Below are 57,494 nucleotides of genomic sequence, written 5' to 3'. Positions count from 1 at the left end.
GACACGCGCGGCGCGCTCCAGCAGGCGGGAGTGCAGGTAGAAGACATCACCGGGATAGGCTTCGCGGCCCGGCGGGCGCTTCAGCAGCAGGGAGATCTGGCGGTAGGCCCAGGCCTGCTTGGTCAGGTCGTCGTAAATGATCAGCGCATCTTCACCGCGGTCGCGGAAGTACTCGCCCATGGTGCAGCCCACATAGGGAGCCAGGAACTGCATCGCAGCCGGGTCGGCGGCGCCGGCGGCAACCACAATGGTGTGGTCCATGGCGCCGTGCTCTTCCAGCTTGCGCACCACGTTGGCGATGGAGGATTGCTTCTGGCCCACGGCAACGTAGATACACTTAATGCCGGTGCCTTTCTGGTTGATGATGGCGTCGATCGCAACCGCGGTCTTACCGATCTGGCGGTCGCCGATGATCAGCTCGCGCTGGCCGCGACCGATCGGGATCATGGTATCCACCGCTTTCAGGCCGGTCTGTACCGGCTGGTCAACGGACTGGCGGGCGATAACGCCGGGCGCCACCTTTTCCACCGCGTCGGTCAGCTTGTTGTTCAGCGGACCCTTGCCGTCGATCGGGTTGCCTAGGGCGTCCACCACGCGGCCCAGCAGTTCCGGACCCACCGGGGTCTCCAGAATGCGGCCGGTGCAGCGGCACTTCTGACCTTCGGCCAGGGATTTGTAATCGCCCAGGATTACCGCGCCCACGGAATCGCGCTCCAGGTTCAGCGCCATACCGTAGACGCCGCCCTCGAACTCGATCATCTCGCCGTACATCACCTCGGCCAGGCCGTGGATGCGGATGATGCCGTCGGATACGGATACGATGGTGCCCTCGTTCTGGGCCTGGGTGGCCACATCGAGACTGTCGATGCGGCTCTTGATAATTTCACTGATCTCAGAGGGATTCAGTTGCTGCATGCTCTGTTCCTCGAATCCCGAACCCGCCGCGGCGGATTCGGGATAATGAATTAGGAGTTAATCGCCTCGGCGAGTTTGGCCAGACGGCCACGCACTGTGCCGTCGATCACTGTGTCACCGGCGCGCACAATCGCGCCTCCCAGCAGGCTTTCGTCCACCGAGCTGTGCAGATGCACCTCGCGTTCAAATCTCGCGCTGAGCGCCCGGGTCAGTTTCTGCGACTGGGCATCGCTGAGGGAGCGCGCGGAGACGACTTCCACCTCGAGGGTGGCCTCCGCCTGCGCCTTCAGCTCCTCGAACAGCGCGGAAATTTCCGGCAGCAGCTGCAGCCGGTGATTCTCCGCCAGCAGCCGGATAAAGTTCTTTCCGGGTTCGCCGAGGTCGTCTGAACAGATCGACAGGAATTTGTCCGCGCGCTGATCGCCGGTGAGCTGCGGGTTGTCCAGCAGCTCGCGCACTTTCTCGCTCTGGCTGACCGCGGCCGCAGTGGCGAGCAGCGAGCTCCAACCGCCGAGGTCGGAGGCTTGCTGCGCGTAACTGAACGCCGCTTTGGCGTAGGGCCGGGCCAGTGTGCTGAGTTCCGCCATGGGGTTCCTCGCTTACAGCTCGGCTGCCAGTTGGTCGATCAGATCATCGTGTGCCTTGGCATCGACATTGACCGAGAGAATTTTCTCCGCACCGGCGATAGACAGGGCGGCCACACGGCTGCGCAGCTGCTCCTTGGCACGGTTCAGTTCCTGTTCGATCTCGGCTTTCGCCGCGACCTTCAGGCGATCTCCCTCCGCGTGCGCAGCCTGCTTGGCTTCGTCGATAATCTGGTTGGCGCGCCGGTTGGCGCCCTCGATTATTTCCGCCGCCTGCTCTTTGGCTTCCTTGAGTTGGTCGGCGGCCTTGCGCCGTGCCAGCTCCAGGTCTTTGCCCGCGCGCTCGGCCTCTTCCAGACCGGTGGCGATCTTCTGCTCGCGCTCCAGCATTACGCCGAGCAGCGGAGGCCATACGAACCTCCAGCAGAACCATACGAAGGCCAGGAAAGTGATCGACTGGCCGATTAGAGTCAGGTTGATATTCACACCGACACCTCTTGCTCTTTGCTCTTTATCAAAAAAGAACTTTGGGGGTTAAGGGCAATTGGAACGATGGAATTACACCAGACCAGGAGCGACGGCGAAGATCAGGTACATGGCGATACCCACACCGATCATCGGAACGGCGTCCAGCAGGCCCGCCATCAGGAACATTTTGCCCTGCAGCGCCGGAGCCTGTTCCGGTTGGCGCGCGGAGCCTTCCAGCAGCTTGCCGCCCAGGGTGCCGAAACCGATGGCGGTACCCAGTGCGCCCAGACCGATCAGCAGTGCGCTCGCGATGTAAACCAGACCAAGTGCTTCCATTGTGTTCTCCATCTAAAAGTTAAGAGTTGTTTTAAAGGTTGTGTAAAAGTGAACTATTGAAAAATTACTGGTCGTGTTCGTGCTCTTCGTCCCGGTGGTGGGCCATCGCCATATACACCGTGGTCAGCACCATAAACACGAACGCCTGCAGGGTGATCACCAGAACGTGGAAAATTGCCCAGCCCATATGCATCAGCATCGCGCCCGCGAAGCCAAGCACGCCCACGCCGAAGACGATGGCGATCAGGATAAAGATCATCTCACCGGCGTAGAGGTTGCCGAACAGACGCAGGCCCAGGGAGATGGGCTTGGCCACCAGGGAAACCACTTCCAGCAGGAAGTTGAACGGAATCAGCAGCAGGTCGAAATACCACTTGCCGGTATGAAAGGGGTGCAGGGTCAATTCCTTGATAAAGCCCAGGATTCCCTTTTCCCTGACGCTGAAGAAAATCATCAGTGCGAATACCGCCAGCGCCATGCCCAGGGTGGCGTTGGGGTCGGTGGTGGGAACCACCTTGAAGAACAGGTGCGGGTTGCCGGACACACCGGCCGCGGCCTTGGGCAGCCAGTCCACGGGGACCAGGTCCATCAGGTTCATCAGGAAGACCCACACGAAAATGGTCAGCGCCATGGGGGCGACCATGCTGTTGCGGTGGGGGAAGGTCTCCTTCACCAGGCTGTCGATAAAGCCGGTAACCAGCTCGACAAAGCTCTGCAGCCCGTGGGGCACGCCGGCAGTGGCCTTTCTCGCGGCATAGGAAAACAGGAAGCAGAACACCAGGCCCAGGCCGATGGACCAGCCCAGGGTGTCCAGGTGGACCGCCCAGAAGCCCATGTCCGCGGCTTCCTGGGTGGAGTGGGCGAGGGTCCATGTGCTCTCGCTGAGAACGGTGCCGTCGGCGCGGGTATAGCCCGCGGGCAACTTGCCGTAAGCCATATTCTGCAGGTGGTGTTGGATATAATCCGTCGCGGTTTGAGCTTCGACTGCCATAGGTCCTCAGCACTCGTTCGTAAATTTGTCTTTGTCTGTTGCGCCCGCGTTATTTCACCAGGCGCGCCGCCAATAACCACTGCACAAGCAGGCAGAGGCCATAGCTGATAAACACTGCGGCCGCGTTCAGCGGCCTGACCGCGGCAAACACCGCGGCAAACCCTACCAGGGTCAGGACAAACTTGCCCGTCTCCGCACGGTAGAAGGATTCCACCACCTGGCCGGCGGCGCGCGCGCCGCTGTGGCGTCTCTCGCCATGAAAGACGCGAAAACCGAAATAGGCGTTGGGCAGCGCACACAGGGCTCCGCCGATAAAGGCGGAGAGCGCAATCACCGGTTTGCCGCAAAAGTGCAGGGCCGCACTGACCAGCGATACCAGCAGCAGCTGTACCGCGGCAATAACTAACACCGGGGGTTTGTACATAGGCGGGGTAAGCCGACCCTGGTTACTCAGGTTTTTGTGCGCTGTCCGCCCAAGATTTGGGCGTGCGAATTATAGGAGCAACCGCATCGCTGGTTCAACCGCCAAATATCGCCAACTTTGTCAATTTTCGGGGTTTTTTCCCGCGAGAAGCCGGAACAGTGAGCGCTTACAAACCGAGGGGTTGCGCGCCGAAACCAGGCGGTTATTTATTCTTGTGGTTCAGTCTTCGCAATACCCCATGTGCGCCAGTATGCCATCCAGCTCGTCCAGGCTGCTGTACTTGAGCACCAGCCGGCCCACACCCTTGTCGTTGTGGTCGATGGACACCGGCACGCCGACTTTCTCCGACAGTCGCTCCACCAGGCGGCGGATATTCGGGTCCTCTTCGGGTTTGGCGGGAGCCGGGTTCTGCGCCTGCTGCTGCAGGCGGCGCACCAATGCTTCGGTCTGGCGCACGGTCAGCCCGCGATCGACCACCTGGCGCGCCGCACTGCGCTGGGTTTCCCCGGCGAGCCCGAGCAGGGTCTTGGCGTGCCCCAACTCCAGATCACCGCGCTCGAGAAAGGTGCGCACCTCCTCGGTGAGGCTCAACAGGCGCAGTAAGTTGGTCACCGCACTGCGGGATTTGCCCACCGCCTCGGCCACTTCCTGCTGGGTGAGCTGGAATTCGTCCTGCAACCGCTTGAGGGCCGCGGCCTCCTCCACGGGATTCAGGTCCTCCCGCTGGATGTTTTCGATCAGCGCCATGGCGATGGCGGCTTCGTCCGGCACTTCGCGCACCAGCGCCGGCACCCGGTCGAGCTCCGCCAGTTGGGCGGCGCGCCAGCGGCGCTCGCCGGCGATGATCTCGTACTTGTGCTCGCCGATAGGGCGCACCACGATGGGCTGCATGATGCCCTGGGCGCGGATGGAATCCGCCAGCTCCAGCAGGGACTCCATGGGAAAGTCCCGGCGCGGCTGGTAGCGGCCACGCTGCAAAAATTCGATGGGCAGCTCGCGCAGCTCCCCGTCCACCCTTGCCGCACCGCCCTCGCCGCTGGCCATGGCGATCGCCTGGCTGGCTTCGCCACTGATCAGATGGGATAGATTTCTGCCCAAACCTTTGCGCCGGGTGGCCATAGTGTGTACCTCTTAAACGGCTTCGGCCACCGGGCCGCTGTGATTGGAATTGCGGTTGGCGGCGTGGCGGCGGGTCATCTCGCCGGCCAGCGCCAGGTAGGCGATGGCTCCCTTGGAGTGACGGTCGTACTCCAGCGCCGGTTTGCCGAAACTGGGGGCCTCCGCCAGGCGCACGTTGCGCGGGATACAGGTGCGGTAGAGTCGATCGCCGAAATATTCGGACAGCTGGTCGGACACATCGCTGGTGAGACTGTTGCGCGGGTCGTACATGGTGCGCAGTATGCCCTCGATCTTCAGCTCCGGATTGGCGGCGCGCTGAATCTGGGTGATGGTGTCGACCAGCGCGGACAGCCCTTCCAGTGCGTAGTACTCACACTGCATGGGAATCAGCACGCCGCTGGCGGCACAGAGGGCGTTGACCGTCAGCATATTCAGGGAGGGTGGGCAGTCGACCACGATGTAGTCGTAGTCGCCGTTCAGATCGCGCAGCGCGCGGCGCAGGCGGGACTCGCGCCCGTCCATATCCAACAGTTCCACCTCGGCGGCGGAGAGATCGCCGTTGGCGGGCAGCAGGTCGTAGCCGCTGGCGGTACTCACGATCGCCTTGCGCGCCGGCAGGTCGGCGACGAGCACGTCGTAGCTGGACAGTTGCAGTTCGTTTTTGTCCACACCGCTGCCCATGGTGGCGTTGCCCTGGGGGTCCAGGTCGATCAGCAGGACCCGGCGGCGACTGGCCACCAGAGAGGCGGCCAGGTTGACGCAGGTGGTGGTCTTGCCCACACCGCCTTTCTGGTTGGCCACGGCAAATATCTTGCTCAAGGTTATTGTTCCCTGTTGTTAACAGCGGCTGACAAATATCTGGTCTTGGAAAATTTTAAGCGGGATCGTCGCCAACTGGGCGGCTGAGCACGATAAGGTGGCGCTCCGCATCGCAACCCGGTACCGACAGGGGGTGCACCTGCTCGACCTTAATCCCTTTTGGAAGCGCGCTCAACTCGTCTTGCGGCAACCGACCCTTCATAGCGTAAAACTTTCCCCCGGGCGCTAGCAAGTGCTCACTTCCCGCAATCATGTCGGCCAGGGAGGCGAAGGCCCGGGAAACCACGCCATCGAACTTCGACCCCGGTGAAAATTCCTCCACCCGCTCGTTGATTACCTGCACGTTGGGCAGTGGCAACTGGCTCGCCACCTGGAACAGGAAGCGGGTCTTCTTGCCGTTGCTGTCCAGCAGGGTGACCTGGCGCCCGGGGTGGACTATCGCCAGGGGAACTCCCGGCAGGCCGCCGCCGCTGCCCACATCGATCAGTGAGTCAGAGCCATGGCCGCACAGGTTCACCACGCTGAGGCTGTCGATGATATGGCGCTCCAGCATCTGCGCCGGATCGCGGATGGCCGACAGGTTGTAGGCCGCGTTCCAGCGCGCGAAGAGTTCCAGGTACAGGAGCAACTTGTCCTGCTGTTCCCCGGACAGCGCCACCGACAACTGCCCGGCGGCTTCGAGCAGGCGGGGGCGGAAGGCTTCCATTTGCAGTGAGGTCGTCAAATTTCCAACTCGGTATCGTGTTTCCCTGTAGGAGCGGCCCATGGCCGCGATCGTAATCGCTACGTAGAGGGATCGATCGCGGCCATGGGCCGCTCCTACACAACTACGGGAAGGTTATACGGCTTTTTTGCGGGTGAGCAGGCCGCGTTTTTTCAGTTGGATCAGCAGCAGCGACACCGCCGCCGGCGTGACCCCGGGAATCCGCGATGCCCGCGCCAGGGTGTCCGGGCGGGTCTCGCTCAGCTTCTGCTTCACTTCACTGGAGAGACCGGACACGGCGCCGTAATCGAACCCCGCCGGAATTGGGGTGTCCTCGTAGGCCCGCAGCCGCTCGATCTCCTCCCGCTGGCGATCGATATAGCCGGCGTATTTGGCGGCAATTTCCACCTGCTCGGCCACCCGCTCATCCTCCACCGGCTCGCCCTTGAGGGCCGCCACATCGGCGTAGCCCAGCTCCGGGCGCCGGAGCAGATCCATCAGGCTGTACTCCCGTGCCAGCGGCTGCGGCAGCTGGGTTTCCACCGCGGAGGCCTGCGGGGTGTGCGGGTGAATCCAGGTTTCCCGCAGCCGCTGTTCCTCGCGCTCGATGGCCTCGCGCTTTTCGCTAAAGGCCCGCCAGCGGGCGTCGCCCACCAGTCCCAACTGGCGCCCCATCTCGGTGAGGCGCAGGTCCGCGTTGTCCTCGCGCAGCAGCAGCCGATACTCGGCGCGACTGGTGAACATACGGTAGGGCTCCCGGGTGCCGGTGGTGATCAGGTCGTCCACCAGCACGCCCAGGTAGGCCTGGTCCCGGCGTGGCGCCCAGGCCTCGCGCTGCTGTGACTTGAGTGCCGCGTTGGCGCCGGCCAGCAGGCCCTGGGCGGCGGCTTCCTCGTAGCCGGTGGTGCCGTTGATCTGGCCGGCGAAGAAGAGTCCCTGAATAAATTTGGTTTCCAGGGAGGGCAGCAGGTCCCGCGGGTCGAAGAAATCGTATTCGATGGCGTAGCCCGGGCGGGTGATATGCGCCTTTTCAAAACCTTTGATCGAGTGCACCAGTTCAATCTGCACATCGAAAGGCAGGCTGGTGGAGATACCGTTGGGGTACAGCTCATTGGTGGTCAGCCCCTCGGGCTCGATAAATACCTGGTGGCCGTCCTTGTCGGCGAAACGGTGCACCTTGTCCTCGATGGAGGGGCAGTAGCGGGGGCCAATGCCCTCGATGACCCCCGAGTACATCGGCGACCGGTCCAGGCCCCCGCGGATTACCTCATGGGTCTTCGCGTTGGTATGTGTGATCCAGCAACACACCTGCCGCGGGTGCTGGGCGCGACGGCCCAGGTAGGACATCACCGGGGTGGGGGTATCGCCCCACTGCTCCTCCAGGCCGGAGAAGTCCACCGAGCGGGCATCGATCCGCGGCGGCGTGCCGGTCTTCAGCCGCTCGACGCGAAACGGCAACTCCCGCAGCCGCTGCGCCAGGGCGATGGACGGCGGGTCCCCGGCGCGGCCGCCGGAATGGCTGTCGAGGCCGATATGGATTTTTCCGCCGAGAAAGGTCCCCGCGGTGATCACCACAGTCCTGGCACGGAAGCGCACGCCGGCGTTGGTGACCACTCCGGTGACCCGCTCGCCCTCCACAATCAGGTCGTCCGCCGCCTGCTGGAAGATTTCCAGGTTTTCCTGCCGCTCCAGGATCGCGCGGACCGCGCCCCGGTACAGGGCCCGGTCCGCCTGGGCGCGGGTGGCGCGCACCGCCGGCCCCTTGCGCGCATTGAGCACGCGGAACTGGATACCGGCCAGATCCGTGGCCTCGGCCATGGCGCCGCCCAGGGCGTCCACCTCGTTCACCAGATGGCTTTTGCCGATACCGCCGATGGCCGGGTTGCAGGACATCTGCCCCAGAGTCTCGATGTTGTGGGTCAGCAACAGAGTAGAGGCCCCCATACGCGCGGCCGCGAGCGAGGCTTCGGTGCCGGCGTGGCCGCCGCCGATCACGATCACGTCATAGGTTTTGGGGTAGTCCATAGGTTTCCAGGCCAGGCCCTGCACAAGTAAAAAAATGGGCGCACATTTTATAGCCAGCAGGTGGGATGCGGCAAACAGTGTAACAGCGCAGGCCGACGACGTTCTGACTAAATTTTAACCATTCATTTGCTGTTTATCATTCATACACTAATTAACTTATACATATCTTGTATTGGTAGAGTTTTATATTAGTTGTTGTTATTAGGGGCGGTCGTTTTCGGTATAACTATAAAAATATCAATAAAATCAATCGCTTATTGGGTATGACAGGTTGCTGATAACCTCTGCCCCGGAGCGGGGGCAACCGCGGTAGGGCGCTGTGGACCAACGGGATAACTTTCCCCTGTTTTTCTCCCTGAGGAAGTTATACCCGCCCGAGCTCTCAGGTTTTGACGGAGTTGTGCCCACTTTTATTCACAGCAGGCGGGCAAAGCCAGGTGATTGTTGGAAAGCGGTGAGAGTTCCTGTGGGTTGTCTGTGAGCAAGTAGAGGTATCTGGATAAGACTGTGGATTGCTGTGCGCAACTTTTGTGTTCAGCGGGTGGGTTTGGTGGGGACGGGCTTGGTTCGCCAGTTGCCTGTGGATAGTTTGAGGAGGGCGGCGCGCGGTTACCCCGGTGCCGAGTCCGATGAAAATATAGGGAAGGGAAGGCAGGGCTATTTGCCGATACAGAAGCTGCCGAAGATTTTTCCGAGCAAATCGTCCGCGGTCACCGCGCCGGTGATTTCGCCGAGGGCCTGCTGCGCCCGGCGCAGGTCTTCCGCCAGCAGTTCGCCGGCGCCGGCGGTGCGCAGTTGTGCGGCGCCCTGTTGGATAAAGGCCCGCGCCTCGGCCAGGGCTTCGAGGTGGCGGCGGCGGGCGCTGAAGCTGCCCTCGGCGGCGCCGCTGTAGCCCATGCAGTGTTTCAGGTGCTCCCTCAGCGATTCTAGGCCCGCACCGGTCCTGGCGCTGATGGCGATCACCGGTACTCCGTCGGTGTGCGCCAGCAGTCCGGCGGTGTAATCGGTGAGGTCGATCTTGTTCAGCACCAGGGTGAGTTTTTCCGGATCCGGCAGCTGCGCGGTGAATTCCGGCCAGGCCTGTTCCGGGTCCAGGGAGTTGGCCTGCTCCGCGTCCACCACCAGCAGCACCCGGTCCGCGCCCCGTATCTCCTCCCAGGCGCGGGCTATGCCGATCTGTTCCACCCGGTCGGGGGAGTCCCGCAGGCCGGCGGTGTCGGCGATATGCAGGGGCATGCCGTCGATATCGATATATTCGCGCAGGATATCCCGGGTGGTGCCGGCGAGTTCGGTGACGATGGCGGCCTCGCGGCCGGCCAGGGCATTGAGCAAGCTGGACTTGCCAGCGTTGGGGCGCCCGGCGATGGCCACCCGCATACCCTCGCGCACCACGCTGCCGCGGCGGGCCTCGGCCTCCACTTGCGCCAACTGGTGCAAAAGAGCGTCCAGATCCGCCGCGACTTTGCCATCTGCAAGAAAATCGATTTCTTCTTCAGGAAAATCTATCGACGCTTCGACATAGATGCGCAAATGGGTTAGATTTTCCACTAATCTTTCTATTTTTTCGGAAAATACGCCCTGCAGTGAACGCATGGCATTGCGGGCCGCCTGGGCGCTGCCAGCCTCTATCAGGTCGGCGATGGCCTCTGCCTGGGCCAGATCGATCTTGTCGTTGAGAAAAGCGCGCTCGGAAAACTCACCGGGCCTCGCCTGGCGAGCGCCCAATTCGATGGCGGCGTGCAGCAGTTGGTCGAGAATCACCGGACCGCCGTGGCCTTGCAGCTCCACCACGTCCTCGCCGGTAAAGGAGTGGGGGCCGGGGAAGAAGAGCGCGATGCCCTGGTCGATCAGTTGCCCGCGGTGGTGGAAGTTGCGGTAGTGCGCGCGGCGCGGTTGCAACTCTCCCTCTCCGCAGATGGCGCGGGCGAACTCCCGGGCGTGCGGGCCGGAGAGGCGGATCACACCGATACCACCACGGCCTGGGGCGGTGGCGACGGCGGCGATGGTGTCTCTGTGGAGGTTTTGCTTTGGCATGGGCAGAGTTTACCAGTTTGCCGCGGAAAGCCCCGTCCTTCAGGTGGGGATGGATAGCGGGCAATGCAAAGCATTGCTGATTATTTGATACTGGATTAATATCCAGCTATGCCGCTCATTAAAACCCTCCAGGTGCGCGTGCGCGATAAACACACCAAGCTCCTGCGCCAGATGGCCCGGGACGTCAACCTGGTGTGGAACTACTACAACGAGCTTTCCGCCAAGCATTTGAACCGTACCGGCCAATGGCTGTCTGCCTACGACCTGCAGAAGTACAGCAAGGGCAGCTCCCGCTATCTCTCCATCGATTCCACCGCCGTCCAGGCCATCGCCGAGGAATTCGCCACCCGGCGCCGGCAGTTCTGCAAGGCTAAGCTGCAGTGGCGCCGCTCAGGAGGTGTGCGCCGCTCCCTAGGCTGGGTCCCCTTCAAGGCCGGTGCCGCCCGCTGGGTATCCGGCCAGGTGCGCTATGCCGGCCTGTACTTCAAGGTCTGGGACAGCTATGGCCTCAGCCAATACCGGTTCCGGGCTGGCAGTTTTTCGGAGGACGCCCGTGGGCGCTGGTATTTCAATGTGGCGGTGGAGATTCAGCCGCAGCCGGGCTGCGGCAAGGCCGCTATCGGCATCGACCTGGGTCTCAAGGACATCGCCACCACCACTGACCCGGCCCTGAAATTGGAAGCCGGCCGCTGGTACCGGGACCAGCAGCAGAAACTGGGCATCGCCCAGCGCGCCCGAAAGAAACACCGAGTGCGCGCCATCCACGCCAGGATCAGAAACCGGCGCAAGAACGACCTGCACCAGTTCAGTCGCAAGCTGGTGGACCGTAGTGCCGCCATCTTCGTCGGCAATGTCAGCTCTCAACAACTCGTCAAAACCTCCATGGCCAAATCCGTGCTCGATGCCGGCTGGGGCCAATTGAAAACGATGCTGGACTACAAATGCGCACACGCAGGCGTCGTGTTCGAAGAGGTCGACGAGTCCTACACCACCCAGCGCTGCTCGTGCTGCGGGAGTATTCCCGCCAGCAGACCGAAAGGTAGAGCCGCGCTTGGAATAAGAGAATGGACCTGCTGCGAGTGTGGTGCCTCGCACAACCGCGATCTCAACGCGGCCAGGAACATTCTCGCGCTCGGGCATGAGCGTCTCGCCGGAGGAATCCCCTTCCTTTAGGAAGGGGAGGATGTCAATCGACCGGAATGCACAGGGGCCGCTTCGGCCCCGTACTGAGGCCGAACTCTTTTAAGACTTCAAACAGGCTCTTACATTGGGCGGTGGTGATTAAGCGTTACCAGCCGCCTCCACCTTCTTGTTGATATACCAGGTCTGGGCGATGGAGATCAGGTTGTTGGCGATCCAGTAGAGCACCAGCCCGGCGGGGAACCACAGGAAGAAGAAGGTCATCATCACCGGCATCAGCTGCATGATTCTCGCCTGGGTCGGATCGGTGGGCTGGGGGTTCAGCTTCTGCATAAACCACATTGAAGCCCCCATGATCACCGGCAGGATAAAGTAGGGGTCTTTCACCGAGAGATCGTGAATCCACAGTATCCAGGGCGCGTGGCGCAGCTCCACGGTTTCCATCAGCATCCAGTAGAGGCCGATAAACACCGGCATCTGCAGCAGGATCGGCAGGCAGCCACCCATGGGATTGATCTTCTCCCGGCGGTAGAGCTTCATGGTCTCCTCTGCCAGCTTCTGCCGGTTGTCCTTGTACTGGTCCTGCAGCTTCTTCATCTGCGGCGCGAACTTGCGCATGCGCGCCATGGACTTCAGGCCGGCGGCGGACAGCGGATAGAGCAGTGCCTTGATAAACACCGTGAGCAGGATGATCGACCAGCCCCAGTTGGCGACGATATGCTCGTGGATAAAGTTGAGCACCCGGAACATGGGCTTGGCCAGCCACCAGAGCCAGCCGTAGTCCACGGTCAGGTCCAGGTAGGGGGAGATCTCCTCCAGGCGGAAGACATCCTTGGGGCCGGCGTAGAAAGAGGCGCTGAGTTCGCCCTGTTCGCCGGCGGGAATCTGCACCTGCGGCGAGGTAAAGCCCATGCGGAAGAGGCCGCCGGGCAGTTCGCGAAGCTCGAAGGTATTGGTCTCGTCCTGGGGCGGAATCCAGGCGCTGATAAAGTAGTGCTGGACCATGGCCACCCAGCCGCCATGGATGGTCTCGCGGATGGGCTTCTCGGCAATCTCCTCGAAATCCTGTTTCTGGTAGTTCTCCTCCGTGGTGTGCAGGGCCGCGCCGAGGAAGGGGGACATGCCGATGCCCACATCCACCGGTGGCTCGGCGCTGTCGCGCTTGATCTGCCCGAACATGGCTGCGGCCCAGGGCTGGGCGCCGGCGTTGTCCACCAGGTAGGAAACCTCAACCAGGTAGTCGCCGCGGGTGAAGCGGAAGCGCTTGGTGATCCGGGCGCCGTTCTGCTGCAGGGTCAGGTCCACGTCCAGGGTGTCCTCGCCCTCGCGCAGGGCGTAATCGGTTTTCGCGCTGCTGAACAGCGGTCGCCCTGCGGCGCTGTCGGTGCCGTTTTTGCCGATCAGGCCGCTCTGGGCGATATAGGTGTGATCGCGGGTCTGGTTGAGCAGGATAAACGGGCGGTCCGGGGTGTTCAGCTCCTCGTAGAACTTGCGCAGCGCCACCTTGACGATATCCCCGCCGCGAGGATCGATCAGCAGGCTGAATACGTCGGTCTCCACCTGGATCAGCTGGCGCTCTCCAGCCGTTGGGGCGGCGGTCTCGCCGTCTTGCTGCAGTTGCGGCACGTCGCTGGTGCCGCTGTCGGGTTGCTGTTGTGGTGGCGGCACCTGGGTGTCGCTGCGCACGACAGTCTCCCGATCCACCGCCGGTGCGCGCTGCTCTTTGAATTCGTTCCACTGGAATATCAGTGCCAGTACAACTGCGGCGATACCGCCCAGCAGCGTGTAGCGTTGCCAATCCATCTCGAGTGCCTAGTGATCTGTGGTGTGTGGGGCGGGGGGAACCGGGTCCATGCCGCCGGGATGCCAGGGGTGGCATTTTATAAGGCGCCGCACACTTAAATAACCCCCCTTTAGGAATCCGTGGGTTTTTAATGCCTCTTCCGCATAATGCGAGCAACTGGGGTAGAAGCGGCACTGATTGCCGACCCAGGGACTGGCGAGGTAGCGATAGGCGTGGATCAGCCGGACAGCCAGCCAGTTCACGCTTTCCTCCTTACGCTGCGCTCTCTGTTGTCTTTTGCGTTGCCGCCCTGTGGCTGCTGCGCCCTCTGGGCCAGCTTGCGCCATAGCTTGTCTAGCAGCGCGGCCAGTTCCGCCCGGTCCAGTTCGCCGGCGCCGGTACGCGCGAGCACTACTGCGTCCAGCGGCGGCAGCTGGTGCTGGCGCAGGCGGAAGGTCTCGCGGACGATACGCTTGATGCGGTTGCGGTCGCTGGCGTTGCGGACGTGCTTTTTGGCGATGACCAGACCCAGGCGCGGGTGGCCGAGGTCGTTGGGGCGGGCGAGGATCAGCAGCTTCGGATGTGCGGCGCGCACCCGGGTGTCGCTGAAGACGGCGCGATACTGTGCCGCGTCGAGCAGGCGCAGCGGCTTGGCAAATCCGAAGTCGCCGCGCGTCTGTTGCATAGAGGAGCTGCCCCTGGCGGGACAGGACTTATGCGGACAGAACTTTGCGGCCTTTGGCGCGACGGCGGGCCAGAATCTTGCGGCCGTTCTTGGTTGCCATACGGGCACGGAAGCCGTGGTTGCGCTTGCGCTTCAGATTGCTGGGTTGGAAAGTGCGTTTCATTGTCTTGCTACCTGAGACTTTTTAACTGGAAATTCGGTCGCGGCTGGCCCCGTGGGGGGAGCAATGCGCTGCGAAGGCGGCGGATTGTATAGAAAGGGACCTGTGAAATCAACGTACAGCCCGGCGAAAACGGCCTGTCCTGCTTCGGCTTCCGAGGGGCTTGTCTGTCTTCTGCGCAAGTGATTGAGATGGCGGCAGTATCCAGTCCTGCCCACCGATTGATACCAAGTTATTCACAGATTATTGTGGATAAGTTTCAAAGGGGTGGTAGGTCTCTCTGTTTAAAAACTGTGCAAGTGCTTGATTGTTAGGGACTTTTAGCGCGATTATTTTGCCGGTTTTGGTCTTGTCTTGTGGATAACCCAGCGGGCTAAAGGTATACTCGCCCCATTCTTGTTCACGGCCTCGCACGGTGGTTCTCGCCGGTTTTGCCGTTATCTCTCTTCTTTAATACTAAATGCTCTTGGGGTCTGGGGGGTTTCTTGTCCGAATCCGTGTGGAAGCAGTGTGCCACCTGTTTACAGGATGAACTGCCAGCGCAGCAGTTCAATACTTGGATCAGGCCGCTGCGGGTGAGTCCCGCCACCGGTGCCGGTGAGTTGCGTCTTCTGGCCCCCAACCGCTTTGTGCTGGACTGGGTGGGCGACAAGTTTCTCAAGCGGATTCGCGAACTGGTGGAGCAGTTTGCCGGCGGCCAGCCGCTGCAGGTGGTGTTGGATATCACCGAGCGGCGCCCGGCGCGCTTCCAGAGAAGCCGCGCAGCGATGGAAAACTCGCAGCGGATCGAGAACGGCTATCCGTCAGACAGCCCGCATTCCCCCGTGTCACAGGCCAACCAGATCGCGGCGGAAGAGGCCACCGCGGACCAGGTCAGTAGTGGCGAACTGGCCCTGACAGACTTGCGCTCCGTCCCCGGCCAACGGGCCGCGGAGCCCTCCCGTAAGGTGGAGGTGGAGGGGGCCATCAAGCACGGCAGCTCCCTCAACCGCAACTTCACCTTCGCCTCCTTTGTGGAGGGCAAGTCCAACCAGTTGGGGCTGGCGGCGGCACAACAGATTTCCGACAATCCCGGCGGTGCCTATAACCCGCTGTTTATTTACGGTGGTGTGGGGCTGGGCAAGACCCACCTGATGCACGCGGTGGGAAATGCGCTGCTGGACCGCAATCCCAACGCTAAGGTGGTGTACCTGCACTCGGAGCGCTTCGTCGCAGATATGGTCAAGGCGCTGCAGTTGAACGCGATCAGTGATTTCAAGCGCTACTATCGCTCGGTGGATGCTCTGCTGATCGACGATATCCAATTCTTCGCGGGCAAGGAACGCTCCCAGGAGGAGTTTTTTCACACTTTCAACGCTCTGCTTGAGGGTGGTCAGCAGATTATCCTCACCTGTGACCGCTACCCCAAGGAGATCGACGGTTTGGAGGAGCGACTCAAATCCCGGTTCGGCTGGGGGCTCACGGTGGCGGTGGAGCCGCCGGAATTGGAGACGCGGGTGGCCATATTAATGAAGAAGGCGGAGCAGGTGGGGGCAGATCTGCCCCACGACTCCGCCTTCTTTATTGCCCAGCGCATCCGCTCCAATGTGCGCGAACTGGAGGGGGCGCTGCGCCGGGTGATCGCCAACGCCCAGTTCACCGGCCGCGCCATCGACGATATCCTGGTGCGCGAGGCGCTCAAGGACCTGCTGGCTCTGCAGGATCGCCTGGTGAGTGTGGACAATATCCAGCGGGTGGTGGCGGAGTACTACAAGATCAAGGTGGCGGATTTGCTCTCCAAACGGCGCAGCCGCTCGGTGGCGCGCCCGCGCCAGGTGGCCATGTCCCTGGCCAAGGAGCTTACCAATCACAGTTTGCCGGAGATCGGCGATGCTTTCGGTGGGCGCGACCACACCACGGTGCTGCACGCCTGCCGCAAAATTCGCGAGTTACAGGAGTCGGATGGAGATATCCGTGAGGATGTGAAACTGCTGACCCGCTCCCTGACCACTTAAACCGAATAATCGACAATACAAGGCGGAACTATCCATGAAATTTACTGTGAGCCGGGACGGCCTGCTGAAGCCGCTACAACTGGTGGCGGGCGTGGTGGAGAAGCGCCAGACACTGCCGGTACTCGCCAATGTGCTGATGCAACTGCAGGGGCAGGAGCTGTCTCTCACCGGTACCGACCTGGAAGTGGAGATCGTCGGCCGCCTGCCGGTGGACGGGGTGGAAATGGAAGGAGAGGTGACGGTGCCGGCGCGCAAGCTTCTGGATATCTGCCGCTCCTTGCCGGACGGCGCCGAACTCAAGTTCGAGCGCGACGGCGAACGCCTGGTTCTGCGCAGCGGCCGCAGCCGGTTTCAACTGTCCACCCTGCCGGCAGCGGATTTTCCAAACCAGGAAGAAACCAGTGCGCAGACCCGCTTCTCCATCTCCCAGCGGGAGATTCGCCGCTTGATAGAGGCTACGGGTTTCGCCATGGCTCAGCAGGACGTGCGCTATTACCTTAACGGCTTGCTGTTGGAGTGCCGTCCACAACAACTGCGCGCCGTGGCCACCGACGGTCATCGCTTGGCGCTCTGCGATCGGGACGCCCCTGGTCTGAATGTGGAGTCACCGATCCAGGCGATAGTGCCGCGCAAAGGGGTGCTCGAGCTGGGACGACTGCTGGAAGATACCGATGCAAGCGCGGAAGTGGTGCTGGGCAACAACCATATCCGGGTGATCTGCGGTCCCTTTACCTTTACCTCCAAGCTGGTGGATGGCAAGTTCCCGGACTACGAGCGCGTGCTGCCCCGGGCTGCCGGTAATGAGATCTACGCGGACCGCCAGGCCCTGCGCCAAGCCTTCTCCCGCGCAGCGATTCTGTCCAACGAGAAGTATCGCGGCGTGCGCCTGCAGATTTCCGAGGGGTTACTGCAGATAGTGGCCAATAACCCGGAGCAGGAGGAAGCCGAAGAGCAACTGGTGGTGGATTATGTGGGTGAGCCGCTGGAGATCGGTTTCAATGTCGGCTATCTGCTGGACGTGACCGGCGCTATTCACAGCGAACAGATTCGTATCGGCCTGGCGGATGCCAATAGCAGCGCGCTGCTGCAGCAGCCGGAAGAGGGCGATGCGGTCTATGTGATTATGCCCATGCGGCTCTGAGCAGTTGTAGAAGACTTGGCAAGTTACCCTGAGCAAGCCGTTGTATCCTGGGATATGGCGGCCTTTCAGTATCCACACCTCACCGCCTCCCTTCTACGGGGTGTTTTCTCGGGACGGTTGTCGTGTCGCTGACCCGCCTGCTGCTGTCCCACTTTCGCAATATCGACAGTGCCGACCTGTCCCTCGGTGTCGGCGCCAATCTTTTCTGCGGTGCCAACGGCAGTGGCAAGACGTCCCTGCTGGAGGCGGTGCATATGCTGGCTACCGGCCGTTCTTTTCGCTCCCGTCAGCACCAGTCGGTGATCCAGCGTGGTCAGGAGGAGCTCATTGTCTTCGGCCAGTTGGACAACGGTTTCAGCCTTGGGGTGGAGCGCCGGCGGGATGGGACTGGGCGTATCAGGATCAATCAGGCCCCGGCGGAATCCAGTTCCCAACTCGCGAGCTGCCTGCCTTTGCAGGTTATCAACAGCGACAGCTTCTCGGCTCTGGATGGGGGCCCCGGCGTACGCCGGCGGTTGCTGGACTGGACAGTGTTCCACGTGGAACATCGTTATGCCCAGGAGTGGAAAAGTTACCAAACTGCGCTGCGCCAACGAAATGCACTGTTGCGCCGTGGTAAAATTGCAACCGATCAGCTGTCGGTCTGGGAGCAGCGCATGGCGCACAGCGGCAGCTGTGTGGACCAATGGCGCGCAGAGGTGTTCGAGGAACTGCGCTCTCATTTGGGTGTGTTGATCGGTGAACTCCCAGAGTCTCCCTTAGCCGGGGTGGAGATGTCCTACCGCCGCGGATGGCGCAAGGAATCACCGTTGTTGGAGGCACTGGTGGAGTCCCGGGAGGGGGATCTCGTTCAGGGGCATACCCGTATAGGGCCCCATCGCGGCGACCTGCGCTTCGCTGTCGAGGGTGAGGCGGCCCATAACATCCTGTCCCGCGGCCAGCAGAAGATGCTGGTCTGTGCACTGCGTACGGCAATGGCCGAGTTGGTACAGCAGAGGCGCGAAAAGCCTGTTTTTCTGGTGGATGACCTGCCATCGGAGTTGGACGAGGAGAATCAGCAGCGTTTTGCCTACTGGGTTAGCCGCTGCGCCAGTCAGGTACTGGTAACCGGAATCGAATGGGAAGCCACCAGCCGCCCCTGGCTGCAGTTGGGTTTCCCTTGGAATAGCCCGACAGTGTTCCACGTGGAACATGGTCGAATAAGTGCCAGGCAACAGCCGCCGGCAAGCAAAGTTGAATGGAGCGAGTAAATGTCAGAGCAGCAAAGCTATGACTCCAGCAGTATCAAGGTTCTAAAGGGCCTGGATGCGGTGCGCAAGCGCCCGGGTATGTACATCGGCGACACCGATGACGGGACCGGCCTACACCATATGGTGTTCGAGGTGGTGGATAACTCCATAGACGAGGCTCTGGCGGGGCACTGCGACGAAATCCGAGTAATCATTCACCCGGATGAATCCATCACCGTCTCTGACAACGGCCGGGGGATTCCTACGGAGATCCACGAAGAGGAGGGGGTCTCCGCCGCGGAAGTGATTATGACGGTGCTCCACGCAGGTGGTAAGTTCGACGACAACACCTACAAGGTATCCGGCGGGCTGCACGGTGTAGGGGTCTCCGTGGTCAACGCCCTCTCGGAGGAGCTGAAGCTGACGATCCGCCGCGGGGGCAAGATTCACGAACAGGTCTATCGTCACGGGGTCCCTGAATCACCGCTGTCAGTGGTGGGCGAATCGGGCAACACCGGTACCAAGGTGCACTTCAAGCCCTCATCGGATACCTTTACCAATATCGAATTCCACTTCGACCAGTTGGCCAAGCGCCTGCGGGAACTGTCCTTCCTCAATTCCGGCGTGCGTATCGTGCTGAAAGACGAGCGCTCCGGCAAGGAAGAGGTCTACGAATACGAAGGCGGCCTGAGGGCCTTTGTGGAATTCCTGAACCAGAACAAGACCCCGATCAACAAGGTACTGCACTTCCAGAGCCAGCGGGAAGACGGTATTGCGGTGGAAGTGGCGCTGCAGTGGAACGACAGCTTCCAGGAAAACATTTACTGCTATACCAACAATATTCCCCAGCGGGATGGTGGCACTCACCTCGCGGGTTTCCGCGGTGCCCTGACCCGGGGCCTCAACAACTACATCGAGAGGGAAGGGCTGGGGAAAAAGGAAAAGGTCAGCACCACCGGTGACGACGCCCGCGAGGGGCTTACTGCGATCATTTCCGTGAAGGTCCCGGACCCGAAATTCTCCTCCCAGACCAAGGACAAGCTGGTTTCCTCTGAAGTGAAGTCGGCGGTGGAACAGGAAATGGGAGTTCACTTCAACGATTACCTGCTGGAGAATCCCCAGGAGGCCAAGTCGGTGGTGGGCAAAATGATCGACGCCGCCCGCGCCCGGGAGGCGGCGCGCAAGGCGCGGGAGATGACCCGGCGCAAGGGCGCCCTGGATATCGCCGGTCTGCCCGGCAAGCTGGCGGACTGCCAGCAGAAGGACCCGGCGCTGTCGGAACTCTACCTGGTGGAGGGTGACTCCGCCGGTGGTTCCGCAAAGCAGGGCCGCGATCGCCGCACCCAGGCGATACTGCCCCTGAAGGGCAAGATCCTCAATGTGGAGAAGGCGCGCTTCGACAAGATGCTGTCCAGCGCCGAGGTGGGCACCCTGATCACCGCCCTGGGCTGCGGTATTGGCAAAAGTGAGTTCGACCCGGACAAACTGCGCTATCACTTCATCATTATCATGACCGATGCCGACGTGGACGGCGCCCATATCCGCACCCTGTTGCTGACCTTCTTCTTCCGCCAGATGCCGGAGTTGATCGAACGGGGCCATATCTACATCGCCCAGCCGCCGCTGTACAAGGTGAGCAAGGGCAAGCAGGAGCAATACCTGAAAGACGAGGCGGCGCTGACCCAGTTCCTCACCAATGCCGCCCTCGATGGCGCCAGCCTGTTTGTTAATCCGGATGCACCGGCACTCGCCGGTGAATCCCTGGAAAACCTGGTGGGTGAATACCGCGCGGTACTCGCCACTATCGATAGGCTGTCGCGGGTCTATCCGGAAGAAGTACTGCGCAGCATGATCTACCTGCCCAGTATCCAGCCGGAAGACCTGCAGTCCGAGGAAAAAGTGCAGGGCTGGTGTGGGGCGCTGCAGGAAAAGCTGGAGGAAGAGGGCAATGGCGGCGGGCGCCGTCACCAGGTCAGTGTGCGTCAGGATAGCGAGAGAGGCCTCTATCTGCCCCATATCCATATCGTCGCCCACGGCGTCGGCAGCGATTACCCGGTCAGTCACGAATTCTTCGAATCCGCTGAGTACCGTGCCATCTGTACTCTGGGGGAGAAATTACAGGACCTACTGGAAGAGGGCGCTTACATCCAGCGCGGTGAAAAGCGGCAGGAAGTGGACAGCTTCGCCGAGGCCCTGGACTGGCTGATGAACGAGAGCCGCCGCGGCTACGGCGTCCAGCGCTACAAAGGCCTGGGGGAAATGAACCCGGACCAGTTGTGGGAAACCACCATGAACCCGGAGAGCCGTCGCATGCTGCAGGTGACGGTGGAAGACGCCATCGCCGCGGACCAGATCTTCACCACCCTGATGGGCGACCAGGTGGAGCCGCGCCGGGAGTTTATCGAGAGCAATGCCCTGGCGGTGGAAAACCTGGACGTGTAGCCGGGAGCGCCGAGCCCCAGCTCGGCAAGCGGGCCCTAGGCCCGCCCCGTTCTCCCTCCAGCCACAAACAAAAACGGCCGCTCAAAGCGGCCGTTTTTAATTCCGGGACAGGGCAATCATTTCTCCAATAACAGCCCGCACTCCCTATGCTCCTCACCCTTGGTTGGGTCGAAGTAGACATCATTGTCCGGCAGGTCGTTCTCGTAAACGTACTCTTCCACATCCAGTTCCTTGAGGTGGAACATGGGGGCGACGCGGATGGTGCCGTGGCTGCCGGTGGTGAAGACATCCAGGTTCTTGCGGTGAGCGTTCTGGTCGTGGCGGATACCGTTCAGCCACACATCCGGCTTCAGCTCTTCCATGGCGCGGTTGAAGGGTTCGAGCTTCACGGTGCGCGAGAAGAAATCGTGCTCCGGTGTATCCAGCGCCGGAATGCCGCCGTAGACCGCGTTGTAGTGGGCTGCGGACATCTTGGGGGAGTAGGGGAACAGGTTCAGGCCGAAGTCCTTTACCACGCGCTCGATATGGCGGTAGGTCTCCGGGGTGTTGTAACCGTGGTCCACCCAGATCACCGGAATATCCGGTTTCGCCCGGGTTACCAGGTGAAGGAAGGCCACCGCCAGCGGGCGGAAATTGGTGAATACCACCGGGTTCTCCGCATGCTCAACGGTGAACTGCATAATCTCACTGGGCCTGGCATCGCGGAAACGCCGGTTGAGGGCATCCAGGTCGGCTCCGTGGTGAAAGGTGGGCCCCGGCTGGGCGAGGGCGGCACTACTGCTGGCGTTAAGTCCCATCTGGCTCAAGCTTCGATTGTGGAATTTGAAGCTGCATACTACTGGCCGCCAAGTCCATTTAGAAACAATAAAAAAGAGTGATCACTAAAGTTTTGGTTATATAAAAACCCGGGAACTCTATTCGCAGCGGAACTCCATCAACAGCCGGTTCTGCCCCGTCTCCCCGCAAGCTTCCCGGTCCACCTCCACAAAGTGGTGTTTTTGGCAGAAGTAGCGCGCCAGCAGATTCTCCTCCAGCACCACCACCCACAGCAGGGACCGGCCCTGTTTGGCCCGGGCCATCAGCGCGCTGCCGGTCCCCCTGTCCCGCGCCCAGGGGACGACAAACAGCGTCGCCAGTTGATCGTCTCCGCCCAGCGCGACGAGCCCGGTTATCTCCCGGGATTCGCTGTCCTGGTAGACCCAGGCAGTGTTCCCCTGCAGGCAGGACTGTCGGAAGTAGTCCGACTGACCTTCCCAGTAGCTCCGGGGCACCGAAGGATGTGCATCGCATACCACCTTCAACCACAGTTGTTCCAATACGTCCCAATCATCGCCACAAACCGCTCGAATCATGGTTACTCACCGTAAGTAACTACTTACTCCAAATCCTAACCTGTGCCGCTGCGGACGACTAACCGCAAATTTATACCCGGGTAATATTGATTAATAAATTTAACCCGGGTATAAATACCTTCAGCAAAACTGAGCCGGGAGCCAGCGCCATGAAGGAAACGATAGAAACAGAGGTCACTGCCTTTCTGAAGGAGCGCCGCATAGCCTCCGGCAGGCTGTCGGCAGTGGCTGCCGAGGTTGTGAAATCGGTGGCGGGGGAACAGCTATCCGATGTGCTGATTTTCGACAACACTGACAGCAGGATTGTCGAAGTGGACTTCCGCGGCGGCAGTGAAGAGGTTCTGCAGCGCCTGAAATCGCCGACACCGGAAGCGCCCGGAGACGGCCAAGCGCCACGGCGCAAACGCGGCCGCCCCAAACTCGGGGTGGTGGCCCGCGAAGTCACATTGCTGCCGCGCCACTGGGAATGGCTGGCCAGCCAGCCCGGCGGTGCATCGGTGGCGCTGCGCAAACTGGTGGAAGACGCCAGGCGCGATAACAGCCATCGGGACAGGGTCCGCCATGCCCAGGAGTCAGCTTATCGGTTTATGTCCGCTATGGCCGGCGACCTGCCGGGATTCGAAGAGGCGGCGCGGGCCCTGTTTGCCGCAGAGCCCGCTATATTTCGCAGCGAGATGGCATCCTGGCCGGAAGATATTCGCAGTCATGCAGAGAAACTGGCCGAAGTTGCTTTCACCAACGCGCGTGCGGCGGGGCGCGCTGAAGAGGCGGAAGGCCCATCCGAAGATTGATACGCCGGCAGCCACAACCATTCAATCTCTCCAGATCCGCAACATTGCCGATCGAACCTTGGGAGAAAAGTAAGTAACCACTTGCACACAATAGTGATCAGCGAGTCCTGATACGAATGTCGCTAAGATAAGCCGCTTCTCGCTGCAGGATGGGCACAAATCGGCAGGATTGCCGATGTGGACGCCGCAGGCGCCGCGAAGCGGGCGAGCGCCATGGATGGCGCGAGTTAACGAAGCGCAGCGACGGGCCCATCTTCCGGATTTCGATGGTCACCCTGCGCTTTGCCCATCCTGCAAAATCCAACCCTGCCGCCCCTCAAGTTGGTGCCACATTGAGTCCCGATGCTCGTCCGCACTGCCTCTCCGTAGACTTTCACGCCAGATGAAGTCACAAAAATGTAAAGTTTTGTGATGCGGAAAAATCGTTTGGTAGTAAAATACAATCATTCTCATTATTAATATTGATTAAATAACGCCCTAAACGATAATCTACGGAGACTTCATGAAGCGCTTTTCCTTGTCGCCCCTCTCTCTTGCCCTGGCGGCTGCTGTTGTAACCCCAGCCCTGGCTGACGAGCGTAACATCCACCTGGAGACTGTCTCGGTAATTGGCGATACAGAAGCCATTTCCAGCCTCCCGGGGTCGGCGCATCTGATCGATGCGGCAGACCTGGAGCGTTTCGAGTTTGTGGATATCAACCGAATGGTGCGCGAGGTCCCCGGCCTGTACCTGCTGGAGGAAGATGGCTACGGTCTGCGCCCCAATCTGGGTATTCGCGGCTCCGGTAGCGGACGCTCCGGAAAAATCTCACTGATGGAAGACGGAGTGCTGATCGCTCCGGCTCCCTACGCAGCCCCCTCCGCCTATTACTTTCCCACCGCCGGTCGGCTCAACGGTATCGAAGTGCTCAAGGGCCCGGCCACATTGCAATATGGTCCCTTTACCGTCGGCGGCGCGGTCAACATGCTGAGCACACCGATCCCCGGGGACGCCGCAGGTATGGTGCAACTGGAAGCCGGTGAATACGGTGAGAGGCGCCTGCACAGCTACTATGGTGCGAGCACCGACACCACCGGCTGGTTGCTGGAAACCCATCAGCAGTACGCCGATGGCTTCCGCGAAATCGACCGCGCCGACAGCGCCGATATCGCCAAAGAGGACTATCTGCTCAAGGGCAGACTGCGCTCCGCGGCGGACGCCAGTTACCAACAGCAGTTGGATATCAAGGTGCAGTATTCGGAAGAAGAGTCCGGCATGAGCTACCTGGGCCTTACCGACGCGGATTTCAAAAAAGACCCCAACCGTCGCTACGGCATCAGTGCTCTGGATGAAATGCAAAACCGCCATAGCGGCGTGCAGCTGAATCACAGTATCGCCCTGAGTGACAGCTTCTCCCTGCATACCCAGGCCTACTACAACAAATTCAAGCGCGACTGGTTCAAGACCAGCCTCGGTAGCTTGATCGATGCGGCCAATGAAGGCGATGCCGAAGCACAGGCCATTCTCGACGGGGAGCTTGATACCGGCTTCGGTATTAAGCACAACAACCGCAAATATGAATCCCGCGGCCTGCAAGTAAGCGCCAACTGGCAGCTGCAGACCGGCGGCCTGGATCACGACCTGACCTTCGGCCTGCGTCGCCACTGGGACGAGGTGGATCGCTTCCAGCCCTCGGAAAACTTCCGCCAGACCAATGGCGAACTGGTCTTTCAGGACATCAGTTTGCCGAGCTCCAGCAACAACCGGGTTGAAGAAGCCAGCGCCACTTCTTTCTTTGCTTACGATGAAATCCAACTGGCGGACAAGCTGACCCTGACCGCGGTCCTGCGCTACGAAGATATCGAAACCGAGCAGCAGCGCTACAACGACCCGGAGCGCAACGAGAAAGGCAGTAGCAAATCCAACCAACTGGACGAGTGGCTGCCGGGCTTGGGGCTGGTGTACGACTTAAATGATCAGTGGAGCCTGCTGGCCGGCGTGCATCGCGGCTTCGCCCCTCCCGGTGCCGGTTCCGACGACGGAGTGGGCGCGGAACTCTCCACCAACTACGAATGGGGTGCCCGTTTCAACAACGGCAGCCTGCGCGGTGAGATGATCGCTTTCTTCAGCGACTACGAAAACACCATACAAAACTGCTCCATCGCGGTACCGTGCCCGAACGACGCCGACAGCGGCAGCTACCAGTTGGGTGAGGCGGAGATCAAGGGTGTAGAGGCTGCTATTGACACCGATTGGGGCCTCGCCAATGGATGGGCCATACCATTGCGCGCCAGCTATACCTACACGGATGCGGAAATCACCAAGGATAGCGACGACGGCGACCTGCTCGCTGGCGACAACCTGGCTCACCTGCCGGAAACCGTCTTCGCCCTTTCCGCCGGCCTGGACAGCGGCGCTGCCTGGCGTGTCAATCTGACTGCGGCCTACCAGGACGAGATGTGCATCAATAACGAGTGCAATCGTGGCGGTACCGACCGGTTCGACCACACCGAATCCCTGTGGGTACTGGACGCCGCCGCCCACTACGATTTCAGCGAGGACCTGACCGCTTACCTGAAGGTGGACAACCTGTTCGACGAGCAGGCCATCGTCAACCGCGGTCCAGACGGCGCCCGCGCCAACCGCCCGCGCACCGCGACCCTGGGCATGAAGTTCGTCTTCTGATCCAGCCGCTACCGGCAACCAAAAAAGCCGCGGGCAACCCCCGCGGCTTTTTCATTTCTACCTGTAGGAGCGGCCCATGGCCGCGATCAGTCTATGCCACGAAGTGACGTCGATCGCGGCCATGGGCGGATGGCCGCCCCACCGCTCCTACAGGTCTTCCTTCATTTATTAGTCCAGGTTATCAACCCAAGTGCACAAAATGCGCCTTCAGGTAGCGCGTCTCCGCAATCGCCGGGTGCACCGGATGGTCCGCCCCCTGGCCACCACTGCTCAGCAAAGCCGCCGGCCGGCGCAACTTGTGCGCCGCGCCGCGCACAATATCCAGCAGCTCATCGGAGGAGAGGTGCATGGAACAGGAAGCGCTTACCAACAGGCCGTCTTTGGCGAGCAGACCAATGGCCAATTCGTTGATATGGCGGTAGGCGGCGGCGCCCGCCTTTTGGTCCTTGCGCCTTTTGATAAAAGCCGGCGGGTCCAGTACCACAATGTCGAACTTCTCCCCGTCGGCGGCCATGGCCTTCAACACATCCACCGCTTTGCCGCGCACGGTCTGCAATCTGTCGGCGAGATTGTTGTGCTCGGCGTTGGCACGGCACCAGTCAAGCGCCTGCTCGGAAGCATCGACACAGGTGACTTGATCCGCACCGTGAACCAGCGCCTGCACGCCCCAGCCGCCGGCATAGGAAAACAGATCCAAAACCTTCGTTCCCCTCACCCACTGGTTCAGCCGCGCGCGATTGTCCCGATGGTCGTAGAACCAGCCGGTCTTCTGGCCCGCATGCACCGGCGCCAGCAGCGGCACGCCGTTTTCCTCGAAGGGCACCATTTCCGGAACTTCGCCGAAGACCACTTCATTCACCAGCGGCATCTCCTCCATGGCGCGACCCTGGTGATCATTGCGCAGCAGTATGCCCTTCGGCTGAACCAGTTCGATCAGCATCCCGATCACCTGTTCCAGCAGACACTCCATGCCCCAGTTGCTCACCTGCACCACCAGGTAGTCGCCGAAGCGATCCACCACCAACCCGGGCAGCCAGTCGGAGTCCCCGTACACCAGTCGATAGCTGGGGTGGTCGAAATAGCGCTGGCGCATCCCGAGCGCCGAGTGCAACCGCTGGCGCAGCAGTTCGCCTTCCAACGGGCCGTCCCGTGACACCAGCCGGGCACAGATCAGCTGGCCGGGATTGACGAAAGCGGTACCGAGCGCCTTGCCGCGGCTGTCGAGCACCAGGCACTGGCTGCCGGGTTCGATGCCTTTCAGGGGAGAGCGGCCGGTGTCTACCTCATTGCTGTAGACCCACAGGTGGCCGCGTTTGAGGCGCCGGTCGGCGCCGGATTTCAGGATCAGTTGCTGTTGCACGCTCGGGGCTCCGGTTAGCTGCCGGCTGCACCGGCGAGGGGCGCAATTGTTGGTCGCCGCAGAATGCTTTGCAAGGGGTGGCGACTCGACGACCTACGCCCGTGGGGAAGCGGCTTGGCATATGGCAGTTTTTGCTGTGTATTTGTCATTACTGCCAGATTGTTTTGTGGAACTCTATGCCCATGGAAACTCCGCCGATAAAGGTCGCTATGGTCGTCTATCCCGGCGCCCAGTGCCTGGATATCACCGGCCCGCTGGAAGCCTTCTCCCTGGCCAGCCGGCAACTGGTAGAGGAGGGACGCCGCCGGGAGCCGGCCTACCGGATAGAGCTGTTGGCGGAGGAGGCCGGCCCGGTCCCTATGTCCTCCGGCATTACACTGACTGCCGATAAAGCCTACCGGGAAGCGGGGGACATAGACACATTGCTGATCTGCGGCGGCATGGGAGACAGCACCCGCGGCCAGCAGGACAACGGCGATCTCCTCCATTGGCTACGGCAAATGGCACCGCGGGTCCGGCGCCTGGGATCGATCTGCAATGGTGCGCTGATCCTCGCCAGCGCCGGCCTGCTGGACGGCCGCCGGGCCACCACTCACTGGCTGGATGTGGAAGAGCTGCAGACCTTCGCCGACATAGCCGTGGACCCGGATGCCATCTATGTGCGCGACGGCCCCGTATACAGCTCCGCCGGAATAACCTCGGGCATCGATCTGGCCCTGGCGCTGGTGGAGGAGGACTTGGGGCGGCAGTTGGCGCTCGCCGTGGCGCGGAGACTGGTGCTCTACCTGAAACGTGACGGCGGGCAGAAGCAGTACAGCGCGCATTTGTCGAGCCAAGTGAAAAGCGATCAGTTCGGCTCTTTGGTGGAGTGGATTCACGGCAATCTGCACAGACCGTTGACAGTGGAGGAGCTGTCCCAGGCCGCCGCCATGAGTCCACGCAATTTCGCCCGGCGGTTTTTTCGGGAAATGGGCGTCACACCGGCCCGATTTGTGGAGCGGGCACGGGTAGAAAAGGCCAGACAATTGCTAGCCGGACAATATCTTCCCCTGGAAAGGGTGACGGGGCTTTGTGGATTCCGCTCACAGGAGCAACTGCGCAGGGCCTTCCGGCGCCAACTGGGCGTACTGCCCAGCGACTACCAAAAGCATTTCAATCCATAAAAGCAGGGAAAACATGTTCAAAAAGAAACCGGAACAGAAAAATCCTGACCACAGTTTGCATAGCGATTTCGTTATTCTCCGCCACTGGTTTCGCCGACGCGGAAAACCGGAAACTCCGGGCGGCCGAATTTACCCCCGACGGTCAGTTGATACGCCCGGGAAATATCGATCAATGGATCTTTCTCGGCGCCACCGTGGGACACGGCTATCCGGATGGTGAAAGTCGCTCCTTTAGCCTGAACAGCCCGGGAATGATTCAAATCGTACAGATGGAGCCGGGTGCCTACCGGTACCTGAAACAGCACGGCAACTACGCCGACGGCACAATGCTGTCCCTGTCCTTTTACAACACCCAGGAAAAACCTTCCCCGGCTGTGGATGGTGTAGTGCAAAAGGATCTCGCGAGTTTCGAAATCCATATCCTGGATCGGGAGAAATATTCTGACAAACGCGCCTTTTTCCTGTTCCAGAATGGAGATAACACCGCCGGCATGATTCCGAAAGGCAATGCCTGCATCGACTGCCACGAGAAAGATGCCGAATATGACGGCACCTTTGTCCAGTTCTATCCGGTACTCAGGGATCGGCTGCTGCCGGAGGGTTTGTAACAAAACAGTCGGGCAAGAGGCTGTTGTTCGGATAACGAATACTTTGTGTCAGCGTCTGTTCATTTGAGTGGGAACGCCGATACAAGGTCGATGCCCCGCTGTATCCATTCAGCGACCGCGGCCTCAAATATGAGGAGCCACTGCTGGCTGCGGACAACCGCGACCAAAAATAGCCGCTTCTGGCAAAACGTATCTGGTGGGAGAGGCGCCAACGATTGCGGACCTATTCGGGCTAGGGTTTCGGCAGCGTCTCTACGACGGCATCGCGCCGGAGTTAGACCTGGGAGAAAGCTTCCGCACAGCACCCGTAAGCAAAGTCCCGGTACTGCTGTTGAGCGGCACCCTGGATGGCAGAACCACTATCGAGAGCCAAAAAGAAGCAGTATCCGGGCTCGCCAACCTGACCAGCATTACCGTGGAAAACGCCGGACACAATCTCTTTATGACATCCAGTGAAGTCCAGGAAGTCATCGATCAGTTTATGCAAGACCGTCCCATAGAAAAGACCACAATCACTATTAGTCTGCCGAATATGGCGCCGATTAATGAGTAAAAATCGGTCGGCAGCGGCAGGAAAATCCCGGAACAATTAAAAAATCGTTTGATATTGCCGGCATATGCACACGCATTCAGAGGGAAGTATGGGTGAGAACAAAACTTCCCGGTGGAGAATTTGGGAAGGCCTGAACAAGCCGTCATCCCGGCGAAGGCCGGGAACCAGCTCCTGGGACTCATTGGGGCTGCTGGATTCCGGCCTTCGCCGGAATGACGAAAGACTACTTATTCAGAGCTTCCTTAGTAAAAATTAAAAAGAAATTATCGTGATAAGAAGAAATAGGATTCTGCTGGTAACTGTGTCTCTGGCGATATTTTTAGGCTGGCTTCTGTGGCCGGCTTACCAGTTCTTCGCTTATAACAAGGGATCGCTGCCGCTGCCGCCGTTCGGATGGTTGGAGTTGCCGCGGGACAACCCCTCGGTTCAGGAACTCTATGACCCGGCCTACGCGGCTGCCGGAACCCTGTCACTGGATGTTATCGAAAAACATCGCGAGAAAATCGCGTCTCCGGCAATTTCCGCCGCCGTCTCCGGCTGCGGAAAACTGTTGTGGGCGGGTGCCGTCGGTTGGTCGGATATCGAATCCAAGACTCCGGTGACAACCCGGACACGCTTTCGAATCGGCAGTACCTCCAAGGCGCTCACGGGAACCGGACTGGCGCGGCTGGTGGAGACCGGTCGCATTGATCTCGACACCCCTATTTCCAACTACCTGAATCCGCTGCCGAACCCGCAGTGGGCGGATATTACGCCGCGCCAACTGGCCTCGCATATGGCTGGCCTGCCGGATTACAAAGAGAATCGCGATTGGATGGGGCTCTACCACACTCTGGCACTGCGGGATCACTACGACAGTATGGTGGAAGCGCTGGATGTTTTTGATGGCAGTCCGCTTTTGTACCAGCCGGGAACCCGGTTCCACTACACCAGTTTTCACTCTGTGCTGCTCGGCGCGGTGATGGCGAGCGCGACACAAAGACCCTATCTCGAGCTGATGCAGGAGGAGGTGTTTGTGCCCAGTGGAATGAGTGCCACCATTCCAGCCCCCGTAGGAGGTGACTACAAAAACCATATCGCCACTCCCTACAAAAGTAACGGCAAACCCGGTGCGGAGCACCGGGTGCGTGAATGGCGCCGGGTAGACCTCAGCCATCGGTTGCCGGGCGGTGGCTTCGCTTCGACTTCGTCCGATTTGGTTAAGCTGGGTATGCGCTATCTGGACGACGAATACCTCTCCGCGAAAACCAGGGAGACCTTCTGGACCCCACAGCGGCTGCCGGATGGCAGTATCAATCCGCAGAACTACGCGTTGGGCTGGCGTATTCACGAAATGGAAGTGCCGCAAGCCGGCACGGTTCGCTATGCCAACCACGGCGGTGTATCCCGCGGTGGACAAAGTTATCTGATGCTGCTGCCGGACTATCGGATGGGGGTGGCGGTCAATATCAACCGCAAGACAGATGTGTTCTGGGACTTCGGCAGTGTGTCACTGGAAATTGCCCGGGCGTTTATTCAAAATCGGACGGCCGGCAACTGCAGTTGAGGATAGAGCGGGTGCTCTCTTCTATGCAGCCTCAAGATCTTTCCAGCGGCCGCGGTTGTAGACATCATGGATTGACCTGCCCAGCCTCGACATCGTGGGTTATGTTTGGAGGCTGGAAAGAACCCTAAACACAGAGCCACATCGAGGGGGCAGGTCATGCAAGAGTTTAACAATATCTACGTCGGTTTGGATGTTCACAAGAGCAGCATTGCGGTTGCGGTGGCCCGGGAAGGGCGGGACAACCCGAAGTACTTGGGAGAAATTGCGCACGACAGCACCTCTATCCGCAAGCTGCTCAAGCGCTTGAGCCCCAATGGTGAGGTACTGAACGTCTGTTATGAAGCGGGCCCCACCGGCTACGGGCTGTATCGCGAGCTGACCAACCGGGGCCATGAGTGCGACGTGGTAGCGCCATCGCTGATCCCCCGCAAGCCGGGGGAGCGGCTAAAGACGGATCGCCGGGATGCCCAGATGCTGGCGCGCCTGCACAGAGCTGGAGAGCTGACCCCGGTGTGGGTACCGGACCAGGAACAGGAAGCCATACGCGATCTGACCCGCGCGCGGGAGGACATGAAGGCGATAGAGCTGAAATCCCGCCAGCGACTGGGCGCCTTCCTGCTCCGGCACGGTAAGGTTTACCAGGGGAAGAGCCGCTGGACCCAGGCCCATTGGCGCTGGCTGGAGGAAGTGAAGTTTGACAGTCCCGTCCAGCAGATCGTCTTGCAGGAGTACGTCGATGCGGTCAGTGCGGCTCAGCAGCGGGTAGAAGACCTGGAGAAGGTCATGCGCGAGGCGCTGCAAGGTTGGACATTGCAGCCGGTGGCGGAAGGCCTGATGGCCCTGCGTGGTGTCGACGTGGTTACCGCGATGACGATCCTGGCGGAGCTGGGAGACATCACCCGCTTCGACTCCCCACGGGAACTGATGGCCTATCTTGGCGTGGTACCCAGCGAACACTCCAGCGGGGAGAGTCGTCGCCAGGGCGGCATCACCCGCACGGGCAACGGCCACGTGCGGCGGGTACTGGTGGAATCAGCGCACAGCTACCGCTACCCGGCGCGCAAGACACGCTGTATCCAGCGGCGGGCCGAGAAGACCTCAGACCGGGTGCAGGCCATAGCTTGGGAGAGCCAGAAGCGCTTGTGTGGGCGTTACCAGAAGCTGCTGCAGGCCGGCAAATTGAAGAACGTGGTCGTCACAGCGATAGCCCGCGAGCTGGCGGGTTTTATCTGGGCGATCGCCTGTGAAGTAGCCGGCAAGCCGCACGGCAGCAAGGTTGTGGCATGAACTGTTGTTAGTGGCTTCGGGTCAGGGCATGGGAGGCCGGTGAGGAGAACCCTAGAGGCTCCTATGTGGCGCCCTTCGAGCCCGGAGGGTGACCCACGACAGTAGAGAAAGGCAGCTCCGCGACGAAGTGAAGTCAGGTCGGTAACCAACCCACGCATATCAGAATGATCCACCGTCGCAAACAGCCTTTCATGTCCTGACCCGAAGCCACTGACAGAGAGGAACAACGGAAAATGCAGTGCCAATAGTTGACAGGTCAATCCATATCAGGAGCCTGCTTGCAGGCGAACATTCCTGAGCTCTGAATCAATCTCTCGTATATTCGCCTGCAAGCAGGCTCATACAGAGAGTCAAGAGTGATTCGTATTGCCCACAAAAAAATCCCCTCTGCAAACAGAGGGGATTTTTCATTGTGGAATTACTGGGTATTAATCAGTAACTCGGTTTCTGCGAAAGTCTGTTCACCATCGCCGTGGCTGAGTATTCCCAGCGCGCGGGTGCCCGGAGACAGGCCCATCCATTCCACTTCAACACTGTCGGTATTGCCGACTTCGGCAGCGGGCGCTGTTATAACGGTATTGCCGGCGTCGCCAGTCAGGTTGAAGTTAAACAGGGTATAGGGAGTCGGCCCTGCGGCACTGGCAAAATCAATCACGAATACTGCGTACTGACCGGCTGCAGGTGCCGGAATATTGACTTCCTCTTGCGAGGTGGGGGTTCCACTGCTGCCTACAAACGGAAAATCGGGTCCGGGGCCGAATACCTGCAGGTCAAGGTCGTCGGAACCATCGCCAGCACCTACATCTTCATCGAACAAAGCCACTCGGGCCAAGTTGGTTCCTTCGGGGATATCAAAGAAGATCAGGTTGTTTTCTCCATCTTCCACTGCGCCAGGGAAAGGCGCACCTTCGGCGAGGCCGTTGATATTTACCTGATAGGCGCCGTTGTAGCCGAATTGCACATCAAAGCTCAGAGAGCCATCGGTGCCGCTGCCAGCCAATTCCGCCGGTGCGGAAATAGGGACCGGGCGTACGGCGATGGGGCTGCGCACCGAATGGAAGCCGGCAAGGGAGCTCCAGGTCAGGGAGCCGAAGGCCCAATCTCCGAATACCGCACTGTCGGTGGCAGTGAAAGTGACGGTATAGCTGGCGGTTTCCCCTTCTCTGAGGTGCATAAACCGTGGGCTCACCTGTACATCCACGCCCTCCGGTGCGTCCACCCAGGCCCAGTACCAGCCGGGGCCCGGGGCCACGTTGGTCACTTTGCGGGTAACGGCTTGACTGCCGACCAACTCGCCTACAGCGATCGAGGCCAGATTGAGGTCACTGGAATCGAAGGAATAGCCTTGCGAGGCGAGGCTGTCACAGTCGATAAAATCAAACTCCGGTTGATTTTCGGCACCGCATAGAAAGGCGGAATAATCTTCCAGCCCTGCATCGTATACCAGTCCGGGGAAAAGCGCCGAAGTCGCCTGCACCATTCCGGCCCCCATATCGAAGGGATCGGCAGCTTCCGGTCCGAAGGACTTGCGCAGGTTTGTGCGCGCGGTGGTCATCAACGCGGACTTGGCCATGGCCGGGGTCCAGTCCGGGTGGACCTGTTTCAGCAGCGCCATGATGCCCGCGACGTGGGGGCTGGACATGGAGGTGCCGTTCTTCGAATCGAAAAGGTTGCCACCGCTCAGTACCGGGCTGGTGCCGGCGATGATGCCCACGCCGGGGGCGGTCACATCCGGCTTGATGATGTCCGGCGCGCCGGCGTTGGCGCCGCGGGAGGAGAATTCGGCGATGCGATCGACCCGCGCTATCTGGATTTCCGGGCTCAGGGTGCCGGCGGTATCGCTGGTTTCGGCGATCAGTGCGCCATCCATATGACGGATCATAATGCCGGGGATAGTGGTGTCCGGTGCCGACATCACCAGCGGGTCTACGCGGTCCGGCGCGGTGCCGTCGTTGTACACGACGATCGCCTGGGCACCGGCGGCGGCGGCTTCGTTGTACTTGGTGCTGAAGGGACAGCCGCCGCGAATCACCAGCGCTATCTGCCCGGCCATGGCGTCGCTGTTGGCCAATGGTGTACAGGCTTCCAGCGGCTCCGCGGCCACCACTGCGGCGGAGATGGCTCCGCTATCGGCCAGGGAGACGGGACCGCTTCCTTCCAGGCCTTCGTAGGTGGCGGCGATTTCCGCCGGTGCATCCACCCGCAGGCCGGTACCGAAACTCTCATCGTCCTCGGCGGCAGCCACTGAGGTTACCCAGGGCGCGCCGGACGGGGTGCCGATGGTTTCCGGCCCGGGACCCTCATTGCCCGCGGATACGGAGACAAAGACGCCGGCGTCCGCGGCAAACAGGAAGGCGATATCGTCCGGGCCGTTGAAAGTGGTGCTGGGGCCGCCGATGGAGAAGTTGATCACGTCCACGCCGTCAGCTACCGCCTGGTCGATGGCGGCCATGGAGTCGGAGGAGAAGCAGCCGCTGTCGTCCGGGTCCGGTGCGTCCCAACACACCTTGTACACGGCGATGCGCGCGCGCGGTGCCATACCGCTGACGGTTCCCGCGGGCTCGCCGTCGATCTCAGCCGCTACGCCGTAGTTGCCGCCAGCAGTGGTGGCGGTGTGGGTACCGTGGCCGCCGGCGTCACGGGCGGACAGGAATTCGTAGTCCGCCAGGGTGTTCGAGTTCAGGAAGGCGTCGGAAAAGGACTGAGCCTTGAGCAGTTTATTGTTGCACTCGAAGGGCTGGTCCTCTCCATTGGCGTCGGTATTGCCGAAGTCGCAGCCGGTGCCGGTAAAACTTTCCGGCGCTGCATCGTAGGGAATTCTGCGGCCGCGATCGCCCCGTTTCGGGGTGGGGACGTCCGCCACACTCGGGTGCTCCGGGTGGATGCCGCTGTCGATTACCCCGATCACCACGTCTTCGCCGGTCACTCCCCAAAGCCAGGGGCCGTGGACGCCGGTGAGGCCGAGAAAATCCGGGGTGGAATTGGTGTGCGGCTTGAGCAGCCGGTCTTCCCAGACACCGAGCACATCCTTGCGCGCGCGCAAGGCTTCCGCCTCTTTGGGGGTCATCTGCGCAGCGAAGCCGTTGAAGGCTACTTTGTAGTCATAAATTTTGCGCGCGCCGGGCACCGCGGCCAGCGCCTGTTGGCGGCGCGAGGCGAGGAAGCCGGCATAGTTTCGGACATTGGTGCTCTGCAGATTGATCTTTTGATTTTTCGACGGCTTGGTGGCCGCGAGGCCGGGGATGCTGCCCTCGTAGGCCGCCAGCGGCTTATCCGCCAGTTGGACGATATAGACCTTGCGGCTCTTTTCGGCTTTCGGCGTCAAGGACGCCTTGCTGGGCTCGGCGAAGCTGCCGGCACTCAGCAGCAGCCCCGCGAGCAGGGTGGATACAGCGGTTATTTTCATTGTGGATTGCCCCATGTTGGATTTCCGTTGGGGAAACGGAAGCGGCCGACGGCGTGGACAATCCGGAGAAACGACGGCCAGTTGTTACAAAGCCGGTTTATTCGGTACAGCGGGCCAGTCCTTCAACCCTTCCTCCGGCAGCCTTCATACTCATACAGGGTGAGCTGGCGGATCTTTATTTCCCGTTCTGTGCTTTTACTGCAATGGGGCGCGCAATTCAATGCATTGGCGGAGGATTAGTCTTCTGTTAAGTGGGGTCGGAACCGAATGGCAACTAAGTTAACGGGCGGCAGGGGCAATTTTTGTAGGATGGGCAAAGCGTAGCGTGCCCATCAAGGCCCGGATGGGCACGTCGCTGGGCTCCTTTGCCCATCCTACAAGGAGAAGCGGCTTATCTTAGTGCCATTCGGGCCGGAACCTGCCAGCAGGAAATCCGCGAACTGGGCCAGATCATCGAACACTGCCGTGTCCGTCAATCGCGGCTCCGGCTCGGCGATCAGCTTTTGCAGCGTTTGTTCGCCTTTACCGGTCTTGACCAGAACCGGCTTGCAGCCTTTTTCCAGCCCGGCCTGCAAATCGCGGAGGCTGTCGCCCACCAGCCAGCAATCGTGCAGGCTGGTGTCGAACTCCGCCTCGATGGCGTCCAACAGCCCGGGTTTGGGTTTGCGACAGCGGCAGTTGTCGTCGGGGCCGTGGGGGCAGTAGAAGATCGCGGCGATTTCGCCGCCGGCGTCCTCCACCAGTGCGCGCATCTTGGCGTGCATGGCTTCCAGGTCGTCCAGGTCGAAATAGCCGCGGGCCAGGCCGCTCTGATTGGTGGCCACCACGATCTGGTGGCCGGCGCGGCTGAGGCTGGCGATGGCCTCGATGCTGCCGGGCAGGGGGATCCACTCGTCGACGGTTTTTATATAGTCGGCGGAGTCTTGGTTGATCACCCCGTCCCGGTCCAGCACGATCAGGGTCATTTAGCCGGTACCAGCAGGGAGATATCCGCCACTTCCAGGAAGAGCGCGCGCAGTTGCGCCAGCAGCGCGAGGCGGTTGTCGCGCAGCTTTTCGTCGTCGGTCATCACCATCACGTGGTCGAAGAAGCTGTCCACGGTTTCCCGCAGGCCGGCGAGACCGGCGAGACCCTCTGTAAAGAGAGCTTCGGCGTAAAGGGGCTCCACCTGGGTACGGGCGTCCTTAACCGCGGCGTGGAGGGCTTTTTCCGCATCCTCCTGCAGCAGATTTTCATCCACTTCTGTCGGTGCCGGGCCCTCCAGCTTGGCGAGAATATTCGATACCCGCTTGTTGGCCGCGGCCAGCGCCTGGGCTTCCGGCAACTGGCTGAAGGTGTGCACCGCGTGTACGCGGTTGTCGATATCCAGCGGCCGGGAGAGATTGCGCGCAGCCACCGCCATAAACACTTCCGCGGCGATGCCCTGATCCTCGTAGCGGGCGCGGAAGCGTTCGAGGATATAGTTCAGGGTCTGCTCGACCACGGTGTTGTACTCGCCGAGGGCGGTGCGGGGGTAGCCGTCGCGGGCGAGCTCCAGAAGTTCGCGCAGGTCCAGGTCGATGTTCTTTTCCACCACCAGGCGGATAACCCCCAGGCTGGCGCGACGCAGGGCGAAAGGATCGCGGGAGCCGCTGGGGGGCTGGCCGATGCCGAAGATGCCGACCAAAGTATCCAAACGGTCCGCCAGGGCGATGACGGTGCCGGTGTCGCTCTTGGGCAGCTCGTCGCCGGCGAACTTGGGCATGTACTGTTCGTACATGGCTTTGGCCACGTCCAGGGGTTCGCCGTCGTTCTCCGCGTAGTAGTAGCCGGCGATGCCCTGCAGGTCGGGGAATTCGAACACCATCTCGGTGACCAGGTCGGACTTGCACAGCCGCCCGGCGCGCTCGGCCCGGTCGGCATCGCTGCCGACGTGGCCGGCGATGGCGCGGGCCAGAGTGGCAACCCGCTCGGTCTTGTCGTACACCGAGCCCAGGTGCTGCTGGAAAACGATCTGGCGGAGTTTCTCGCGGCGGGATTCCAGGCTGGTTTTCTTGTCGGTCTCGAAGAAAAAGGCGGCGTCGGAAAGCCGTGGGCGGATCACCCGCTCGTTGCCGGCGATCACCTGGGCGGGATCGATGCTCTCGATATTGGAGACGGTAATAAAGAAGGGCAGCAGCTGGCCGTCTGCGTCCACCACGTGGAAATACTTCTGGTGTTCCTTCATCGACGAGATCAGCGCTTCCGCCGGCACGTCCAGAAAGCGCTCCTCGAAGCGCCCGGTGAGCGCCATCGGCCACTCCACCAGGGCGGTGACTTCGTCGAGGAGATCGTCGTCGATCACCGCCTCGCCGTTGACGTTGTGTGCCTCGGCAGTCACCTGCTCGCGGATGGCCTCGCGGCGTTCGTCGAAGTCGGCGATCACATAGCCGGGATCACGCAGCTGCTGTACGTAGTCGCTGGCAGAGTGGATTTCGAGCTCGCGATTGCAGTGGAAGCGGTGGCCGCGGCTGGTATTGCCGGCCTTCAGGCCCAGAACCTCGCCGTCCACAACTTTGTCGCCGAACAGCATCAGCAGCCAGTGGACCGGGCGCACGAATTCCTCCCGGCGCGCGCCCCAGCGCATGCGCTTGGGAATCGGCAGCTGGGCCAGGGATTTTTCCACGATCCCGGCGAGCAGGCGCTCGGTGGCCTCGCCTTTCTGTTCGCTGACAAACGCCAGCCGCTCGCCCTTGTCGGTCTGCACCCGGCTGAGCTGGTCGACGGTTGTGCCGTTGCTGCGCGCAAATCCTTCGGCGGCCTTGCTGGGGTTGCCGTCCTTGTCGAAGGCGGCTTTTACCGCCGGTCCGAGTTTCTCTATCTGTTTGTCCTGCTGCTTTTCGGCGAGGCCGGACACAGATACCGCCAGACGGCGCGGGGCGGCGTAGGCCTTCACTTCGCCGAATTCCAGTTCCGCGTCCTGCAAACCCTGCCGGATACCCTGGGCGAAAGCGTCCATCAGGGTGCGCAGCGCCTTGGGTGGCAGCTCTTCGGTGCCCAGTTCAACCAGAAAATCCCGAGCCATTACTGCACCTCCTCTTTCTTGGTTTCCTGGGCGAGAACTTCATTGCGGATCTCCTCCGCCGCCAGCGGGAAGCCCAGGGCATGCCGGGCGTTGTAGTAGGCCTGGGCGACTGCGCGAGCCAGGGTGCGCACCCGCAGAATGTAGCGCTGGCGCTCGGTGACCGAGATGGCGTGGCGGGCGTCCAGCAGGTTGAAGGCGTGGGAGGCCTTCATCACCTGCTCGTAGGCGGGCAGCGGCAGCCCCAGCTCGATCAACCGGCTGCTCTCGCGCTCGCAGTGGTCGAAGGTGGCGAACAGGAACTCCACGTCCGCGTGCTCGAAGTTGTAGTGGGACATCTCCACTTCGTTCTGGTGGAAAACATCGCCGTAGGTGACCGGGCTGCCGTCCGGATTGCGGGTCCACACCAGGTCGTAGAGGGACTCCACCCCCTGCAGGTACATGGCGATGCGCTCGAGCCCGTAGGTGAGCTCGCCGGTGACCGGGTAGCATTCCAGGCCGCCCACCTGCTGGAAATAGGTGAACTGGGTGACTTCCATGCCGTTCAGCCAAATCTCCCAGCCCAGGCCCCAGGCGCCGAGGGTGGGGGATTCCCAGTTGTCCTCCACGAAGCGGATATCGTGCACCGCCGGGTTCACGCCTATGGCGGTAAGGCTGCCCAGGTACAGGTCCTGGATATTGTCCGGGGATGGCTTCATCACCACTTGGTACTGGTAGTAGTGCTGCAGGCGGTTCGGGTTGTCGCCGTAGCGGCCGTCGGTGGGGCGGCGGCAGGGCTGCACGTAGGCGGCGTTCCAGGTCTCCGGACCCACCGCGCGCAGGAAGGTCGCCGGGTGGAAGGTGCCGGCGCCCACTTCCATATCCAGAGGCTGTAGAATGACGCACCCTTGGCGCGCCCAATAGTCCTGCAGGGCAAAAATCAGGCCCTGGAAGGTGCTGAGGTCGTGTTGCTTGGACACCGCGTTCTCCGGATCAAAGTGTGCTTTGGGCAAAGGGCCGCAATTATACCGGCAGCGGGTGGCGCACTAAAGGCGCCCGGGTCGCACAAATCTTGACGATACTGAAAACAGGCCGATGGTTAGCCGGCCTGGTGGGATAAGGAAGTAGTGACATTGGATATCAAGGGCCGGCTGGCGGTTGCCGCGCTGAAACTGATCGGGAAGTTGCCGCTGCGCTGGTCACGGCGGCTGGGCTGGCTGTTCGGCCAGATGGCGGTGCTGGTTCGCAGCGACAGCTTGCGCATCAGCCGTATCAATCTGGCGCTCTGCTACCCGGGCAAGAGCGCCGGCGAAAGGGAGAAGCTGGCGCGGCGCAGCGTGATCAACACTGCCATGACCGGCTGCGAGGTGGCCACCATCTGGCACCAGCCCTGGAGTCGCAGCGAGGACCAGATAGTGCGGGTGCGCAACCAGCAGTTGCTGTGCGACCGGGTGGATGAAAAGCGGGGGGTGCTGGTGCTGATGCCCCACACCGGCAACTGGGAAATCTTCGGCATGTACCTGGCCACCCTGGGGCCTTGCACCGCACTCTATGCACCGCCGAAAATCGCCGCGCTGGACCCCCTGATCCGCGCGGGCCGGGAGGCCACCGGTATCCAGATGATGCCCACCGACGTGCGCGGCGTGCGCGCGCTGCTGAAGGCTTTGAAGGCCGGCGATATCGCGATGGTGTTGCCGGACCAGGAACCGGACACCAACGGCGGCGACTTCGCGCCCTTCTTCGGTAAGCCGGCGCTGACCATGACCCTGGCCCACAACCTGATCCGACGCACCGGCTGCCGCTGCGTGTTCGGTTTCGGCAAGCGGGTAAGCGGCGGCTTCGAGTTGATATTCCTACCCGCCGAGCAGGCGATCTACAGCGAGGAGCAGAAAGTATCCCTGGCGGCGCTCAACCGGGGCGTGGAAGCCTGTATCGCCGAGGCGCCGGAACAATACCAGTGGGAGTACAAGCGATTCCGGCAGCAGCCGGAGGGGAAGAGCACGATTTATAAAAAGTCGTGTCCTGGTCCCGTCAAATAAGTCGTTGGTCGCTAGTGCCTTGTCTACGTTTTCGATCGGCTTTGGCGCTTGGCTGTCAGGGTCTTTAAGTATGGTTCCAGGTCGGTACCCGAGCTGGCAATCAATTGCTGCAGATTGCGGATAAACTGTTCAGAAACATAAGGACGCAAAGAAAGTATGAATACATCAAAAGAAGCGGCCTCACCGGAGTCCACCCGCTTCTGAAAAGCTGACCATATACTGAAAAAGCTCACAGCTTCTCCGTGTTGGCTTGCCTCCCTGGCAATAGCATCGTGAATGAACAGTCCACAGGTGTAGTAAAGCCAGTGCCTGTTTCTTTCGGCGGCCTCTATCAGGGAGTGTTCCTTTAAACCTTCCAGACAGGGACCTTCAACTCCACTGAAACGGGCATCTACCCAGGCAGTGGTTTCCGGCATCAGCGACTTCATTGCCAGGCCGGCCATATATTCGGCTGCGCCCTCGTGTATCCATGCGTGTTCGCGTTCCTCGATTTGCCCGGATGTTCCCTGAAACAAATGGGCGAGTTCGTGGGCGAAGAACCAGAGGACACTTCTCTCGTCCCAGCCCTTGCCGGCATCTTCTCCATACCAGTGCATAAAAATCTGGTTGGGCAGCACTCCGCCTTGCCTGCCGCGGCTGCCCTGGTGTGCTGGATCAAAGGAGACGAAAAGTATTGGGCTGCCCGCCGGCTGGTTCAGAAATTTCGCGTATTCGGTCATCATCAGGGGCAGGAACCTGTGCAAGTAGCCCCTGAAATGCTCTGGCAGTTCGGGGTCAATGATGGATATGAACCGCTCATCTCTGTCGGGCAGTTGCGGCCCTACGTAGACTTTTCGGCCGTTGTCGCTGTCCAGCCATTCAACACTTCCCCGTGCCACAGTGCCATCCACGATGATTGAGTCCTGCTCCGGCGCAATCAGGCTTATCCGCCATGCATTGCGCCCGCTCTCGCACCGCCCCGAACAGGCGAAGAAGCGCCCGCTGTGGATCAACATTCCTCCGTCGGAGAAAGGAGAAAAAGGGGCGTAGTCCTTGGGCAGGGCGGTGTAGCTGGAAGTCAGGGTAAAGGTCACCTCGGAAAACGATTTTCCATCGACTCGACGAATCAGGTCTGTGCCGTGCTCATGGATTATTTGGTATTCAGCGGAAGCTGATGTCCAGCGGTCTGCGCGCGAGCGGTCTGGGTTGCGCTTGAAAGCGAGCTGTTGTGTTGGAACGGGTGTTCGGTAGGTCACCGTCCACGTACGATCGGACTTGCGTATCTCCGTGTGAATGGCATCCGAAGCGCTCGCGAACACGGCAAACAGACCCAAGAAAATCAAAAGTGTCAGTATTGCTGGCTTCAAAGTTTATTCCTTCAATGGGTAGTTATTGCCTTGGATATGAGTCAGCGGCCGGCCAGGCCGTTGTTACGCCAGACCTTGCGCAATTGCTCCAAAGCATCTACCCGCAACGCAATCGCAAACAATTTCGGGCACTCCCGCGCAAACCACTTCCGCTACGGGCGCCAGCAGCTCATTACCGCGACAAAGATATCCAGCGCGGTCATCTCGTTCCCGCAGACCCAGGGGCCGTCCAGCTCCGCTTCCAGTTGGCGCCACAGTTGTTGGCAGCGCTGCTCGGTGGACTCGCGCAGCTGGCGCGCGCCCTCGTCGTTGGCCACAAAGCGCTCCGGATGGTCACCGTAGGTAAAGGTGGGGTAGACGGTGGCCACCAGCCACACCAGGCGGCGCAAGAATTCGGCGCGGTGCGCATCGTCCGCCGGTGGCACCAGCCCACAACTGGGAAAGCGGTCTCCCAGCCACAGCGTAATGGCCGCGGTCTCAGTGAGGATTTCGCCGTTCGCCAGGCGCAGGGTGGGGATTTCACCGAGCGGGTTTACTACCAGCAGCTCCTCGTCGGGGAGGTTTTCCCAGGAGAAGTACCGGACTTCGTAGTCCTGCCCCGTCAGTGTAAACAGCGCCTCGACGATGGCGGAACCGCCGCCTTTCGCGGCGTAGAGAATCAACTCATCACTCATCGGCTTCCCCTCTCCCCAGAGGGGAGAGGGAGTCAATTATGCTGCGTTGCGGAAAGCCACAATCACCGGCATCCGCGCCGCGCGCCAGGCGGGGAAGAAGCCGCTGACAAAGCCGATCAGCAGCGCCAGAACCGCGCCCTGCACAAACAGGTCCGGCGACATCTCGAAGCTGAACACCACCTGGGTAAAACTGCCTCCCAGGGTGGAGGCATTCATGCCGTCGAAGAATAGAAAGGCGGCCAGGGAGCCCAGCAGGCCGCCGGCGATGGCCAGCACCAGTGCCTCGGCGATGGTGCCGCAGAAGGCGGAGAAGTTGCTGAAGCCCAGGGTGCGCAGGGTGGCGATTTCCTTCGCCCGGTCGGCCACCGATGTATACATGGTATTGAGTGCGCCGGCGAGGGCGCCCAGGGCCATGATAAAGCTGATCACGCGGCCGAAAATGGCCATGTACTGCAGCTGCTTGCCCTGTTCGGCGAAGTAGTCCGCCTCGGTCTTGAGTTCCAGGTTAAGCTGCGATTCGGTATCGAAATACGCTGTGAGCGGCTCCAGATCACCGGGGTTTTCCAGTTGCGCACGGATGGTCTGGTAGCTGCTGCCGCGGTTGTAGTGGCTCTGGATCATCTTGGCATCCGCCCAGAGTTCGCTTTCGAACACATTGCCGCCAGTGGAGAAAACGCCCACCACCGTCCACATATTTTTGCCGAAGCGGATCTCGTTGCCGAGCTGGAAGCCGTCGAACTCGCGCAGTATGCCGCTGCCTACGATCATCTCGTTGGTGCCGGGGGTGAACATGCGGCCTTCCAGCAACTGCATGTTGCCGCGCATGGCCATGCCGCGCTTGTCCAGGCCGCGCAGGGGGATATTGGCCTTGCTGCCGGTGCTTTTCTTGATGCCGTCGACTATCACATAGAGTTCGGGAGACACCAGCGGGCCCTCCGCGTCCCGCGCTATGCCGGGCGCTTCCTCGACCAGGTTGACCTGGTCGCGGCTGATCACGCTGTTCAGCTCCGCCTGGGAACCCTCGCGCATCATCAGCGCCACGGCGTCCGAGCCGGCGCCACTCATGGTGGCCTCGAACCCCTTGGCCATGGCCAGGAAGGCGAGCAGTATGGCCACCACCACGGCGCTGGCCAGCACCATGGCCAGGGACATCCACAGGCGCCGGGGCAGGCTGCGGATATTCATCACCGTAACCGCGGAGACTTGTGAAAAAAGAGATCTCATTGGCTCACCCCCGATTGAATGCAGTGACGATATTCAGACGCAGCGCGTTGAGCGCCGGCAGCAGCCCGGTGACCAGCCCCAGCAGCAGCATAAATAGCAGCGCCTGCAGGGCTATGCCGGAATCCAGCATCAGGTTGGGCAGGAACTGGGCCATGGTGCCCTTGGCCCCTTCGATAATCAGCCAGGCGGCGCCCAGGCCGGCGAGGCCGCCGATCAGGGCGATCAGCAGGGACTCTGTCAGCACCATTTTGAAAATGCGCGGGGCGGGGAAGCCCAGGGTTTTCAGTACGGCTATCTCACCGGTGCGCTCGCGCACCGCCAGGGCCATGGTGTTGCCGACCAGGATCAGTATGGTGAAGAAAGCCATGAACACCACGCCGAAGATGATCAGGCCAATATTGCCGATCTGTTCGATAAACGCCTTGCTGAAAGCCTCTTCGGTACTGGTATCCGTTTCCGCCTGTGAATTGGCGAAGCCGTCGTCGATTGCGTCGGCGATGCGCTGGTTCTGCGCCGCGTCCGCAGTGGTGAGGGTGATCCAGCCTATCCACTCGCCGCCGAAGCTCTGGGTCTCCATAAAGTACTTGAAATGGAGGTACATGCTGTTGGTGTCATGCTGCGGATCGCTGCCGGTAAAAATACCCTCCACTACGAAGTCCCAGGTGTGGCCGCCGTCCTTGTGGGAAAAAATACTGGAGGAGACCGGCACCCGGTCGCCGATCTTCCAGCCCAGGCGCTGCGCCAGGCTTTCGCCGACGATCACGCCTTGACGGTTGCCCAGCCAGGCGGCTCGCTGCTCCGGCGGCAATAAGATTTCCCGCTCGTATACCTGCAGCCAGCTCTCCGGCTCCACTGCCATGGCCACTATCTGGTTGCGCGCCTCCTGGTAGTAGCCGCCGAACCAGTTGGCGTAGGTGACATTCTCTACGCCGTCCACCGCCGCCACCTTTTGCGCATAGGCAATCGGCAGTGGCTGGGTGAAGTTGATCTTGTTGACTACTACCAGACGGTTGTCCGCGGCCAGGTCGATGCCGGCGTCCAGCGCGCTTTTCAGGGTGGTGACTGCACCGAAAATCAGGAAGGCGATAAAGATGGCGAAACAGGTGAGGAACAGCCGCAACGGCTTTCTCGTCATGTTTTTGTAGATTAAGTAGAGATCGTTCATGCCGCCACTTCCCTCTGCACGAATTTGCCCTTGTCCAGGTGCAGTGTCTGGCTGGCGTACCGGGCCGCCGCCGGGTCGTGGGTGACCATGACGATGGTCTTGCCGTGTTCGCGGTTGAGCAGCTGGAGCATTTCCAGGATTTCGTCGGCGGTTTCCCGGTCCAGGTCGCCGGTGGGCTCGTCACACAGAATCAGTTTGGGGTCGGAAACGATGGCGCGGGCGATGGCCACCCGCTGTTGCTGGCCGCCGGACATTTCGCTGGGCATGTGTTTGGCGCGATCGCTGAGACCCACCAGCGTCAGGGCGGTTTCCACGTTGGCCCGGCGCTGTGTCTTGGAGAGTTTGGTGAGCAGCAGCGGCAGTTCCACGTTGCGCGCCGCGTTGAGCATCGGCATCAGGTTGTAGAACTGGAAAATAAAGCCGATATTGTGCGCGCGCCAGCGGGTGAGTTCGCCCTCGCTGAGACTGTCGATGCGGGCGCCGTCGAACCAGATTTCCCCGCCGCTCGGCTGGTCCACACCGCCGAGCATATTCAGCAGTGTGGTCTTGCCGGAACCGGAGGGACCCATAATGGCGAGAAAATCGCCGCGTTCGATGGTCATGTTGAGGTCGTCGAAAATGCAGATTTCTTCCTTGCCCTTGACGAAACTCTTGCTGACTCCGTTGAGTTGAAACAGTACGTCCTGCGACATCGTCAAATCCCTCCAGTGTTATTATTAAGCTTCTATTTCCGTAGGATGGGTAAAGCGAAGCGTGCCCATCATTGGCAACCGATGGGCACGCTTCGCTTTGCCCATCCTACAAATATTGGGGAATCTCTATTCCCCGTTTCCCAGAAACGCCACCTTGACCCCCATATCCGGCAGGATGCGCGGGTCCTTCTCATCGATACCGATACGCACCCGCACCGTGGCCTTGGCGCGGTCGGCGGTGGGGATAATCGCCTCCACGGTGGCGGGAATATCCCAGTCCGGGTAGGCGTCCAGGTTGGCGCTCACCTTCTGCCCCGCGGAGACGCGACCGATAAAGGCCTCGTTTACATCCACCTCGATCTCGAGGGAATCCATATCCACGATGGTGCAGATGCCGGTGCGGGTGTGACCGCCGCCGGCGGAGGTGGGGGCGACTATCTCGCCGGGCTGGGCATTTTTCTGGGTGACCACGCCGGCAAAGGGCGCGCGGATGGTGTGGTCCTGCAGCCGCTCCTGTTGCCGCTGCACTTCCAGACGGGCCACCTGGATATCCGCCTGGGCGCTTTTCAATTGTGCCTCCAGGCTTTCCACCGCGGCCTCGCTCTGGCTGAGTTCGGCGCGGCTGGAATAGTGCTTGTCGATCAGCCCCGCGTGGCGCGCCTGTTGGCGCCGGGCCTCGGCCAGCTCGGCGCCGATACTCGCCAATCTGGCTTCGAGCACCCGGACCTGGGCCTTGGCGAAATCCAGATTCACCCGCGCCTTGGCGTCGTTCAGGCGCGCCAGCACCTGGCCCTCGGCCACCTGCATGCCCTCTTCGACATCCACACTGGCGATCAGGCCCATGACTTCCGCGGACACGGTGGCCACACGCCGGGGGGTGATATAGCCGGAGGCGTTGAGCACCGTTTCCCGTTGTGCGGATGGCGCGGGCAGGTCGACGGGTGCCGCGGTGGAGGCAGGCTCGATGACGGGTTGTTGCGGCGTCGGTTCAGGCGCCTCGCCGGTAAACTGAGCGGTGGCCAGGGCGCCCACCAGTATGCCCGCCGCGACCCCGATGCTGGCGGCGATGATAGTGCGTGGGGATAGGGTGCTCGTCTCGGGGACCGCATCGCGGTCTATTTTCAGCTGGCCGAGGAGCTCGCTGGTGTTCTTTGCCATTACTGCCTTGTTCTTATTAGTTACTTCCCGGTAACTGTCTACTTTGGCAGAAAAAACTTACCTTGACTATCGCACCGCGGCGACGTGTGGGGGCTTTGCGATTAATGGCGCCAGAAAGCGGGGCTGAGCAGTACCAGCAGGGTGAAAATCTCCAGGCGCCCCATCAGCATGGCCAGGATCAGGAACCATTTTGCCATCCGGTTGACCTCGCCGTAGTGGGCCGCCGCATCGCCGAGGGCCGGTCCGATATTGCCCAGGCAGGAGCCCACGGTGGAAAAGGAGGTTTCGAAGTTCTCCCCGCTGGCCATCACGCTCATAGTGAGCACGAAAAACGACAGAACATAGACTGCGAAAAAACCCCACACCGCATCGGTCACCCGTTCCGGCACGAGCTTGCGGTTGACCTTGATGGGCACCACCGCGTTGGTATGCACCAGGCGATCCAGTTCGCGCAGGCCGGATTTCACGATCAGCATAATGCGTATCATTTTAATGCCCCCGGAGGTGGAGCCGGCGCAGGCACCCATGAAGCCCAGGATCAGCAGCACATAGGGCAGGAAGGCGGGCCAGGCGTAAAAACTTTCCGAGCCGAAACCGGCGGTGGTGCCGATGGAGACCACCTGGAAGACGCCGTGCAGAAAGCTGCTCTCGGGGCCGAACACTCCGCGGAGCCAGAGGTAGCTGCTGATCAGCAGCGCGGCCGAGGCGGTGAGGATGATGTAGAAGCGGAATTCGGAGTCCCGCCAGTAGTGGCGCAGGCTGCGGTTGTGGAAGGCGAAGAAGTGCAGGCCGAAGTTGATACCCGCTGCGAGCATGAAAAAAATACAGACCAGCATGATCGCGTGGTTGTTGGCAAAGAACCCCATACTGGCATCGTGGGTGGAGAAGCCGCCGTTGGCTACAGTGGCGAAAGCGTGGGCCACCGAGTCGAACAGCGTCATCCCGGCCCACCAGTAGCCCAGGATGCAGAGGATGGTGAGGAAAATATAGATTACCATCAGCGCGCGGGCGGTTTCGGCGATACGCGGGGTCAGCTTGGTGTCTTTCACCGGCCCGGGAATTTCCGCCTTGTACAGCTGCATGCCGCCGATCCCCAGCATGGGCAGGACCGCCAGGGCGATCACGATCACGCCGATGCCGCCGAACCACTGTAGCTGGCCGCGGTAGTAGAGGATTGCCGGCGGCAGGGTGTCCAGCCCGGTTATCACTGTGGCGCCGGTGGTGGTGAGGCCGGAAACGGATTCGAATATTGCGTCGGTTACACTCAGGCCCGGCTGTGTGCTGATAATCAACGGCAGGGCACCGAAACTGCCCAGTACCAGCCAGAACAGGGAGGTCACCACGAAACCGTCGCGGGTGCGCAACTCCTGTTTGAGATCGTGCACCGGCAGCCACATAAACAGGCCGGTGACCAGAGTGATGGCGAAGGCGATGGCGAAGGAGGTGTGAGTGTGGTCGTCGTACCACAGGGAAACGCCGATCGGCGGCAGCAGGGTCAGGCTGAACACCGTCAGAAGAATTCCGAAAATCCGCGCAATGACCGCTATCCGCATCGAGACGATTCAGCCCGTTATCTGTTTTTGAAGAGGCTTGTAGGAGCGGCCCATGGCCGCGATCAATATCTGAAAAGCTGGAAAGTCCGATCGCGGCCATGGACAGATTTTTGCTCCTGCAAAATCTGCATTTCCGCCATCCCTGGCGGTCGCCGCTCCTACAGGCTGCATTCAATTTACTAGAAGAAACTAAAGCCCACCTGGAACAACTGCTCCACATGGCGCGTATGGCGGCGGTCCACCAGGAAGACGATCACATGGTCGTCGGTATGCACCACCACATCGTCGTGGGCGATCAGCACTTCGCTGCCGCTCTCCGTCTCGCGCACTATGGCGCCGATGGAGGCACCCTCCGGCAGGTCGATGTCCTCGATTCTCTTACCCACCACCTTGGAAGTGCGGCTGTCGCCGTGGGCGATCACCTCGATGGCCTCGGCGGCGCCGCGGCGCAGCGAATGCACGTTGACCATGTCGCCGCGGCGCACATAGGTGAGCAGGGTGCCGATGGTGGTCTGCTGCGGCGAGATGGCGATATCGATATCGCCGCCCTGTACCAGGTCCACATAGGCGGGGTTGTTGATCAGGGTCATCACCTTGCGCGCGCCCAGCCGCTTGGCCAGTAGCGAGGACATGATATTGGCCTCGTCGTCGTTGGTGAGCGCGAGGAACACATCGGTGTCGTCGATGCTCTCCTCCAGCAACAGGTCCTGGTCCGAGGCGCCACCGTGCAGCACGATGCTGTTGGAGAGCTCCTCGGAGAGAGCCACGCAGCGCGCGTGCTCCTGCTCGATGATTTTTACCGAATAGCGGTTTTCCAGCTTGTGCGCCAGGCGCAGGCCGATATTGCCGCCGCCGGCGATGGTGATGCGTTTGTAGCCCTGCTCCAGGCGGCGCAGCTCGCTCATCACCGCGCGGATATCCGCGCGCGCGGCGATAAAAAACACTTCGTCGCCGGCCTCGATCACCGTGTCGCCCTGGGGAATAATCGGGTTGTTGCGGCGGTAGACGGCCGCCACCCGGGTATCCACCCGGGGCATATGTTCGCGCAGGTAGCGCAGCTGGTGTCCCACCAGCGGGCCGCCCTGGACCGCGCGCACCGCCACCAGCTGCACACGGCCGTCGGCGAAGTCCAGAACCTGCAGCGCGCCCGGGTGTTCGATCAGGCGCGAGATATATTCCGAGACCAGCTGTTCCGGGCTGATCAGCACGTCGATGGGGACGGACTGGGGATCGAACAGCTGCGGGTATTTCAGGTAGGAGGCGGCGCGCACGCGGGCGATCTTGGTGGGCACGCGGAACAGCGAGTGGGCGACCTGGCAGGCGGCCATATTGGTTTCGTCGTTGTTGGTCACCGCCACCAGGATATCGGCGTCCTCGATGCCGGCATCCAGCAGGATATCCGGGTGGGCGGCGTGGCCCTGAACCACCCCGATATCGAGCCGGTCGCGCAGTTCGCGCAGGGCTTTTTCCCCGGTGTCCACCAGCACAATATCGTTGCGTTCCGAGGCCAGGCTCTCCGCCAGCGAACCGCCCACCTGGCCGGCGCCGAGAATTACGATCTTCATAACATGATTGGCCCGAGCTGGCCTTTTATTCGGCTTTGTTTAACAGAGCGTAGTAGAAACCGTCGCCACCTTCGGGCTCGGGGAACAGCTGCACGCCTGCCGCCTGCGGTTCGCCCCAGGGCCTTCCGCCCAGTTGCCGCGGCGTATTGTCGCGCGCATCAGGGGTCGCCGCAACGAATCCCGCGACCACCCCGGCGTTTTCTTCCGGCAGTATGGAGCAGGTGGCGTAGAGCAGGGTGCCCCCGGGCTTGAGCAGCTTCCACAGAGAGCGCAGGATTTTCGCCTGCAGCGCCGCCAGCTCTGCGATATCCGTCTCCCGGCGCAGCAACTTGATATCCGGATTGCGGCGGATCACGCCGGTGGCGGAGCAGGGGGCGTCCAGCAGTATACGGTCGAAGGGTTGGCCGTCCCACCAGGCGTCCGGCTCGGCGGCGTCGGCGCAGATCAGTTCCGCGCTGGCGCCGATTCTGGAGAGGTTCTCCGCCACCCGGTCCAGGCGCTCCTCCTCGATATCCAGTGCGCTGAGCTCCAGGTCCGGCTGCTGTTCGAGCAGGTGACAGGTCTTGCCGCCGGGGGCGGCGCAGGCGTCCAGAACCCGCTCGCCGGGGCCGGGTTGCAGCAGCAGTGCGGCCAGCTGGGCGGATTCGTCCTGCACGCTCGCCAGTCCCTGCTCGAAGCCCGGCAGTTCCTGCACCGCGCGGGGCGCCTCCAGGGTGATCCCCACCGGCGAAACAGCGCAGGGACGCGCGGCGATTCCCGCCTGTTCGAGGCGGGCGAGGTAGTCGGCGACAGTGACCTGGGCGGTGTTGACCCGGAGGGTCATCGGCGGATTGGCATTGTTGGCCCGGAAAATCTCCCGCGCTCTGTCTGCCCAGGCGGTTTTAACGTGCTGCTGTAGCCACGCCGGATGGGCCGAGCTGAACTGCGGATTGCCGGAGAGTTTCCTCTCCAGTTGTTCCCGGCTGCGCTGGTAATTGCGCAGCACGCCGTTGATCAGGCCGGTGGCGTGGGGGTGTTCCAGTTCGCGCGCGGCGTTTACCGTGGCGGAGATCGCCGCGTGGTCGGGGATACGGGTGTATTCCAACTGGTAGAGGCCGAGCAGCACCAACGCGCTGATCTCTTTATCTGCCGGCGGCCTGCGCAACAATTTGTCGGCCACCAGTTGCAGGCGCGGCGCGGTGCGCGCGCAGCCGTAACAGAGCTCGCGCAGCAGCGGGCGGTCGCGCTCGGAAGTGCGGGCTTCCGCCTGTGGCAGCAGTTTCGACAGGGAGCCGCGGCCGTCGAGCAGGGCGGCGATTACCTGCGCGGCCGCCGCGCGTGTATCTGCGGCCACCCTTTATTGCCCCAGCCGGTTGCCGGGGGCAAACAGCTCGCGGTGGCCCTTGAGAATTTCCGCTGCCGGCAGCGCTTTGCCGCCCGGCAGTTGCAGTTGCGTCAGGCGCAGGGCACCGCGGCCGCAGGCCACCAGGATGCCCTCGCTGTCGGCGGCCAGAACTGTGCCGGGCTCGCCGTGGCTGTCCTGTTCCAGTTTCACACTGTGAATGCGCAGGCGCTGTTCACCGCCGCTGTTTGAACAGGTGGTCCAGCACACCGGAAAAGGGTTGAAGGCGCGGATCTGCCTTTCCAGTTCCTCCGCCGGGCGCTGCCAGTCGATGCGCGCCTCCTCTTTGCTGATCTTGCTCGCGTAAGTGGCGGCGCTGTCATCCTGGACCCGGGGTTCGGCGGTGCCGGCGGCGAGCAGTTCCAGCGCCCGCAACAGCGCCGGGCCGCCCAGCTCCGCCAGCTTGTCGTGCAGGCTGCCGCCGGTGTCCGCGGGCGCAATCCGGCAGCGGCTCTCCACCAGTACCGGACCGGTGTCCAGCCCCGCTTCCATCTGCATGATGGCCACGCCGCTCTCCGCATCACCGGCCTCGATGGCGCGCTGGATCGGCGCCGCACCGCGCCAACGGGGCAGCAGCGAAGCGTGCACGTTGATGCAGCCCAGTGGCGGAATGTCGAGCACCGCCTGGGGCAGAATCAGGCCGTAGGCGACCACCACCATCACATCGGCGCCCAGGGCCGCCAGTTCCTCCTGTGCGGATGGGTCGCGCAGGCTCTGGGGCTGGTAGACGGGAATATCGCGCCGCTGGGCCAGTTGCTTGACCGGACTGGCGAGCAGCTTTTTGCCGCGCCCGGCGGGCCTGTCCGGCTGGGTATAGGTGGCGATCACCCGGTGTTCGCTGTCGAGCAGCACCTGCAGGTGCGCGGCGGCAAAGTCCGGGGTGCCGGCAAAAACAATCTTCAGAGGTCGAGTCATAAACCTGGGATTTGTGTGATGGCGCGCCGGTCGTCAGGCGCGCTGGCGGTGGGCTTTTTCCAGTTTGGAGCGGATGCGATTGCGCTTGAGAGGGGAGATGTAGTCCACGAACAGTTTGCCGTCGAGGTGGTCCACCTCGTGCTGGATGCACACCGCGAGCAGGCCCTCGACCTCCAGGGCGAAGGGTTCGCCATCGCGATCCAGCGCCTTCACGCGCACCTTGCGCGGGCGTTCGACGGTCTCGTAGAAGCCGGGCACCGAAAGGCAGCCCTCGTCGTACTGGTGGTGTTCCGGGTCGAGCACCTCGATATCCGGGTTGATGAACACCAGCGGCTCGCTCTGGTCCTCGGACACGTCGATTACCACGAGACGCTTGTGCACGTTCACCTGGGTGGCGGCGAGGCCGACCCCGGGGGCCTCGTACATGGTTTCGAACATATCGTCCACCAGCTGGCGCAGCTCGTCGGTCACCTCGGCAACCGGTTTTGCGACCTGGCGCAGGCGGGGATCGGGGAATTCGAGGATTTCGAGTTTGGCCATAACACCTGTGACAAACTTCTGGTCTTTGTGGAAGATGCGCTGATAACATAATGATCGCGCTGGACTTTTTGCCGTTTCTACCGCGTCTACCGTATTTCACTGTTTTCCGCTCTGCGCGGACAGCGACCGGCGCTGTGAATTATAAGCGATAAAAGCATGGGAATGCTTCGATGAAAAAAATTCTTCTGGCCGCCGCTGTCCTGCTGGCGGTGACCTTGGGCCTTCAGGCCCAGGATGTACGCCTCAACCCGGACCACCCGGATGTCTATGTGGTGCAGGAGGGGGACACCCTGTGGGATATCTCCGGTAAATTCCTCACCCAGCCCTGGTTCTGGCCGGAGATCTGGCAGGTGAATCCACAGGTGGATAACCCCCACCTGATCTACCCCGGCGACCGCCTGCGCCTGGTCTACGTCGAGGGCCAGCCGCAGCTGCACCTGGAGCGTGGCCCGCGCGCCTACAAGCTCTCCCCCGTCGCCGACGCCAGCAAACTCTACCCCAGTGTGCGCCGCGAGCCGGTGGGCCAGGCGATTCCGGCGATTCCCCTGGACGCTATCAACGCCTTCCTGTCCCGCACGCGGATTGTGGGGCCGGATGCCTTCAAGGGCACTCCTTATGTGATTTCCGGCGACGACCAGCGCATCCTGATCGGCGCCGGCGACAAACTCTACGCCCGTGGCGATTTCAGCATGCCACTGCCTTCCTACGGTATCTACCGCCCCGGCGACCTCTACGTGGATCCCTACACCGGGGAAACCCTGGGCATGCAGGCCCTGGACGTGGGCTCGGTGGACCTCTTCCAGCTGGACCCGGATCACCGCGAAGATTTCGCCGTGGCCACCATGGAGGTGACCCGCACCGCCCGCGAAATCCGCCTGGAGGATCGCCTGCTACCGGTGGAGGAGCGCTCAATTGCCGCGCTGTTCCAGCCTGGCGCACCGGCGGTACCGGTGGAAGGGGTCATCCTCGGCGTGGATGAGGGGGTCACTAACATCGGCAAGTACGATGTAGTGGTGATCAACCGCGGCGAGCGCGAGGGTCTGCAGCCGGGCCACGTGTTATCCATCTACAAGCGCGGTGCCATGGTGCGCGATCGCATCGAGCGCGACACCGTCAAGCTGCCGGACGAGTATGCCGGGATACTGATGGTCTTCCGCAGCTTCGAAAAGATGAGCCTGGCGCTGATACTGGAGTCGGACCGCCCGCTCGAGGTCATGGACCTGGTCCGCAACCCGTAATTCAAGAGATGCCCGACGCATGGATGCGCTCACCGCCACCCTCGCCCTCCTGCGCCTGGAGGGCATGGGGTCGGCCCGCTACTGGCAACTGATCGAACGCTTCGGCAGCGCGTCCGCCGCGCTGCAGTCCCTTCCCGACACCCTCCTGCAAAAACTCCCCGAACGCGCACAGAGCCAATGGCGCGAATACCGCAGCCGCGGCGAGCACTGTGAGCTGCTCACCTGGGCGCAGGCGGAGCGGGAGCGCTGTGGCGAGACCGGCGTGCAACTGGTGCTGTGCGGAGATGACGAATACCCAACCCTGTTGGCGCAGATCGCCCGCCCGCCGCCGCTGCTCTATCTGCGCGGCAATGCCGCAGCCCTCCATCTGCCGCAGATCGCCGTGGTGGGCGCGCGCCGGGCCAGCCGCGGCGGTCTCGATAACGCCCGCGCCTTCGCCGCGGAGCTGGCCGGCGCCGGCTTCGCCATCACCTCCGGCCTGGCCCTTGGGGTGGATGCCGCCGCGCACCGGGGAGCGCTGAATGCCGGAGGTACCACCCTGGCGGTGCTGGGCAGCGGCGTGGATCGCCTCTACCCGCGGCGCAATATCCCGTTGGTGGAGGAGATAGTCGAAAACGGCGGTGCGGTGATCAGCGAGCTGCCCCTGGGCAGCGGCGCCGAAGCGGCCAACTTCCCGCGCCGCAACCGCATTATCAGCGGTCTGTCCCTGGGCGTACTGCTGGTGGAGGCCGCGGTGCGCTCCGGCTCCCTGATCACCGCGCGCCTGGCGGCGGAGCAGAACCGCGAGGTGTTCGCCATTCCCGGTTCCATCCACAATCCCCTGGCCCGCGGCTGCCACCGGATGATCAAGGAGGGTGCGGCGCTGGTGGAGACCAGCGCGGACATAGTGGAACAACTGGGCGGATTGCTGGCCGAGCCGCAATCGCAAAACCCCGACGCCGGTCCGCAGCTGGCGGAGGACCAGCTTCGGGTAATCGCCGCCCTGGGCGGCGACCTGCGCAGTATCGAACAGATTGCCCGGGATACCGGCGAAGACACCGGGCCGCTGATGGCGACCCTGTTGCAACTGGAGCTGGCGGGGTTTCTGGAGCAACTGCCGGGAGGCTACCAGCTGACCGGGCAGGGCGCCCGGCTGCTGCGCCAGCTGTTGCCCGGTTGACCGCGAGAACAACAAAGGAAAAGACAATGCATATATTGATTGGACTGATTACCGCCATCGGCGGCCTGGTCTGGGCGCTGTACCGCCTGCAGAATGCGGGCGTCGACCTCAATTCCTTCAACCCCTTCTACTGGTTGCGCAGAAGAAACTGGCAAAAGCAGCTGGGCACCAAGCCGCTGCACCGCCTGGACAGACCGATGGATGCCGCCGCGGTGCTGCTGGTGGCCATCGCGAAGGCCGAGGGGGAAATCTCCCGCGAACAGAAAGCGCAGATCACCGATATCTTTTCCAGCGAGTTTAATCTCACGGAGCCCCAGGCCGCCGAACTTTTCGCCTCCTCCGCGTATATGCTGCGGGAAGTGCTGGATATAGAGGCGGAAATCAAACATATACTGGAACCGACCAAGGATACTTTCACTGCTGAGCAGTGTGATTCGCTGCTGAAAATGCTGGCCCGGGTTGCGGAGCTGGAGGGAAATGTGGGCGAGGTGCAGCAGCGGATTATCGACGCTGTTGGCGGCGAGTTGGAGCGAAGGGCGGAAACGTCCGGCAAGTGGTGAGGGCGGCCGTGGCCGGGCTGGTCTAGAACTTGTACACAGTCCCGCAATCCGCTAGATTGCCGCGCTTTCCCGCTTCGACTACGTAGAGAGAGCTGAAAAATGAGCAAGCCTTTTGTAGCCATTCTGATGGGTTCCGATTCCGACCTGCCGACCATGGAAGCCGCCTTCGGCGTGCTGGAGAAGTTCGGTATCGACTACGAGGTCAAGGTCTCCTCCGCCCACCGCACGCCCAAGGCCACCCACGACTATGTGACCGACGCTGACCAGCGCGGCTGCGCCGCCTTTATCTGTGCCGCGGGCATGGCCGCGCACTTGGCCGGTGCGGTGTCTGCCACCACCCTCAAGCCGGTGATCGGCGTGCCAATCAACGCCTCCCTGGACGGCCTGGACGCTCTGCTGTCTACCGTACAGATGCCCGGTGGCATCCCGGTGGCCACCGTGGCCATCGGCAAGGCCGGCGCCAAGAACGCCGCCTACCTGGCCGCGCAGATCATCGGCGTGGCGGACGCGGAGATGCACAAGAAGCTGGTGGACGAGCGCCGCGCCAACGCCGAGGCGATCATCGCCAAGGACGCCGAGCTGCAGAAAAGCCTGCAACAGCGGAAGGCCTGATTGGCTGTCTCGCCCCTCGCCGTACAGCGGGCCGCCCGCGCCCTGGCCGCGGGGGGCGTGATTGCGCACCCCACGGAATCCGTGTGGGGCCTGGCCTGCGACCCCTTCAACCCGCGGGCGGTGGAACGGCTGCTGCGGCTGAAAAACCGCCCGCTGGAGAAGGGCCTGATCCTGGTCTCCGGCGATGAGTCGGATTTCGCCGGGTTGCTGGAAAGCCTCAGCGGACCCCAGTTGCAGCGATTGCACGAAACCTGGCCCGGCCCGGTCACCTGGCTGGTGCCCCATTTCGGCCGCGTGCCCCCCTGGATCAGCGGCGCGCACCACTCGGTCGCGCTGCGCTGCACCGCCCATCCCTTTACCGCGGCATTAACGCGCGCCTTCGGCGGTGCTATCGTATCCACCTCGGCCAATCCCACCGGCTGCCAGCCCCCCAGGCACAAATACCAGGTGCTGCGCTATTTCGGCGATGCGCTGGACTTTGTCGGTGGCGGCGCCACCGGCGGCCGGCAGTCCCCCAGCGAAATTCGCGATCTGATCAGTGGCAGCGTGTTGCGCCCGGGGTCCCCCCAGTAAAAAAGAAGTCTCCCACCATGAGTGAACCGGACATCCAGGCCGTCAAATCCTATCTGCTCGACCTGCAGGACCGTATCTGCGATGCGCTCGCCATCGAAGACGGCGACCGCTTCCGCGAGGACAGCTGGGACAGGCCCGGCGGAGGCGGCGGTCGCACCCGGGTGCTGGAAGAGGGCGCGGTGATCGAGAAAGGCGGGGTGAATTTCTCCCATGTGTACGGCGACGGCCTGCCGCCCTCGGCCACCGCCAGCCGCCCGGAGCTGGCCGGGCGCTCCTTCGAGGCCATGGGCGTCTCCCTGGTTATCCACCCGCGCAATCCCTACGTGCCCACCAGCCATGCCAACGTGCGCCTGTTCGT

General features: G+C 61.7%; 52 protein-coding genes (2 of these 52 cut by a window edge). 19 read left to right on the top strand and 33 right to left on the bottom strand.

Translation table 11 applies throughout. The features are described 5' to 3' along the window. From atpA to mnmE, 11 genes are all read right to left on the bottom strand, one after another. Positions 1–915 carry the 5' portion of a F0F1 ATP synthase subunit alpha gene (gene atpA / locus PP263_RS15830; protein WP_308364645.1) on the bottom strand. 630 nt of this gene lie to the left of the window's left edge, so only the first 915 of its 1,545 coding nucleotides appear in the window; its start codon is at positions 913–915; the stop codon falls past the left edge of the window. 50 nt (positions 916–965) lie between these two features. After that, positions 966–1,502, bottom strand: coding sequence for a F0F1 ATP synthase subunit delta (locus PP263_RS15825; RefSeq protein WP_308364644.1), 537 nt, complete (start codon positions 1,500–1,502; stop codon positions 966–968). Positions 1,503–1,514: 12 nt separating this feature from the next. Then, on the bottom strand, positions 1,515–1,985 hold the full coding sequence (locus tag PP263_RS15820; RefSeq protein WP_308364643.1) for a F0F1 ATP synthase subunit B: 471 nt from the start codon (positions 1,983–1,985) through the stop codon (positions 1,515–1,517). Between the two features lie 72 nt (positions 1,986–2,057). Beyond that, positions 2,058–2,303: a F0F1 ATP synthase subunit C gene (gene atpE / locus PP263_RS15815; RefSeq protein ID WP_020413895.1), complete on the bottom strand. Its 246-nt coding sequence runs from the start codon at positions 2,301–2,303 to the stop codon at positions 2,058–2,060. Positions 2,304–2,367: 64 nt separating this feature from the next. Then, the gene (gene atpB / locus PP263_RS15810) at positions 2,368–3,294 is read right to left on the bottom strand and encodes a F0F1 ATP synthase subunit A (RefSeq protein ID WP_308364641.1); all 927 of its coding nucleotides are present in this window, start codon (positions 3,292–3,294) and stop codon (positions 2,368–2,370) included. A gap of 49 nt (positions 3,295–3,343) precedes the next feature. Further along, complete coding sequence (locus PP263_RS15805; RefSeq protein WP_308364639.1) at positions 3,344–3,703, bottom strand: ATP synthase subunit I; 360 nt, start codon at positions 3,701–3,703, stop codon at positions 3,344–3,346. Positions 3,704–3,937: 234 nt separating this feature from the next. Further along, positions 3,938–4,837: a ParB/RepB/Spo0J family partition protein gene (locus tag PP263_RS15800; protein WP_308364638.1), complete on the bottom strand. Its 900-nt coding sequence runs from the start codon at positions 4,835–4,837 to the stop codon at positions 3,938–3,940. A 12-nt stretch (positions 4,838–4,849) separates the two neighbouring features. Continuing rightward, positions 4,850–5,656, bottom strand: coding sequence for a ParA family protein (locus PP263_RS15795; RefSeq protein ID WP_308364637.1), 807 nt, complete (start codon positions 5,654–5,656; stop codon positions 4,850–4,852). A 55-nt stretch (positions 5,657–5,711) separates the two neighbouring features. Beyond that, entirely contained in the window at positions 5,712–6,362 is a 651-nt protein-coding gene (gene rsmG / locus PP263_RS15790; RefSeq protein ID WP_308368622.1) for a 16S rRNA (guanine(527)-N(7))-methyltransferase RsmG, read from the bottom strand. Between the two features lie 132 nt (positions 6,363–6,494). Beyond that, a complete protein-coding gene (gene mnmG / locus PP263_RS15785; protein WP_308364636.1) occupies positions 6,495–8,384 on the bottom strand; it encodes a tRNA uridine-5-carboxymethylaminomethyl(34) synthesis enzyme MnmG in 1,890 nt (629 codons plus the stop codon). Positions 8,385–9,041: 657 nt separating this feature from the next. Beyond that, positions 9,042–10,418: a tRNA uridine-5-carboxymethylaminomethyl(34) synthesis GTPase MnmE gene (gene mnmE, locus PP263_RS15780; protein WP_308364635.1), complete on the bottom strand. Its 1,377-nt coding sequence runs from the start codon at positions 10,416–10,418 to the stop codon at positions 9,042–9,044. A gap of 108 nt (positions 10,419–10,526) precedes the next feature. On the opposite strand from mnmE, the gene PP263_RS15775 reads away from it, so the two are divergent. Then, positions 10,527–11,591 carry a transposase gene (locus PP263_RS15775; RefSeq protein WP_308364633.1) on the top strand — a complete coding sequence of 355 codons (1,065 nt, stop codon included), beginning with the start codon at positions 10,527–10,529 and terminating at the stop codon, positions 11,589–11,591. A gap of 108 nt (positions 11,592–11,699) precedes the next feature. Here the strand turns inward: PP263_RS15775 and yidC are convergent, their stop codons facing one another. Genes yidC through rpmH form a run of 4 tightly spaced genes read right to left on the bottom strand, consistent with a single transcriptional unit; the run spans position 11,700 to position 14,189 of the window. Continuing rightward, the gene (gene yidC, locus PP263_RS15770; protein WP_308364632.1) at positions 11,700–13,361 is read right to left on the bottom strand and encodes a membrane protein insertase YidC; all 1,662 of its coding nucleotides are present in this window, start codon (positions 13,359–13,361) and stop codon (positions 11,700–11,702) included. A 9-nt stretch (positions 13,362–13,370) separates the two neighbouring features. Next, positions 13,371–13,688, bottom strand: coding sequence for a membrane protein insertion efficiency factor YidD (gene yidD, locus PP263_RS15765; protein WP_374693666.1), 318 nt, complete (start codon positions 13,686–13,688; stop codon positions 13,371–13,373). Further along, a complete protein-coding gene (gene rnpA / locus PP263_RS15760; protein ID WP_308364630.1) occupies positions 13,601–14,026 on the bottom strand; it encodes a ribonuclease P protein component in 426 nt (141 codons plus the stop codon). Before rnpA ends, yidD begins: the two co-directional genes overlap by 88 nt. Positions 14,027–14,054: 28 nt before the next feature. Continuing rightward, entirely contained in the window at positions 14,055–14,189 is a 135-nt protein-coding gene (rpmH, locus tag PP263_RS15755; protein ID WP_067084833.1) for a 50S ribosomal protein L34, read from the bottom strand. Between the two features lie 482 nt (positions 14,190–14,671). Between rpmH and dnaA the strand changes: the two genes are divergently transcribed. The 4 genes from dnaA (at position 14,672) to gyrB (ending at position 20,992) form a co-directional block, all read left to right on the top strand. Beyond that, positions 14,672–16,180, top strand: coding sequence for a chromosomal replication initiator protein DnaA (gene dnaA, locus PP263_RS15750; RefSeq protein ID WP_308364628.1), 1,509 nt, complete (start codon positions 14,672–14,674; stop codon positions 16,178–16,180). Between the two features lie 34 nt (positions 16,181–16,214). Next, positions 16,215–17,321 (top strand): DNA polymerase III subunit beta, encoded by a 1,107-nt coding sequence (dnaN, locus tag PP263_RS15745; RefSeq protein ID WP_308364626.1) that lies wholly within the window; start codon positions 16,215–16,217, stop codon positions 17,319–17,321. 122 nt (positions 17,322–17,443) lie between these two features. Next, positions 17,444–18,571 (top strand): DNA replication/repair protein RecF, encoded by a 1,128-nt coding sequence (gene recF / locus PP263_RS15740; protein ID WP_308364625.1) that lies wholly within the window; start codon positions 17,444–17,446, stop codon positions 18,569–18,571. Beyond that, the gene (gene gyrB, locus PP263_RS15735; RefSeq protein ID WP_308364624.1) at positions 18,572–20,992 is read left to right on the top strand and encodes a DNA topoisomerase (ATP-hydrolyzing) subunit B; all 2,421 of its coding nucleotides are present in this window, start codon (positions 18,572–18,574) and stop codon (positions 20,990–20,992) included. A gap of 116 nt (positions 20,993–21,108) precedes the next feature. Here gyrB and PP263_RS15730 read toward each other — a convergent pair whose 3' ends face one another. Further along, a complete protein-coding gene (locus tag PP263_RS15730) occupies positions 21,109–21,789 on the bottom strand; it encodes a phosphoadenosine phosphosulfate reductase family protein (RefSeq protein WP_308364622.1) in 681 nt (226 codons plus the stop codon). A gap of 117 nt (positions 21,790–21,906) precedes the next feature. Beyond that, positions 21,907–22,344, bottom strand: a complete 438-nt coding sequence (locus PP263_RS15725; RefSeq protein WP_308364620.1) for a GNAT family N-acetyltransferase — start codon at positions 22,342–22,344, stop codon at positions 21,907–21,909. Between the two features lie 149 nt (positions 22,345–22,493). On the opposite strand from PP263_RS15725, the gene PP263_RS15720 reads away from it, so the two are divergent. Together PP263_RS15720 and PP263_RS15715 are read left to right on the top strand one after the other, a co-directional pair. Further along, positions 22,494–23,135 carry a DUF2239 family protein gene (locus tag PP263_RS15720; RefSeq protein ID WP_308364619.1) on the top strand — a complete coding sequence of 214 codons (642 nt, stop codon included), beginning with the start codon at positions 22,494–22,496 and terminating at the stop codon, positions 23,133–23,135. 502 nt (positions 23,136–23,637) lie between these two features. Beyond that, complete coding sequence (locus tag PP263_RS15715) at positions 23,638–25,800, top strand: TonB-dependent receptor domain-containing protein (protein WP_308364618.1); 2,163 nt, start codon at positions 23,638–23,640, stop codon at positions 25,798–25,800. A gap of 181 nt (positions 25,801–25,981) precedes the next feature. Here the strand turns inward: PP263_RS15715 and PP263_RS15710 are convergent, their stop codons facing one another. Further along, on the bottom strand, positions 25,982–27,160 hold the full coding sequence (locus PP263_RS15710) for a class I SAM-dependent rRNA methyltransferase (protein WP_308364617.1): 1,179 nt from the start codon (positions 27,158–27,160) through the stop codon (positions 25,982–25,984). A 176-nt stretch (positions 27,161–27,336) separates the two neighbouring features. Here PP263_RS15710 and PP263_RS15705 point away from each other — a divergent pair, with 176 nt between their 5' ends. From PP263_RS15705 to PP263_RS15685, 5 genes are all read left to right on the top strand, one after another. Beyond that, entirely contained in the window at positions 27,337–28,323 is a 987-nt protein-coding gene (locus tag PP263_RS15705) for a GlxA family transcriptional regulator (protein WP_308364616.1), read from the top strand. Positions 28,324–28,574: 251 nt separating this feature from the next. After that, entirely contained in the window at positions 28,575–28,931 is a 357-nt protein-coding gene (locus tag PP263_RS15700) for a cytochrome P460 family protein (protein ID WP_308364615.1), read from the top strand. A 196-nt stretch (positions 28,932–29,127) separates the two neighbouring features. Next, entirely contained in the window at positions 29,128–29,484 is a 357-nt protein-coding gene (locus PP263_RS15695; protein WP_308364613.1) for an alpha/beta hydrolase, read from the top strand. Between the two features lie 268 nt (positions 29,485–29,752). Then, positions 29,753–31,030, top strand: coding sequence for a serine hydrolase domain-containing protein (locus PP263_RS15690; protein WP_308364612.1), 1,278 nt, complete (start codon positions 29,753–29,755; stop codon positions 31,028–31,030). A gap of 156 nt (positions 31,031–31,186) precedes the next feature. After that, positions 31,187–32,317 carry an IS110 family transposase gene (locus PP263_RS15685; protein WP_308364611.1) on the top strand — a complete coding sequence of 377 codons (1,131 nt, stop codon included), beginning with the start codon at positions 31,187–31,189 and terminating at the stop codon, positions 32,315–32,317. A gap of 418 nt (positions 32,318–32,735) precedes the next feature. Here the strand turns inward: PP263_RS15685 and PP263_RS15680 are convergent, their stop codons facing one another. The 4 genes from PP263_RS15680 to glyQ form a co-directional block, all read right to left on the bottom strand. Then, the gene (locus PP263_RS15680; protein WP_308364609.1) at positions 32,736–35,723 is read right to left on the bottom strand and encodes a S8 family serine peptidase; all 2,988 of its coding nucleotides are present in this window, start codon (positions 35,721–35,723) and stop codon (positions 32,736–32,738) included. A 374-nt stretch (positions 35,724–36,097) separates the two neighbouring features. Further along, on the bottom strand, positions 36,098–36,688 hold the full coding sequence (gene gmhB, locus PP263_RS15675; RefSeq protein WP_308364608.1) for a D-glycero-beta-D-manno-heptose 1,7-bisphosphate 7-phosphatase: 591 nt from the start codon (positions 36,686–36,688) through the stop codon (positions 36,098–36,100). Then, positions 36,685–38,766: a glycine--tRNA ligase subunit beta gene (gene glyS / locus PP263_RS15670; protein ID WP_308364606.1), complete on the bottom strand. Its 2,082-nt coding sequence runs from the start codon at positions 38,764–38,766 to the stop codon at positions 36,685–36,687. Before glyS ends, gmhB begins: the two co-directional genes overlap by 4 nt. Then, on the bottom strand, positions 38,766–39,722 hold the full coding sequence (glyQ, locus tag PP263_RS15665) for a glycine--tRNA ligase subunit alpha (protein ID WP_308364604.1): 957 nt from the start codon (positions 39,720–39,722) through the stop codon (positions 38,766–38,768). Before glyQ ends, glyS begins: the two co-directional genes overlap by 1 nt. Before the next feature lie 147 nt (positions 39,723–39,869). Here glyQ and PP263_RS15660 point away from each other — a divergent pair, with 147 nt between their 5' ends. Continuing rightward, positions 39,870–40,781, top strand: coding sequence for a lysophospholipid acyltransferase family protein (locus tag PP263_RS15660; RefSeq protein WP_308364602.1), 912 nt, complete (start codon positions 39,870–39,872; stop codon positions 40,779–40,781). A 23-nt stretch (positions 40,782–40,804) separates the two neighbouring features. Here PP263_RS15660 and PP263_RS15655 read toward each other — a convergent pair whose 3' ends face one another. The 11 genes from PP263_RS15655 to def form a co-directional block, all read right to left on the bottom strand. Then, positions 40,805–42,127, bottom strand: a complete 1,323-nt coding sequence (locus PP263_RS15655) for a hypothetical protein (protein ID WP_308364601.1) — start codon at positions 42,125–42,127, stop codon at positions 40,805–40,807. Positions 42,128–42,279: 152 nt separating this feature from the next. Next, positions 42,280–42,801, bottom strand: a complete 522-nt coding sequence (locus tag PP263_RS15650) for a glutathione S-transferase family protein (protein WP_308364600.1) — start codon at positions 42,799–42,801, stop codon at positions 42,280–42,282. Between the two features lie 36 nt (positions 42,802–42,837). Beyond that, positions 42,838–44,025, bottom strand: a complete 1,188-nt coding sequence (locus PP263_RS15645; RefSeq protein ID WP_308364598.1) for an ABC transporter permease — start codon at positions 44,023–44,025, stop codon at positions 42,838–42,840. 4 nt (positions 44,026–44,029) lie between these two features. Further along, positions 44,030–45,190: an FtsX-like permease family protein gene (locus PP263_RS15640; RefSeq protein WP_308364595.1), complete on the bottom strand. Its 1,161-nt coding sequence runs from the start codon at positions 45,188–45,190 to the stop codon at positions 44,030–44,032. After that, positions 45,187–45,882 (bottom strand): ABC transporter ATP-binding protein, encoded by a 696-nt coding sequence (locus tag PP263_RS15635; RefSeq protein WP_308364594.1) that lies wholly within the window; start codon positions 45,880–45,882, stop codon positions 45,187–45,189. The genes PP263_RS15640 and PP263_RS15635 overlap by 4 nt, the downstream gene beginning before the upstream one ends. A 126-nt stretch (positions 45,883–46,008) precedes the next feature. Then, entirely contained in the window at positions 46,009–47,040 is a 1,032-nt protein-coding gene (locus PP263_RS15630) for an efflux RND transporter periplasmic adaptor subunit (protein ID WP_308364592.1), read from the bottom strand. Positions 47,041–47,141: 101 nt separating this feature from the next. Continuing rightward, on the bottom strand, positions 47,142–48,593 hold the full coding sequence (locus PP263_RS15625; RefSeq protein ID WP_308364591.1) for a TrkH family potassium uptake protein: 1,452 nt from the start codon (positions 48,591–48,593) through the stop codon (positions 47,142–47,144). Between the two features lie 179 nt (positions 48,594–48,772). Next, the gene (gene trkA, locus PP263_RS15620; protein ID WP_308364590.1) at positions 48,773–50,158 is read right to left on the bottom strand and encodes a Trk system potassium transporter TrkA; all 1,386 of its coding nucleotides are present in this window, start codon (positions 50,156–50,158) and stop codon (positions 48,773–48,775) included. 25 nt (positions 50,159–50,183) lie between these two features. After that, positions 50,184–51,491, bottom strand: a complete 1,308-nt coding sequence (rsmB, locus tag PP263_RS15615) for a 16S rRNA (cytosine(967)-C(5))-methyltransferase RsmB (protein ID WP_308364589.1) — start codon at positions 51,489–51,491, stop codon at positions 50,184–50,186. Positions 51,492–51,494: 3 nt separating this feature from the next. Then, positions 51,495–52,454 carry a methionyl-tRNA formyltransferase gene (gene fmt, locus PP263_RS15610; RefSeq protein ID WP_308364588.1) on the bottom strand — a complete coding sequence of 320 codons (960 nt, stop codon included), beginning with the start codon at positions 52,452–52,454 and terminating at the stop codon, positions 51,495–51,497. Positions 52,455–52,487: 33 nt separating this feature from the next. Continuing rightward, positions 52,488–52,994 carry a peptide deformylase gene (def, locus tag PP263_RS15605; RefSeq protein ID WP_308364587.1) on the bottom strand — a complete coding sequence of 169 codons (507 nt, stop codon included), beginning with the start codon at positions 52,992–52,994 and terminating at the stop codon, positions 52,488–52,490. 170 nt (positions 52,995–53,164) lie between these two features. On the opposite strand from def, the gene PP263_RS15600 reads away from it, so the two are divergent. The 6 genes from PP263_RS15600 to hemF form a co-directional block, all read left to right on the top strand. Then, complete coding sequence (locus tag PP263_RS15600) at positions 53,165–54,232, top strand: LysM domain-containing protein (protein WP_308364586.1); 1,068 nt, start codon at positions 53,165–53,167, stop codon at positions 54,230–54,232. A gap of 19 nt (positions 54,233–54,251) precedes the next feature. Beyond that, on the top strand, positions 54,252–55,391 hold the full coding sequence (gene dprA / locus PP263_RS15595; RefSeq protein WP_308364584.1) for a DNA-processing protein DprA: 1,140 nt from the start codon (positions 54,252–54,254) through the stop codon (positions 55,389–55,391). A gap of 26 nt (positions 55,392–55,417) precedes the next feature. After that, complete coding sequence (locus PP263_RS15590) at positions 55,418–55,951, top strand: TerB family tellurite resistance protein (RefSeq protein WP_308364583.1); 534 nt, start codon at positions 55,418–55,420, stop codon at positions 55,949–55,951. A gap of 99 nt (positions 55,952–56,050) precedes the next feature. Next, on the top strand, positions 56,051–56,563 hold the full coding sequence (purE, locus tag PP263_RS15585; RefSeq protein WP_308364582.1) for a 5-(carboxyamino)imidazole ribonucleotide mutase: 513 nt from the start codon (positions 56,051–56,053) through the stop codon (positions 56,561–56,563). Further along, positions 56,564–57,136 (top strand): L-threonylcarbamoyladenylate synthase, encoded by a 573-nt coding sequence (locus PP263_RS15580; RefSeq protein WP_308364581.1) that lies wholly within the window; start codon positions 56,564–56,566, stop codon positions 57,134–57,136. 17 nt (positions 57,137–57,153) lie between these two features. After that, positions 57,154–57,494: the 5' portion of an oxygen-dependent coproporphyrinogen oxidase gene (gene hemF, locus PP263_RS15575; protein ID WP_308364580.1), read on the top strand. Its footprint extends 565 nt past the window's final position; only the first 341 of its 906 coding nucleotides appear in the window; its start codon is at positions 57,154–57,156; its stop codon lies off the right edge, out of view.

The organism is Microbulbifer sp. TB1203 (assembly GCF_030997045.1).
GTDB lineage: Bacteria > Pseudomonadota > Gammaproteobacteria > Pseudomonadales > Cellvibrionaceae > Microbulbifer.
Note: the sequence above shows the minus strand (reverse complement) of the source record. Positions and strands in the feature narration are given on the sequence as shown.

Bases quoted from the DNA above. Each gene is read 5' to 3' on its own strand.
- PP263_RS15825 (WP_308364644.1), bottom strand. From the start codon at position 1,502: ATGGCGGAACTCAGCACACTGGCCCGGCCCTACGCCAAAGCGGCGTTC.
- atpE (WP_020413895.1), bottom strand. From the start codon at position 2,303: ATGGAAGCACTTGGTCTGGTTTACATCGCGAGCGCACTGCTGATCGGT.
- atpB (WP_308364641.1), bottom strand. From the start codon at position 3,294: ATGGCAGTCGAAGCTCAAACCGCGACGGATTATATCCAACACCACCTG.
- PP263_RS15800 (WP_308364638.1), bottom strand. From the start codon at position 4,837: ATGGCCACCCGGCGCAAAGGTTTGGGCAGAAATCTATCCCATCTGATC.
- rsmG (WP_308368622.1), bottom strand. From the start codon at position 6,362: ATGGAAGCCTTCCGCCCCCGCCTGCTCGAAGCCGCCGGGCAGTTGTCG.
- mnmG (WP_308364636.1), bottom strand. From the start codon at position 8,384: ATGGACTACCCCAAAACCTATGACGTGATCGTGATCGGCGGCGGCCAC.
- mnmE (WP_308364635.1), bottom strand. From the start codon at position 10,418: ATGCCAAAGCAAAACCTCCACAGAGACACCATCGCCGCCGTCGCCACC.
- PP263_RS15775 (WP_308364633.1), top strand. From the start codon at position 10,527: ATGCCGCTCATTAAAACCCTCCAGGTGCGCGTGCGCGATAAACACACC.
- yidC (WP_308364632.1), bottom strand. From the start codon at position 13,361: ATGGATTGGCAACGCTACACGCTGCTGGGCGGTATCGCCGCAGTTGTA.
- yidD (WP_374693666.1), bottom strand. From the start codon at position 13,688: ATGGCGCAAGCTGGCCCAGAGGGCGCAGCAGCCACAGGGCGGCAACGC.
- rnpA (WP_308364630.1), bottom strand. From the start codon at position 14,026: ATGCAACAGACGCGCGGCGACTTCGGATTTGCCAAGCCGCTGCGCCTG.
- rpmH (WP_067084833.1), bottom strand. From the start codon at position 14,189: ATGAAACGCACTTTCCAACCCAGCAATCTGAAGCGCAAGCGCAACCAC.
- dnaN (WP_308364626.1), top strand. From the start codon at position 16,215: ATGAAATTTACTGTGAGCCGGGACGGCCTGCTGAAGCCGCTACAACTG.
- gyrB (WP_308364624.1), top strand. From the start codon at position 18,572: ATGTCAGAGCAGCAAAGCTATGACTCCAGCAGTATCAAGGTTCTAAAG.
- PP263_RS15730 (WP_308364622.1), bottom strand. From the start codon at position 21,789: ATGGGACTTAACGCCAGCAGTAGTGCCGCCCTCGCCCAGCCGGGGCCC.
- PP263_RS15725 (WP_308364620.1), bottom strand. From the start codon at position 22,344: ATGATTCGAGCGGTTTGTGGCGATGATTGGGACGTATTGGAACAACTG.
- PP263_RS15720 (WP_308364619.1), top strand. From the start codon at position 22,494: ATGAAGGAAACGATAGAAACAGAGGTCACTGCCTTTCTGAAGGAGCGC.
- PP263_RS15715 (WP_308364618.1), top strand. From the start codon at position 23,638: ATGAAGCGCTTTTCCTTGTCGCCCCTCTCTCTTGCCCTGGCGGCTGCT.
- PP263_RS15705 (WP_308364616.1), top strand. From the start codon at position 27,337: ATGCCCATGGAAACTCCGCCGATAAAGGTCGCTATGGTCGTCTATCCC.
- PP263_RS15700 (WP_308364615.1), top strand. From the start codon at position 28,575: ATGATTCAAATCGTACAGATGGAGCCGGGTGCCTACCGGTACCTGAAA.
- PP263_RS15685 (WP_308364611.1), top strand. From the start codon at position 31,187: ATGCAAGAGTTTAACAATATCTACGTCGGTTTGGATGTTCACAAGAGC.
- PP263_RS15680 (WP_308364609.1), bottom strand. From the start codon at position 35,723: ATGAAAATAACCGCTGTATCCACCCTGCTCGCGGGGCTGCTGCTGAGT.
- gmhB (WP_308364608.1), bottom strand. From the start codon at position 36,688: ATGACCCTGATCGTGCTGGACCGGGACGGGGTGATCAACCAAGACTCC.
- glyS (WP_308364606.1), bottom strand. From the start codon at position 38,766: ATGGCTCGGGATTTTCTGGTTGAACTGGGCACCGAAGAGCTGCCACCC.
- PP263_RS15650 (WP_308364600.1), bottom strand. From the start codon at position 42,801: ATGAGTGATGAGTTGATTCTCTACGCCGCGAAAGGCGGCGGTTCCGCC.
- PP263_RS15645 (WP_308364598.1), bottom strand. From the start codon at position 44,025: ATGAGATCTCTTTTTTCACAAGTCTCCGCGGTTACGGTGATGAATATC.
- PP263_RS15640 (WP_308364595.1), bottom strand. From the start codon at position 45,190: ATGAACGATCTCTACTTAATCTACAAAAACATGACGAGAAAGCCGTTG.
- PP263_RS15635 (WP_308364594.1), bottom strand. From the start codon at position 45,882: ATGTCGCAGGACGTACTGTTTCAACTCAACGGAGTCAGCAAGAGTTTC.
- PP263_RS15630 (WP_308364592.1), bottom strand. From the start codon at position 47,040: ATGGCAAAGAACACCAGCGAGCTCCTCGGCCAGCTGAAAATAGACCGC.
- PP263_RS15625 (WP_308364591.1), bottom strand. From the start codon at position 48,593: ATGCGGATAGCGGTCATTGCGCGGATTTTCGGAATTCTTCTGACGGTG.
- trkA (WP_308364590.1), bottom strand. From the start codon at position 50,158: ATGAAGATCGTAATTCTCGGCGCCGGCCAGGTGGGCGGTTCGCTGGCG.
- fmt (WP_308364588.1), bottom strand. From the start codon at position 52,454: ATGACTCGACCTCTGAAGATTGTTTTTGCCGGCACCCCGGACTTTGCC.
- def (WP_308364587.1), bottom strand. From the start codon at position 52,994: ATGGCCAAACTCGAAATCCTCGAATTCCCCGATCCCCGCCTGCGCCAG.
- PP263_RS15600 (WP_308364586.1), top strand. From the start codon at position 53,165: ATGAAAAAAATTCTTCTGGCCGCCGCTGTCCTGCTGGCGGTGACCTTG.
- dprA (WP_308364584.1), top strand. From the start codon at position 54,252: ATGGATGCGCTCACCGCCACCCTCGCCCTCCTGCGCCTGGAGGGCATG.
- PP263_RS15590 (WP_308364583.1), top strand. From the start codon at position 55,418: ATGCATATATTGATTGGACTGATTACCGCCATCGGCGGCCTGGTCTGG.
- purE (WP_308364582.1), top strand. From the start codon at position 56,051: ATGAGCAAGCCTTTTGTAGCCATTCTGATGGGTTCCGATTCCGACCTG.